This is a genomic window from Trinickia dinghuensis, assembly GCF_003367175.1.
Classification (GTDB): Bacteria; Pseudomonadota; Gammaproteobacteria; order Burkholderiales; family Burkholderiaceae; genus Trinickia; species Trinickia dinghuensis.
In genome coordinates this window covers 1-57,029 of sequence record NZ_QRGA01000026.1, presented here as the reverse complement: position 1 = coordinate 57,029, position 57,029 = coordinate 1, and the positions used below count along the sequence as shown (strand labels likewise).

52 protein-coding genes, 1 tRNA gene and 1 pseudogene (1 of these 54 running past the window's edge) are annotated in these 57,029 nt (G+C 65.2%); 36 read left to right on the top strand and 18 right to left on the bottom strand.

Annotated elements, in window-relative coordinates:
- The 12 genes from DWV00_RS31970 to lpxC all read left to right on the top strand — a co-directional run.
- Positions 1-485 carry the 3' portion of a UDP-N-acetylmuramoyl-L-alanyl-D-glutamate--2,6-diaminopimelate ligase gene (locus tag DWV00_RS31970; RefSeq protein WP_115537625.1) on the top strand. Its footprint begins 1,057 nt before the window's first position, so the window shows 485 of its 1,542 coding nt (coding positions 1,058-1,542); its start codon lies off the left edge, out of view; it ends in the stop codon at positions 483-485.
- Positions 482-1,948 (top strand): UDP-N-acetylmuramoyl-tripeptide--D-alanyl-D-alanine ligase, encoded by a 1,467-nt coding sequence (locus DWV00_RS31965; protein WP_115537624.1) that lies wholly within the window; start codon positions 482-484, stop codon positions 1,946-1,948. Before DWV00_RS31970 ends, DWV00_RS31965 begins: the two co-directional genes overlap by 4 nt.
- 15 nt (positions 1,949-1,963) lie before the next feature.
- Positions 1,964-3,133, top strand: coding sequence for a phospho-N-acetylmuramoyl-pentapeptide-transferase (gene mraY, locus DWV00_RS31960; RefSeq protein WP_115537623.1), 1,170 nt, complete (start codon positions 1,964-1,966; stop codon positions 3,131-3,133).
- Positions 3,134-3,170: 37 nt separating this feature from the next.
- On the top strand, positions 3,171-4,700 hold the full coding sequence (murD, locus tag DWV00_RS31955) for a UDP-N-acetylmuramoyl-L-alanine--D-glutamate ligase (RefSeq protein WP_115537622.1): 1,530 nt from the start codon (positions 3,171-3,173) through the stop codon (positions 4,698-4,700).
- On the top strand, positions 4,697-5,989 hold the full coding sequence (ftsW, locus tag DWV00_RS31950; protein ID WP_115537621.1) for a putative lipid II flippase FtsW: 1,293 nt from the start codon (positions 4,697-4,699) through the stop codon (positions 5,987-5,989). The genes murD and ftsW overlap by 4 nt, the downstream gene beginning before the upstream one ends.
- Positions 5,986-7,092: an undecaprenyldiphospho-muramoylpentapeptide beta-N-acetylglucosaminyltransferase gene (gene murG, locus DWV00_RS31945; protein ID WP_115537620.1), complete on the top strand. Its 1,107-nt coding sequence runs from the start codon at positions 5,986-5,988 to the stop codon at positions 7,090-7,092. Before ftsW ends, murG begins: the two co-directional genes overlap by 4 nt.
- Entirely contained in the window at positions 7,089-8,480 is a 1,392-nt protein-coding gene (gene murC / locus DWV00_RS31940; RefSeq protein WP_115537619.1) for a UDP-N-acetylmuramate--L-alanine ligase, read from the top strand. The genes murG and murC overlap by 4 nt, the downstream gene beginning before the upstream one ends.
- A gap of 10 nt (positions 8,481-8,490) precedes the next feature.
- Positions 8,491-9,432 (top strand): D-alanine--D-alanine ligase, encoded by a 942-nt coding sequence (locus DWV00_RS31935; RefSeq protein WP_115537618.1) that lies wholly within the window; start codon positions 8,491-8,493, stop codon positions 9,430-9,432.
- 9 nt (positions 9,433-9,441) lie between these two features.
- On the top strand, positions 9,442-10,203 hold the full coding sequence (locus DWV00_RS31930; RefSeq protein WP_115537617.1) for a cell division protein FtsQ/DivIB: 762 nt from the start codon (positions 9,442-9,444) through the stop codon (positions 10,201-10,203).
- Positions 10,204-10,227: 24 nt separating this feature from the next.
- Positions 10,228-11,460, top strand: a complete 1,233-nt coding sequence (gene ftsA, locus DWV00_RS31925) for a cell division protein FtsA (RefSeq protein WP_115537616.1) — start codon at positions 10,228-10,230, stop codon at positions 11,458-11,460.
- 150 nt (positions 11,461-11,610) lie between these two features.
- Positions 11,611-12,816, top strand: a complete 1,206-nt coding sequence (ftsZ, locus tag DWV00_RS31915) for a cell division protein FtsZ (RefSeq protein WP_115537615.1) — start codon at positions 11,611-11,613, stop codon at positions 12,814-12,816.
- Between the two features lie 699 nt (positions 12,817-13,515).
- Entirely contained in the window at positions 13,516-14,433 is a 918-nt protein-coding gene (gene lpxC / locus DWV00_RS31910) for a UDP-3-O-acyl-N-acetylglucosamine deacetylase (protein WP_115537614.1), read from the top strand.
- A 58-nt stretch (positions 14,434-14,491) separates the two neighbouring features.
- On the opposite strand, the gene DWV00_RS31905 is transcribed toward lpxC, so the two are convergent.
- Positions 14,492-14,977, bottom strand: a complete 486-nt coding sequence (locus DWV00_RS31905; RefSeq protein WP_115537613.1) for a DciA family protein — start codon at positions 14,975-14,977, stop codon at positions 14,492-14,494.
- Positions 14,978-15,232: 255 nt separating this feature from the next.
- Here DWV00_RS31905 and secA point away from each other — a divergent pair, with 255 nt between their 5' ends.
- From secA to DWV00_RS31885, 4 genes are all read left to right on the top strand, one after another.
- The gene (gene secA, locus DWV00_RS31900; protein WP_115537612.1) at positions 15,233-18,046 is read left to right on the top strand and encodes a preprotein translocase subunit SecA; all 2,814 of its coding nucleotides are present in this window, start codon (positions 15,233-15,235) and stop codon (positions 18,044-18,046) included.
- Positions 18,047-18,070: 24 nt separating this feature from the next.
- Positions 18,071-19,318 carry a bifunctional glutamate N-acetyltransferase/amino-acid acetyltransferase ArgJ gene (argJ, locus tag DWV00_RS31895; RefSeq protein ID WP_115537611.1) on the top strand — a complete coding sequence of 416 codons (1,248 nt, stop codon included), beginning with the start codon at positions 18,071-18,073 and terminating at the stop codon, positions 19,316-19,318.
- 96 nt (positions 19,319-19,414) lie between these two features.
- Positions 19,415-20,284, top strand: a complete 870-nt coding sequence (locus tag DWV00_RS31890; protein WP_115537610.1) for an ATP-binding protein — start codon at positions 19,415-19,417, stop codon at positions 20,282-20,284.
- The gene (locus DWV00_RS31885; protein ID WP_115537638.1) at positions 20,281-20,718 is read left to right on the top strand and encodes an NUDIX domain-containing protein; all 438 of its coding nucleotides are present in this window, start codon (positions 20,281-20,283) and stop codon (positions 20,716-20,718) included. The genes DWV00_RS31890 and DWV00_RS31885 overlap by 4 nt, the downstream gene beginning before the upstream one ends.
- 83 nt (positions 20,719-20,801) lie before the next feature.
- Here the strand turns inward: DWV00_RS31885 and DWV00_RS31880 are convergent, their stop codons facing one another.
- From DWV00_RS31880 to DWV00_RS31850, 7 genes are all read right to left on the bottom strand, one after another.
- On the bottom strand, positions 20,802-20,993 hold the full coding sequence (locus DWV00_RS31880; RefSeq protein WP_115537609.1) for a DNA gyrase inhibitor YacG: 192 nt from the start codon (positions 20,991-20,993) through the stop codon (positions 20,802-20,804).
- Positions 20,994-21,131: 138 nt separating this feature from the next.
- Positions 21,132-21,887, bottom strand: coding sequence for a cell division protein ZapD (gene zapD, locus DWV00_RS31875; protein WP_115537608.1), 756 nt, complete (start codon positions 21,885-21,887; stop codon positions 21,132-21,134).
- A gap of 183 nt (positions 21,888-22,070) precedes the next feature.
- Entirely contained in the window at positions 22,071-22,697 is a 627-nt protein-coding gene (gene coaE, locus DWV00_RS31870) for a dephospho-CoA kinase (protein ID WP_115537607.1), read from the bottom strand.
- Between the two features lie 4 nt (positions 22,698-22,701).
- Positions 22,702-23,628 carry a prepilin peptidase gene (locus tag DWV00_RS31865; RefSeq protein WP_115537637.1) on the bottom strand — a complete coding sequence of 309 codons (927 nt, stop codon included), beginning with the start codon at positions 23,626-23,628 and terminating at the stop codon, positions 22,702-22,704.
- A gap of 25 nt (positions 23,629-23,653) precedes the next feature.
- Complete coding sequence (locus DWV00_RS31860; RefSeq protein ID WP_115537606.1) at positions 23,654-24,718, bottom strand: type II secretion system F family protein; 1,065 nt, start codon at positions 24,716-24,718, stop codon at positions 23,654-23,656.
- The gene (locus tag DWV00_RS31855; RefSeq protein WP_115537605.1) at positions 24,715-25,932 is read right to left on the bottom strand and encodes a GspE/PulE family protein; all 1,218 of its coding nucleotides are present in this window, start codon (positions 25,930-25,932) and stop codon (positions 24,715-24,717) included. The genes DWV00_RS31860 and DWV00_RS31855 overlap by 4 nt, the downstream gene beginning before the upstream one ends.
- 105 nt (positions 25,933-26,037) lie before the next feature.
- Positions 26,038-27,333 carry an HlyC/CorC family transporter gene (locus DWV00_RS31850; RefSeq protein ID WP_181885651.1) on the bottom strand — a complete coding sequence of 432 codons (1,296 nt, stop codon included), beginning with the start codon at positions 27,331-27,333 and terminating at the stop codon, positions 26,038-26,040.
- Positions 27,334-27,602: 269 nt separating this feature from the next.
- Here DWV00_RS31850 and DWV00_RS31845 point away from each other — a divergent pair, with 269 nt between their 5' ends.
- From DWV00_RS31845 to DWV00_RS31815, 7 genes are read left to right on the top strand one after another with little or no spacing between them, the layout of a single operon-like run.
- The gene (locus DWV00_RS31845) at positions 27,603-29,852 is read left to right on the top strand and encodes a TonB-dependent receptor (protein WP_115537603.1); all 2,250 of its coding nucleotides are present in this window, start codon (positions 27,603-27,605) and stop codon (positions 29,850-29,852) included.
- A 34-nt stretch (positions 29,853-29,886) separates the two neighbouring features.
- The gene (locus tag DWV00_RS31840; RefSeq protein WP_115537602.1) at positions 29,887-30,603 is read left to right on the top strand and encodes a MotA/TolQ/ExbB proton channel family protein; all 717 of its coding nucleotides are present in this window, start codon (positions 29,887-29,889) and stop codon (positions 30,601-30,603) included.
- 2 nt (positions 30,604-30,605) lie between these two features.
- Positions 30,606-31,007, top strand: a complete 402-nt coding sequence (locus tag DWV00_RS31835; RefSeq protein WP_115537601.1) for an ExbD/TolR family protein — start codon at positions 30,606-30,608, stop codon at positions 31,005-31,007.
- A gap of 10 nt (positions 31,008-31,017) precedes the next feature.
- Positions 31,018-31,764 carry a TonB family protein gene (locus tag DWV00_RS31830; RefSeq protein ID WP_115537636.1) on the top strand — a complete coding sequence of 249 codons (747 nt, stop codon included), beginning with the start codon at positions 31,018-31,020 and terminating at the stop codon, positions 31,762-31,764.
- Positions 31,761-33,305 (top strand): alkaline phosphatase family protein, encoded by a 1,545-nt coding sequence (locus DWV00_RS31825; RefSeq protein WP_115537600.1) that lies wholly within the window; start codon positions 31,761-31,763, stop codon positions 33,303-33,305. Before DWV00_RS31830 ends, DWV00_RS31825 begins: the two co-directional genes overlap by 4 nt.
- Positions 33,306-33,330: 25 nt before the next feature.
- A complete protein-coding gene (locus DWV00_RS31820; protein WP_220274756.1) occupies positions 33,331-34,014 on the top strand; it encodes a response regulator transcription factor in 684 nt (227 codons plus the stop codon).
- A complete protein-coding gene (locus DWV00_RS31815; protein WP_115537598.1) occupies positions 34,007-35,371 on the top strand; it encodes a sensor histidine kinase in 1,365 nt (454 codons plus the stop codon). Before DWV00_RS31820 ends, DWV00_RS31815 begins: the two co-directional genes overlap by 8 nt.
- 115 nt (positions 35,372-35,486) lie before the next feature.
- Here the strand turns inward: DWV00_RS31815 and DWV00_RS31810 are convergent.
- A tRNA-Pro gene (locus DWV00_RS31810) sits at positions 35,487-35,563 on the bottom strand.
- Positions 35,564-35,602: 39 nt separating this feature from the next.
- A complete protein-coding gene (locus DWV00_RS31805; protein WP_115537597.1) occupies positions 35,603-36,595 on the bottom strand; it encodes a polyprenyl synthetase family protein in 993 nt (330 codons plus the stop codon).
- Between the two features lie 269 nt (positions 36,596-36,864).
- Here DWV00_RS31805 and rplU point away from each other — a divergent pair, with 269 nt between their 5' ends.
- The 4 genes from rplU to proB all read left to right on the top strand — a co-directional run bounded on the left by rplU (position 36,865) and on the right by proB (position 39,969).
- Complete coding sequence (gene rplU / locus DWV00_RS31800; protein ID WP_115537596.1) at positions 36,865-37,176, top strand: 50S ribosomal protein L21; 312 nt, start codon at positions 36,865-36,867, stop codon at positions 37,174-37,176.
- Between the two features lie 24 nt (positions 37,177-37,200).
- The gene (rpmA, locus tag DWV00_RS31795) at positions 37,201-37,464 is read left to right on the top strand and encodes a 50S ribosomal protein L27 (RefSeq protein WP_115537595.1); all 264 of its coding nucleotides are present in this window, start codon (positions 37,201-37,203) and stop codon (positions 37,462-37,464) included.
- 153 nt (positions 37,465-37,617) lie between these two features.
- Complete coding sequence (gene cgtA / locus DWV00_RS31790; protein WP_115537594.1) at positions 37,618-38,724, top strand: Obg family GTPase CgtA; 1,107 nt, start codon at positions 37,618-37,620, stop codon at positions 38,722-38,724.
- Positions 38,725-38,850: 126 nt separating this feature from the next.
- Positions 38,851-39,969, top strand: a complete 1,119-nt coding sequence (gene proB / locus DWV00_RS31785; RefSeq protein WP_115537593.1) for a glutamate 5-kinase — start codon at positions 38,851-38,853, stop codon at positions 39,967-39,969.
- A gap of 127 nt (positions 39,970-40,096) precedes the next feature.
- Here proB and DWV00_RS31780 read toward each other — a convergent pair whose 3' ends face one another.
- Positions 40,097-40,651 carry a CNP1-like family protein gene (locus tag DWV00_RS31780; RefSeq protein WP_425452880.1) on the bottom strand — a complete coding sequence of 185 codons (555 nt, stop codon included), beginning with the start codon at positions 40,649-40,651 and terminating at the stop codon, positions 40,097-40,099.
- A gap of 151 nt (positions 40,652-40,802) precedes the next feature.
- Positions 40,803-41,441 carry an RNA pyrophosphohydrolase gene (locus DWV00_RS31775; RefSeq protein WP_115537592.1) on the bottom strand — a complete coding sequence of 213 codons (639 nt, stop codon included), beginning with the start codon at positions 41,439-41,441 and terminating at the stop codon, positions 40,803-40,805.
- 253 nt (positions 41,442-41,694) lie between these two features.
- On the opposite strand from DWV00_RS31775, the gene DWV00_RS31770 reads away from it, so the two are divergent.
- Positions 41,695-43,431, top strand: coding sequence for a proline--tRNA ligase (locus DWV00_RS31770; RefSeq protein ID WP_115537591.1), 1,737 nt, complete (start codon positions 41,695-41,697; stop codon positions 43,429-43,431).
- Positions 43,432-43,489: 58 nt separating this feature from the next.
- Here the strand turns inward: DWV00_RS31770 and DWV00_RS31765 are convergent, their stop codons facing one another.
- On the bottom strand, positions 43,490-44,041 hold the full coding sequence (locus DWV00_RS31765) for a hypoxanthine-guanine phosphoribosyltransferase (protein WP_115537590.1): 552 nt from the start codon (positions 44,039-44,041) through the stop codon (positions 43,490-43,492).
- 86 nt (positions 44,042-44,127) lie between these two features.
- The gene (gene ffh / locus DWV00_RS31760) at positions 44,128-45,495 is read right to left on the bottom strand and encodes a signal recognition particle protein (RefSeq protein WP_115537589.1); all 1,368 of its coding nucleotides are present in this window, start codon (positions 45,493-45,495) and stop codon (positions 44,128-44,130) included.
- 85 nt (positions 45,496-45,580) lie between these two features.
- Here ffh and DWV00_RS31755 point away from each other — a divergent pair, with 85 nt between their 5' ends.
- From DWV00_RS31755 to DWV00_RS31725, 7 genes are all read left to right on the top strand, one after another.
- Positions 45,581-46,480, top strand: a complete 900-nt coding sequence (locus DWV00_RS31755; protein ID WP_115537588.1) for a cytochrome C assembly family protein — start codon at positions 45,581-45,583, stop codon at positions 46,478-46,480.
- Positions 46,481-46,490: 10 nt separating this feature from the next.
- Positions 46,491-46,796 carry a PP0621 family protein gene (locus tag DWV00_RS31750; RefSeq protein ID WP_115537587.1) on the top strand — a complete coding sequence of 102 codons (306 nt, stop codon included), beginning with the start codon at positions 46,491-46,493 and terminating at the stop codon, positions 46,794-46,796.
- On the top strand, positions 46,793-47,389 hold the full coding sequence (ampD, locus tag DWV00_RS31745; protein WP_115537586.1) for a 1,6-anhydro-N-acetylmuramyl-L-alanine amidase AmpD: 597 nt from the start codon (positions 46,793-46,795) through the stop codon (positions 47,387-47,389). Before DWV00_RS31750 ends, ampD begins: the two co-directional genes overlap by 4 nt.
- Positions 47,390-47,795: 406 nt before the next feature.
- On the top strand, positions 47,796-50,789 hold the full coding sequence (locus DWV00_RS31740) for a ribonucleoside-diphosphate reductase subunit alpha (protein WP_115537585.1): 2,994 nt from the start codon (positions 47,796-47,798) through the stop codon (positions 50,787-50,789).
- A gap of 422 nt (positions 50,790-51,211) precedes the next feature.
- Positions 51,212-52,444, top strand: a complete 1,233-nt coding sequence (locus DWV00_RS31735) for a ribonucleotide-diphosphate reductase subunit beta (protein WP_115537584.1) — start codon at positions 51,212-51,214, stop codon at positions 52,442-52,444.
- An 86-nt stretch (positions 52,445-52,530) separates the two neighbouring features.
- Positions 52,531-52,884 carry a hypothetical protein gene (locus DWV00_RS34815; protein ID WP_115537634.1) on the top strand — a complete coding sequence of 118 codons (354 nt, stop codon included), beginning with the start codon at positions 52,531-52,533 and terminating at the stop codon, positions 52,882-52,884.
- Between the two features lie 11 nt (positions 52,885-52,895).
- Complete coding sequence (locus DWV00_RS31725) at positions 52,896-53,501, top strand: histone H1-like DNA-binding protein (protein WP_115537583.1); 606 nt, start codon at positions 52,896-52,898, stop codon at positions 53,499-53,501.
- A gap of 182 nt (positions 53,502-53,683) precedes the next feature.
- Here DWV00_RS31725 and DWV00_RS31720 read toward each other — a convergent pair whose 3' ends face one another.
- From DWV00_RS31720 to DWV00_RS35020, 4 genes are all read right to left on the bottom strand, one after another.
- Entirely contained in the window at positions 53,684-54,160 is a 477-nt protein-coding gene (locus DWV00_RS31720; RefSeq protein WP_115537582.1) for an outer membrane lipoprotein, read from the bottom strand.
- Between the two features lie 21 nt (positions 54,161-54,181).
- Positions 54,182-55,120 (bottom strand): carbohydrate kinase family protein, encoded by a 939-nt coding sequence (locus DWV00_RS31715; protein WP_115537581.1) that lies wholly within the window; start codon positions 55,118-55,120, stop codon positions 54,182-54,184.
- 98 nt (positions 55,121-55,218) lie between these two features.
- Positions 55,219-55,719 (bottom strand): thiol peroxidase, encoded by a 501-nt coding sequence (gene tpx, locus DWV00_RS31710; RefSeq protein ID WP_115537580.1) that lies wholly within the window; start codon positions 55,717-55,719, stop codon positions 55,219-55,221.
- A gap of 82 nt (positions 55,720-55,801) precedes the next feature.
- Entirely contained in the window at positions 55,802-56,737 is a 936-nt protein-coding gene (locus DWV00_RS35020; protein WP_342767018.1) for a DUF3426 domain-containing protein, read from the bottom strand.
- Between DWV00_RS35020 and DWV00_RS34805 the strand changes: the two are divergent.
- Positions 56,723-57,029 (top strand): annotated as a pseudogene (locus tag DWV00_RS34805) (hypothetical protein); the annotation flags it as partial. The gene DWV00_RS35020 and the pseudogene DWV00_RS34805 sit on opposite strands and share 15 nt — an antisense overlap.

Below are 57,029 nucleotides of genomic sequence, written 5' to 3'. Positions count from 1 at the left end.
GCATCGCGAACGACGAGCCGCTCGTCGTCGTCGACTATGCTCACACGCCCGATGCGCTCGAGAAGACGCTCGACGCACTGCGGCCGATGGCTCAAGCGCGCGGCGGCAAGCTCGTTTGCATGTTCGGCTGCGGCGGCGATCGCGACGCGACCAAGCGCCCGCTCATGGGCGCGATCGCCGAGCGCCTGGCCGATGCGGTGGTCGTCACCAGCGACAACCCGCGCACCGAGGATCCCGCATCGATCATCGATCAGATCGGCGCCGGCATGACGCATCCGGACGCGGCGCGCCGCATCGAGGATCGCGCCAACGCGATTTTGCACGCCGTGCGCGACGCGGCCAGAGAGGATGTGGTCCTGCTGGCCGGCAAGGGGCACGAGGCGACACAGGAAATCATGGGTAAGAAGCGCGTTTTCTCCGATCAGGATCACGCCCGCCTCGCGCTCGCCGCGCGCGCAACGCATGTGCGCGGGGGCGAGCAATGACGATGCTTTCGCTGATCGAAGCCGCGCAGCTGATCCCCGGCGCCGTCGTGCATGGCGACGGCGCCGCCGTATTCGAGCGCATCGGCACGGATAGCCGCACGGCAGGCTACGGCGACTTGTTCGTCGCGCTCAAGGGCGATCGATTCGACGCGAACGATTTTCTGCCCGATGTCGCTTCGCGTGGCGTGAGTGCCGTGATCGCATCGCGTTTGCCCGATGACTGGCGCGTCCCGGCGCTCGTCGTGCCCGATACGCGCGTTGCGCTCGGCGCGCTCGCGCGCGGCTGGCGCCGCCGGTTCGCGATCCCGCTCGTCGCCGTGACGGGCAGCAACGGCAAGACGACGGTCAAGGAGATGATCGCTTCGATCTTCGCCCAAGCGGCCGGAGAATCGGCGCGGCTGGCCACGGCCGGCAACTTCAACAACGACGTGGGCTTGCCCCTCACGTTGCTGCGCTTGGGCGCGATGCATCGGTTCGCCGTCATCGAAGTCGGCATGAATCACCCGGGCGAGACCGACGTGCTCGCGAAAATCGCGTTGCCGACGATCGCCCTCGTGAACAACGCGCAGCGCGAACATCAAGAATTCATGGCGACGGTCGAGGCCGTCGCACTCGAGCACGCCAGCGTGATTCACGCGTTGCCGGCCGACGGCGTGGCCGTGTTTCCGGCGGATGACGCCTACGCCAGTATCTGGCGCACCGCGGCCACGGGGAACCGTATCGTCGATTTCGCGCTCGAAGACGCTTCGCAAGAAGTTGGCGCTCGCGTTGCGGCGGCGGTTACCGGCGCGCTCGAAGGCAACCGTTTGCGTGTGCGCACGCCGGCGGGCGAGTTCGAAGCGACGCTGCAGGTGCTCGGCGATCACAACGCGCGCAATGCGTTGGCCGCAACGGCCGCGGCCGTTGCCGCGAACGTGCCGCTGGCCGACATCGCGCGCGGCTTAGAGGCGTTTTCGCCGGTGAAAGGACGGCTCCAGACGAAGCGTGCGGTGGTGGGTGCGCTGGCCGGCGCGACTGTCATCGACGACACCTACAACGCGAACCCGGACTCGATGCGTGCGGCGATCGACGTCCTGGCCGCCCGCGGCGCGCCGCGCGTGCTCGTGATGGGCGATATGGGCGAGGTCGGGGACAACGGTCCCGAGTTTCATCGCGAAGTGGGTGCCTACGCGCGCGAGCGCGGGATCGACGTGCTGCTGGCGCTCGGCGACGCGGCGCGCGACGCGTGCACGGCGTTCGAGAAGGCGCAGAGCGCGGCGGCGGGCATCGGTTCCGGCGAAGGCATGGCCCGCCATTTCGATGACGTTCGCGCGCTCGTCGAGTATGTGCTGCAAGCGGGCTTCGGATCGAGCGCGACGCTGCTCGTGAAGGGCTCGCGTTTCATGCGGATGGAGCGCGTTGTCGAGGCGCTGACCGCTCAACCACAACCCCCCGTGTCGGGCGATTTGCCCGGCACGCATTGAAAGAGAAGGAAGAGCATGCTGCTGGTGCTGGCGCAATGGCTGCAGAACGACGCAAGCTTTTTGCGCGTATTCAGCTATCTGACGTTTCGCGCGGTGATGGCCACCATCACCGCGCTCGTGATCGGGCTCGCCTGCGGCCCGTGGGTGATTCGCAAACTGGCGGAAATGAAGGTCGGCCAGGCTGTGCGCACCGACGGACCGAAGACGCACCTCGTCAAATCGGGCACCCCGACGATGGGCGGCGTGCTGATTCTGATCGGGATCGCCGTCTCGACGCTGCTCTGGGCCGATTTGACGAACCGCTTCATTTGGATCGTGATGCTCGTGACGTTCGGCTTCGGCGTGATCGGCTGGGTCGACGATTATCGCAAGGTCGTCTACAAGGACCCGCGCGGGATGTCGTCGCGCGAAAAGTATTTCTGGCAATCGGTCATCGGTCTGTTCGCGGCCGTGTATCTCGCCTTCAGCGTCTCCGAAGCGAGCAACGTCCGCGTCTTCGACCTGTTCATGGCGTGGGTGCGCAGCGGCTTGTCGATGGGGCTGCCCGCGCGCGCGGATTTGATGCTGCCGTTCCTGAAGTCGATCAGCTATCCGCTCGGCGTGTGGGGCTTCATCGCGTTGACCTACTTCGTCATCGTCGGCGCGAGCAATGCCGTGAACCTGACCGACGGTCTCGACGGCCTCGTGATCATGCCCGTCGTGCTTGTCGGCGCTTCGCTGGGCGTGTTCGCCTACGTGATGGGCAGCTCGGTCTATTCGAAGTACCTGCTGTTTCCGCACATTCCGGGTGCCGGAGAGCTGTTGATCTTCTGTTCGGCAATGGGCGGGGCGGGGCTCGCGTTCCTCTGGTTCAACACGCACCCCGCGCAGGTCTTCATGGGCGACGTCGGCGCGCTGGCGCTCGGCGGCGCGCTCGGCACGGTCGCCGTCATCGTGCGGCAAGAAATCGTGCTGTTCATCATGGGCGGGATTTTCGTGGCCGAGACGGTGTCGGTCATGCTTCAGGTCGTCTGGTTCAAGTACACGAAGAAGCGCTACGGCGAAGGGCGGCGCATCTTCAAGATGGCTCCGCTGCATCACCACTTCGAGTTGTCCGGCTGGAAGGAGACGCAGGTGGTCGTGCGCTTTTGGATCATCACGTTGATGCTCTGTCTGTTCGGTCTGTCGACGTTGAAGCTGCGCTGACGCGCGGCAAACGCAAAGGAAAAAGGGAAAGCAAGCGATGTTCGGCGAGACGTTTCGAGATCGGCAAAGGCCGATGGTGCTCGTGCTGGGGCTCGGTGAATCGGGCCTCGCGATGGCGCGCTGGTGTTCGCGCCAGGGGTGCCGCTTGCGCATCGCCGATACGCGCGAGGCGCCGCCGAACGTGCGCGCGCTCGAAACGCACGGGATCGAGGCGCAGTTCGTCGGCGGCGCTTTTACGCCCGCGCTGCTCGATGACGGCATCGAACTCGTCGCGCTGAGCCCGGGACTTTCGCCGCTCGCGCAAGACCTCGTTCCCCTTATCGCGAGCGCGCGGGAGCGCGGCATTCCCGTTTGGGGCGAAGTCGAATTCTTCGCGCAGGCCCTCCGGCACCTCGGCGAGAGCGGCTACGCGCCGAAAGTCGTCGCGATCACGGGTACGAACGGCAAAACGACGACGACGAGCATGACGGGGCAACTGTGCGAGCGCGCCGGCAAAAAGGTGGCGGTTGCCGGCAACATCAGCCCGTCGATGCTCGACCGTTTGATGGATGCGATCGACGGCGCGGCGCTGCCCGATATTTGGGTGCTCGAGCTGTCGAGCTTTCAGCTCGAGACGGCGCACACGTTTGCCCCCGACGCGGCGGCCTTGCTCAACATCACGCAGGATCACCTCGATTGGCACGGCGGGCTCGATGCCTATGCCGCGGCGAAAGGGCGCATCTTCGGCCCGGGCACCGTGCGCGTGCTCAATCGCGACGATGCCCGCACGATGGCGCTCGCGCCGCGGGCACAAGCAGCAGGCGATGCGCCGGCGTCGTACGTCACGTTCGGCTTGAACGAGCCGGCGCGCTTGGGCGATTGCGGGCTCGTGCGCGAAAACGGCATCAACTGGCTCGTGCAGGCGCGCGAGCGAGAGCCGTCGGACGAAGCGGCGTCGCCGCGCCGCCGCCGCCAAGAGGCGGCCGCGCCCGCCGACCTCGCGATGACGCGCTTGATGCCCGCCGACGCGCTGCGCATTCGCGGGCTGCACAACGCGGCCAACGCGCTGGCCGCGTTCGCGCTGGCGCGTGCGATCGGTCTGCCGGCCGCGCCGCTGCTGCACGGGTTGCGCGAATACCGCGGGGAGCCGCATCGCGTCGAGCTGATCGCATCGATCGACGGCATCGACTATGTGGACGACAGCAAGGGGACGAACGTCGGCGCGACCGTCGCGGCACTCGACGGGCTCGCGCAGCGCATCGTGCTGATCGCCGGCGGCGACGGCAAGGGGCAAGATTTCGAGCCGCTCGTGCGTCCCGTGGCGAGCTGGTGCCGCGCCGTCATGCTGATCGGCCGCGACGCGCCGCGCATTCGCGAGGCGCTTGCCGGGACCGGCGTCGTGCTGGCCGATCATCCGACACTCGAGGCCGCGACGCGCGCGGCCGCGGCGCTCGCGCAGCCCGGCGATGCGGTGCTGCTGTCGCCGGCCTGCGCGAGCCTCGATATGTTCGACAACTACGCGCATCGCGCGGCCGTGTTCCGTGGCACGGTCGAGGAGATCGCGGCAGAGCGGGGGACGATGCTATGAGTTGGACTGACCGTTTCGGCTCACGTCTCATGCAACGCGATGCGGCGGCGGGCGGCAAGCCGGCCGTCAAGACGGGCGGCGGCGGCAAGGCGGCTTCGTCCGGCGTGGGCGGGCTCGCGAGCGCCGTCAGCGGAATGCGCCCGGTGCGCTCGCGCATGCTCGATTACGACCATGCGCTGCTGTGGGTCGTGATCGCGTTGCTCGGGCTCGGCGTGGTGATGGTCTACTCGGCGTCGATCGCGATGCCCGATTCGCCCAAGTACGCGTCCTATCACACGTACGCATTCCTGATGCGCCACGTGATCTCCATCGTGCTTGCCTCGGCCATCGCGATCGTCGTGTTCAAGATCCCGATCTCGGTCTGGGATAAATACGCGCCCAAGCTCTTCCTGCTCACGCTCTTCGTGCTCGTGCTCGTGCTGATTCCGCACATCGGCAAGGGTGTGAACGGCGCGCGCCGCTGGATTCCGCTCGGCCTCATGAACATGCAGCCGTCGGAAATCATGAAGCTCGCGGTCACGATCTATGCCGCGAACTACACGGTGCGCAAGCAGGAGCACATGCACAGCTTCGCCAAGGGCTTCTTGCCGATGGGCTTCGCCGTTGGCGTCGTCGGCGCGCTGCTGCTGCTCGAGCCCGACATGGGCGCGTTCATGGTCGTCGCGGCGATCGCGATGGGCGTGCTGTTCCTCGGCGGCGTGAACGGCAAGCTGTTCGGCGGCCTCGTCGCCACGGCAGTCGGCACGTTTTCGATTCTTGTCTGGGCGTCGCCGTGGCGGCGCGAGCGGATCTTCGCGTACCTCGACCCGTGGGACGATCGCTACGCGCAAGGCAAGGCCTATCAATTGACGCACTCGCTGATCGCCTTCGGCCGCGGCGAGTGGTTCGGGGTCGGGCTCGGCGGCAGCGTCGAAAAGCTCAACTACCTGCCCGAGGCGCATACGGACTTCATCCTCGCCGTGATCGGCGAGGAACTCGGGTTCGTCGGCGTGCTCATCGTGATTCTGCTGTTCTACTGGATCGTGCGCCGCTCGTTCGAGATCGGCCGGCAGGCGCTTGCGCTCGACCGCACGTTCGCGGGCCTGATGGCCAAGGGCATCGGCTTGTGGTTCGGCGCGCAGACGTTCATCAACATGGGTGTGAATCTCGGCCTGCTGCCGACGAAAGGGCTGACGCTGCCGCTCGTGAGCTACGGCGGATCGGGGATCGTGCTCAACTGCGTGGCTTTGGCCGTGCTGATGCGCGTTGATTACGAGAATCGGGTGCTGATGCGGGGAGGGAAGGTATGAGCACCACGCCCCAGCACACGCTGATGGTCATGGCCGGCGGCACCGGGGGACACGTATTCCCGGGGCTCGCGGTCGCCCATCGCATGCGCGCATGGGGCTGGCGCGTCGTCTGGCTTGGCAATCCGTCCGGCATGGAAGCGTCGCTCGTGCCCAAGCACGGTGTGCCGATCGAGTACGTGCGCTTCGGCGGGCTGCGCGGCAAAGGTCTCAAGACGAAGCTGATGCTGCCGATCAATCTGCTGCGCGCATGCTTGGAAAGCGCGCGCGTGCTCAAGCGCGTGCAGCCCGACGTCGTGCTCGGCATGGGCGGCTACATTACGTTTCCCGCCGGCATCATGACGGCGCTGACGGGGCGTCCTCTCGTGCTGCACGAACAGAATTCCGTCGCCGGGCTCGCGAACAAAGTGCTCGCGAAGCTCGCGCGGCGCGTGCTCGTCGCGTTCCCCGACACGCTGCCCGGCGCCGAATGGACCGGCAACCCGCTGCGCGACGAACTGTGTCACGCGCAAGCGCCGAAGGCGCGCTATGCGAGCCGTACCGGCCCGCTGCGCGTGCTCGTCGTCGGCGGCAGCCTGGGCGCCGCGGCGCTGAACGAGTGCGTGCCGCGCGCGCTCGCGCTGCTCGGTGGGGACGAACGGCCGCACGTGATCCATCAAGCGGGGGCGAAGCACATCGACGCGCTGCGCGCCAACTACGCGCAGGCCGGGTTCGAGCCCGGCGAGGCGCTGCGCCTCGTGCCGTTCATCGACGACATGGCCGCCGCCTATGGCGACGCCGATCTCGTCATCTGTCGCTCCGGCGCCATGACGGTGGCCGAAGTGGCGGCCGTGGGCGTTGCGGCGCTGTTCGTGCCGTTCCCGCACGCGGTGGACGATCACCAAACCACGAACGGCGAATTCTTGGCCTCGCAAAGCGCCGCCGTGCTCGTGCAGCAGCGCGATTTGTCGCCGGAGAACCTAGCGGATTGGCTGCGCAGCCAGACGCGCGAGACGCTTGCCGAGATGGCCGAGCGCGCGCGCCTGCTGGCCAAGCCCGAAGCCACCGATCGCGTCGCGCAGGTCTGCGCGGCCGTGGCGCTCGCGCGCCAGGAAGGAAAGTCATGAAACACATCGTCAAACATATTCACTTCGTCGGCATCGGCGGCGCCGGCATGTGCGGTATCGCGGAAGTGCTCGTCACGCTCGGCTATCGCGTGAGCGGCTCCGATCTCGCCCGCAGCGCCTCGACCGACCGGCTCGCCTCGCTCGGCGCGCGCATCGCGATCGGGCATGACGCGCAGAACATCGAAGGCGCGGATGCCGTTGTCGTCTCGACGGCCGTGCGCAGCGACAACCCCGAAGTGCTGGCCGCTCGCCGCAAGCACGTTCCGATCGTGCCGCGCGCCGTGATGCTCGCCGAACTCATGCGCCTGAAGCAGGGCATCGCGATCGCGGGCACGCACGGCAAAACCACGACGACGAGCCTCGTCGCGAGCGTGCTGGCGGCGGGCGGGCTCGATCCCACATTTGTCATCGGCGGCCGCTTGACGAGCGCCGGGGTCAACGCGCGCCTCGGCACGGGCGATTTCATCGTCGCCGAAGCGGACGAATCGGATGCGTCGTTCCTCAATCTGCTGCCCGTGATCGAAGTCGTCACGAACATCGACGAAGATCACATGGATACCTACGGGCACGATTTCGCTCGGCTCAAACAGGCGTTCATCGAATTCACGCACCGGCTGCCGTTCTACGGCATCGCCGTGCTCTGCGTCGATTGCGCGAACGTGCGCCAGATTTTGCCGTTCGTCTCGAAGCCGGTGATCGGCTATGGCTTCGCGCCCGATGCGCAGGTGCGCGCCGTCAACGTGTTCGCGCGCGAGGGAAAGATGCACTTCACGGCGATCCGCGAAGGCTCGGCGCCGCTCGACATCGTGCTGAACATGCCCGGCACGCACAACGTGCAAAACGCGCTCGCCGCGATCGCGATCGCCACCGAACTCGAGATCGCCGATGCCGATATCCAGCGCGCGCTGGCGGAATTCACGGGTGTCGGCCGGCGTTTTCAGCGCTACGGCGAGATGCGCGTGGCCGGCGGCGGCAGCTACACGTTGATCGACGATTACGGGCATCACCCGGTCGAGATGGCGGCAACGATCGCGGCGGCGCGCGGCGCGTTTCCGGGCAAGCGGCTCGTGCTCGCGTTCCAGCCGCATCGCTACACGCGCACGCGCGATTGTTTCGAGGATTTCGTCGGCGTGCTGTCGAGCGTCGATGCGCTGGTCCTGACGGAAATCTACGCGGCCGGCGAGGCGCCGATCGTGGCGGCCGACGGCAATGCGCTCGCGCGCGCGATTCGCGCGGCGGGCAAGGTGGATCCGGCGTTCGTCGAGACGGTGGACGAGGTGCCGCGGGCGCTGTCGACGCTCGTGCGCGACGGCGACGTGGTGATCACGATGGGGGCGGGCTCGATCGGCACGGTGCCGGGCCGCCTCGCTCAAGAACTGAAAGTATGAAGGCATAGCGATGAGTACCATCGATCCGAAACAATTCGGCAAAGTGGCCGTCCTCCTAGGCGGCGAATCGGCCGAGCGCGAGGTGTCGCTCAAGTCGGGCTCGCTCGTGCTCAAAGGGCTGCGCGATGCCGGCATCGACGCGCATGCGTTCGATCCGTCCGAGCGTCCGCTGTCGGCGCTGAAGGACGAAGGCTTCGTGCGCGCATTCAATGCGCTGCACGGCGGCTACGGCGAGAACGGCCAGATCCAGGGCGCGCTCGACTTCTACGGCATTCGCTACACGGGCACGGGCGTGCTCGGCTCGGCGCTCGGCCTCGACAAGTTCCGCACGAAACTCGTCTGGCAGCAGCTCGGCGTGCCGACGCCCCCGTTCGAAGCCGTGATACGCGGCGACGACTATGCGGCGCGAGCCGGCGACATCGTCGCGAAACTCGGCTTGCCGCTGTTCGTGAAGCCCGCGAGCGAGGGTTCGAGCGTGGCCGTCATCAAGGTGAAGAGCGCCGGCGCATTGCCGGCCGCGCTCGAGGAAGCGGCGAAGTTCGACAAGATCGTCGTCGTCGAGAAGAGCATCGAAGGCGGCGGCGAGTACACCGCCTGCATCGCCGGCGATCTCGACTTGCCGATCATCCGCATCGTGCCGGCCGGCGAGTTCTACGACTACCACGCGAAGTACGTCGCCGACGACACGCAGTATCTGATTCCGTGCGGCCTCGCGCCGGAAGAGGAAACGCGTTTGAAGGCGCTTTCGCGCCGGGCCTTCGAGGTGCTGGGCTGTTCCGACTGGGGGCGTGCCGATTTCATGCTCGATGGGGACGGCAATGCCTACTTCCTCGAAGTGAACACGGCGCCGGGCATGACCGACCACTCGCTGCCGCCCAAGGCGGCGCGCTCGGTCGGCATCAGCTATCAGGAACTGGTGGTCGGCGTGCTGGCGCTGACGCTGAAGGATTGATCGACGGCCATGTGGAACAACGTACGCCAACTGAACCTCGCAGCCAACGCGCTCTATGCGCTGTTGGCGGTGGCGCTGTTGGCGGCCGGCGGCTTTTGGCTCATGCAGCGGCCGGCGTTCGCGCTGCATACGATCGCGATCGGCGGCGATACCGAGCACATCAATGCGCCGACGGTGCGCGCAAGCGTCGTTGGCCATCTGAAGGGCAATTTCTTCACCGTCGATCTCGATAGCGCGCGGCAGGCGTTCGAGCAAATGCCGTGGGTCCGGCGCGCGAGCGTGCGCCGTGTCTGGCCGAACGCGCTCGCGGTCACGCTCGAGGAATACAAGCCGCTCGGTACCTGGGGCACCGATCAGCTCGTGAGCGTCGACGGCGAACTGTTCACGGCGAACCAGGGCGAGCTCGATCAAGACTTGCCCTCGTTCGACGGGCCGAACGGGACGGAGAAGGAAGTCGTCGCCCGCTACTTCGAGTTCAAGAAGTGGCTGGCGCCGCTCGGCGGGACGCCTGACGAAGTGACGCTGTCGCCGCGCTACGCGTGGACGGTGAAGCTCTCGAACGGCACGCAGATCGAGTACGGCCGGGAACGCAACCCGCAAACGCTCGCCGAGCGCAGCCAGCGGCTGACGGCGGCGTGGGCGGCGCTCACGGCTCGCTGGGGTAAGGACATCGAATACGCGGATCTGCGCTATCCGAACGGCTTTGCGATTCGCGCCGCGGGGATGCGCTTCATCGGCAATGCGACCGCGGGCAAACCCGCGGCGAAGTAACACATCACACGCAATGAGCACGCTATGAGTAAAGACTACAAGGATCTGCTGGTTGCCCTCGACATCGGCACGGCCAAGTGCGTGGCGGTCGTGGCTGAATTGCGCGGCGAGGGCCACTACGAAGTGATCGGGCTCGGGCAAAGCGAATCGAAGGGTCTGAAAAAAGGCGTCGTGGTGAACATCGAGGCCACGGTGCAGTCGATCCAGCGCGCGCTCGAGGAAGCCGAGTTGATGGCCGACTGCAAGATCACCAACGTGTTCACGGGGATCGCGGGCAGCCACATTCGCAGCTTCAATTCGAGCGGAATGGTGGCGATCAAGGATAAAGAGGTGACGCAGGCCGACGTCGCGCGCGTGATCGAGACCGCCAAGGCGATCAACATCCCGACCGATCAGCAGGTGCTGCACATCCTCACGCAGGAATTCATCATCGACGGGCAGGAGGACGTGCGCGAGCCGATCGGCATGAGCGGCATCCGCCTCGAGGTGAAGGTGCACATCGTGACGGGCGCGGTGTCCGCCGCGCAGAACATCGTCAAGTGCGTGCGGCGCTGCGGGCTCGAGGTCAACGATCTGATCCTGCAGCCGCTCGCGTCGTCGCTGGCGGTGTTGACGGAAGACGAGAAGGAACTCGGCGTCGTGCTCGTGGACATCGGCGGCGGCACGACCGACATCGCGATCTTCAGCGAAGGCGCGATTCGCCACACGGCCGTGATTCCGATCGCGGGCGATCAGATCACGAGCGACATCGCGATGGCGCTGCGCACGCCGACGCCCGATGCGGAAGACATCAAGGTCAGCTACGGCATCGCGAAGCAAGCGCTCGCCGATCCGGACGAAATGATCGAGGTGCCGGGCCTCGGTGAACGCGGTCCGCGCACACTGTCGCGCCAGGCGCTTGCGGCCGTGATCGAGCCGCGCGTCGAAGAGTTGTTCTCGCTCGTGCATCAAGTCGTGCGCGAGTCGGGTTACGAGGAACTCTTGAGCTCCGGCATCGTTCTGACGGGCGGTGCTTCGATGATGCCGGGCATGGTCGAACTCGGCGAAGACATTTTTCTGAAGCCGGTGCGCATCGGCGTGCCGGAATACGCGGGAGGCCTTGCGGACGTCGTGCGCAATCCGCGCTATTCGACGGCGATGGGTTTGCTCGTCGAAGGCTCGTCGCAACGGATGCGCGGCCGCAAGGTGGCGGTTCAGTCCGGCTCGATGGGGCAGGTCTTCTCGCGCATGAAGGACTGGTTCTTGGGCAATTTTTGATTTTTGGGAAAGCCGTGCGCGCATCGTTTCGGATGCGTTTCGGGCGGGCAGTGAAAGCGCGGGTGCCGGCGGCTCGCGCGCGGCGAAGGGTTGCCCGATCCTTCGCCGAGTAACGGCCGATGAGCAGGAATTTTTCTTGACGGAGGCAACATGGAATTCCAGATGTTGGAAACGGAAACCAACGGCACCATCATCAAGGTGGTGGGTGTTGGCGGTGCAGGCGGCAATGCCGTCACGCACATGATCAGCAAAGGGGTGCAGGGCGTCGATTTCGTCGTCATGAACACCGATGCGCAAGCGTTGTCGCGTTCGCGCGCGCCCAACGTGATTCAGCTCGGCAACACCGGGCTCGGCGCCGGTGCGAAGCCGGAGATGGGACGTGCGGCGGCCGAAGAGGCGCGCGAGCGGATCGCCGATGCATTGCGTGGCGCGCACATGGTGTTCATCACGGCCGGCATGGGCGGCGGCACGGGTACGGGCGCGGCGCCCGTGGTCGCGCAGATCGCCAAGGAGATGGGCATTCTGACCGTGGGCGTCGTGAGCAAGCCGTTCGAATTCGAAGGCGGCAAGCGCATGCGCGTGGCAGAGGCAGGTTCGCAGCAACTGGAGGATCACGTCGACTCGCTGATCGTCGTTCTGAACGACAAGCTGTTCGAGGTGATGGGCGATGACGCCGAGATGGACAAGTGCTTCCAGTGCGCGGACGACGTTCTCAACAACGCGGTGGCCGGCATTGCCGAAATCATCAATGTCGATGGTTTGGTCAACGTCGACTTCGAAGACGTGAAGACGGTGATGGGCGAGCAAGGCAAGGCGATGATGGGCACGGCCACGGTGGCCGGCGTCGATCGCGCCCGTCTGGCGGCCGAACAGGCCGTCGCGAGCCCGCTGCTCGAAGGCGTCGATCTGTCGGGTGCGCGCGGTGTGCTCGTGAACATCACGTCGAGCCGCTCGCTGCGCTTGTCGGAAACGCGCGAAGTGATGAACACGATCAAGAGCTACGCGGCGGAAGACGCGACGGTCATCTTCGGTGCGGTCTACGACGACGCGATGGGCGATGCGCTGCGCGTCACGGTGGTGGCGACGGGTCTCGGCCGCACGGCAGCCGGTGCGGCGAAAAAGCAGCAAGCCGCGCCGATGACGCTGCTGCGCACGGGCACGGACAACCAGCCTGTGATGCAGCACGGCTACACCCCGCAGTCGACGCAAGCGAACACGGCCGACTACGGCGCGTTCGATACGCCGGCAGTGTGGCGCAACTCGCGCGAGACGGCGGCTTCGCATGTGCAGGCGCTGCAGGAAAAGGGCGTCGACACGTACGACATCCCGGCGTTCCTGCGCAAGCAGGCCGACTAAGCGAGCGGTGCGTTCGTCGCGCGGGCGCCTCGTGCGCCGGCGCCGACGAAGGACGGGATCATGAACGGCAACGGCGTCAGGCGGCTTCGTCCTGCCCTGCGACCGGGTGCGGCCGGGACCCGCAGCGCGCCAGCGGCGCGGGTGGATCGGCTGTCGGCGCGCCCGAGAGCGGGCGGCGCGGCGCGTGCGGGTGCGATGGACCGCGCGCACGCAAAAGCCCCGGTTTGCGACAGGCGGATTTGGCAGCGGGCGAGCCGCTGACCGCGCGCGTGCGGTGCTCGGCCGGAACGACGTAGAATCGGTCCCGGCATGAGCGCGGGCGAGGTGCGGACGGGTGTTCGGCGCATCGCGGGCAAGATGCGCCGGAGCGAGCGCTGCTCGAAAAGATCGGCAAGCGAGACGGCTCATATCGCTTGCCCGGTCTCCTGCGCGCCGCATTTCGGTTCGACCCCGGGCGGTCGGACCGCGCTTGGTGTTGCGCTGCGGCAACGCAGGCGCCGCGTTTTTTGTGACGGTCCATTACGGGCCGGTGTCCGGGAACGCCTCCGTTCCGGCCACCGGCCTTGTCCCATCGATTCCGGTAATCGGGGGAAACAGATTGATACGTCCGGTGAAATGAAGGCTTGCGCCGGATAGAGTATACTTACTGCTATGAACTGAAAAATACCGATTGAAAATAGCAATCGAGTGAACGGAACCATGTTGAAGCAACGCACTATCAAATCGATCGTCAAAACCGTTGGAATCGGCCTGCACTCTGGACGCAAGGTCGAACTGACGCTGCGCCCCGCTGCCGCGAACACCGGCATCGTGTTTTCGCGCATCGATTTGGCGACGCCCGTGGACATTCCGGCTTCGGCGCTGGCGATCGGCGATACGCGTCTTGCCTCCGTGCTGCAGAAGGACGGCGCGCGCGTGTCGACGGTCGAGCATCTGATGTCGGCCTGCGCCGGCTTGGGTATCGACAATCTGTACGTCGACGTCACGGCCGAAGAAATTCCGATCATGGACGGCAGTGCGTCTTCGTTCGTGTTTCTGATGCAATCGGCCGGGATCGAAGAGCAAAACGCGGCGAAGAAATTCATCAAGGTGACCAAGCCCGTTGAAGTGCGCGACGGCGACAAAGTTGCGCGCCTCGAGCCGTATTTCGGCTTCAAGCTCAAATTCACGATCGATTTCCACCATCCAGCCGTCGATAAGACGGGGCAGGCGCTCGAAGTCGATTTCGCGACGACGTCGTATGTCCGCGAAATCGCGCGTGCTCGTACATTCGGTTTCGCGCACGAAGTCGAGATGCTGCGCGAGCTCGGGTTGGCTCGCGGCGGTACGATGGACAACGCGATCGTGCTCGACGAATACCGCATCTTGAACAACGACGGCCTTCGTTACGACGATGAGTTCGTCAAGCACAAGATGCTCGATGCGATCGGCGATCTTTACGTTGTCGGCCATCCGCTGCTGGCCTCGTACACGGCATACAAATCGGGCCACGGCCTGAACAATGCGCTGCTGCGCGAGTTGCTTGCGCACGAGGATGCGTACGAAGTGCTGACGTTCGACGACGCGCAGCACGCGCCGCGCGGCTTCGGTTACGAGGCGCAGACGGCGTTCGCCTGACGGGCGGGCGAAATATCGGAAAGATCGGACGTATCGAAATGAGCGGCTCGCGGGCCGCTCATTTTTTTTCGTCGACAGGTTTTCCGTGACGAGCGGCCATCTTGGCCAGGGCCACCTGCAGCGGGGAGGGGGCGAGCGAACGGCTCAGCGCCTGCAGCGCCGCGGCGCCGACCGGTGTCATGCGGGCTTGCTTGGGCGCCGGCGGCTCCGCGACGGCCCGAGGCCTCACCTTGATGGCGAGCGCGCGCACGGGCCAGCCGCGCAGCTGCAGCTCCGACAGCAGGCGCGGCTCCACGTGGCGCAAACGCGCTGCCAGCGCGCTGTGCGCCGCGAACAGCGTCAGCGTGCCGTCCTTGATGAAGCCCGGTTCGACGTTGGCCGACAAATAATCGGGCAAGAGCTGCACGAGGTCGCGCTCGAGCGCGGCGATCTGCTCCACGCCGGCGCGCAGGGCGGCGAACGCGTCGGTGCGCCCGAGCACTTCGGCGACGGCTTGCGGCCGGCGCGGCGCGGCGAACTTCGAAAAGGACGAAAAGCGGCTCATGGTGCGATTGTACCTGCCCGTGCTTGGACGGTATGCGGCCTTTATCCCGCGCATGCCGCTTGCCGCGTCTCATCCGGGCGAGCCGCGGCCCCTGGCGGGCGACACGGTAGATTAAGGCTCGCGTGCTAAAATGCGCGATTCGAATTCACTCATGGAATAAGCCGCCGAGGCTATCCGAATCCGGTCATCCGCCGTGGCGTCCCAACGAGCCGCCGCGCGGGTGTCCGGCCGAAGCCGCGACGCATACTCGACCCGATGACCACCGGTTTTCTCCAAAAGATCTTTGGCAGCCGCAACCAGCGTCTCGTCAAGCAGTATCAAAAGACCGTCGCGGTGATCAATGCGCTCGAGCCGCAAATCGAGCAATTGACGGACGACCAACTGCGCGCGAAAACGGATGAATTCCGCCAGCGCGTCGCGAGCGGGGAGTCGCTCGACAAGCTGCTGCCCGAAGCTTTCGCCGTCTGCCGCGAGGCGAGCCGCCGCGTGCTGAAGATGCGCCACTTCGACGTGCAGATGATCGGGGGCATGGTCCTGCACTACGGCAAGATCGCCGAAATGCGCACGGGCGAGGGCAAGACGCTCGTCGCCACGCTGGCCGCCTACTTGAACGCGCTGTCGGGGCGCGGCGTGCACGTCGTGACGGTGAACGACTACCTCGCTCAGCGCGACGCGGAGTGGATGGCCAAGCTGTACAACTTCCTCGGTCTATCGGTCGGCATCAACTTGTCGCAGATGGACCACGAGTCGAAGCAACAGGCGTATGCGGCCGACATCACGTACGGCACCAACAACGAATTCGGTTTCGATTACCTGCGCGACAACATGGTCTACGAGACCGGCTCGCGCGTGCAGCGTTCGCTGAACTTCGCGGTCGTCGACGAAGTCGACTCGATCCTGATCGACGAAGCGCGCACGCCGCTCATCATCTCCGGCCAAGCCGAAGACCACACCGAGCTGTACGTGCGCATGAACGCGCTGCCGCCGCTGCTCGAGCAGCAGATCGGCGAGGAAAAGGCGGACGGCACGGGCGTCGAAAAGCCGGGCGACTACACGCTCGACGAAAAGGGCCGCCAGGTGTTCCTCACGGAGTCGGGCCACGAGAAGGCCGAGCGCTTGCTCTCCGAATGGGGCTTGATCGGCGAAGGCGAAAGCCTCTACGCCGCGCAGAACATCACGCTGATGCACCACGTGTACGCCGCGCTGCGCGCCCATACGCTGTTCTTCCGCGATCAGCACTACGTCGTGCAGAACGGCGAAGTCGTCATCGTCGATGAATTCACGGGCCGGTTGATGGCGGGCCGCCGCTGGTCGGACGGGCTGCATCAGGCCGTCGAGGCGAAGGAGCACGCGAAGATCCAGAGCGAGAACCAAACGCTCGCATCGATCACGTTCCAAAACTACTTCCGCATGTACGCGAAGCTGTCGGGCATGACCGGCACGGCCGATACGGAAGCGTACGAGTTCAACGAAATCTACGGGTTGGAAACGGTCGTCATCCCGACGAACCGTCCGCCGAAGCGGATCGACCGTCAGGATCAGATCTACAAGACCGCCAAGGAGCGCTACGACGCCGTCATCCGCGAAATCCGCGAATGCTACGACCACGACCGGCCCGTGCTGGTCGGCACGACGTCGATCGAGAATTCCGAGCTGCTGTCGGATCTGCTGACGAAAGCGGGCCTGCCGCACGAAGTGCTCAACGCCAAGCAGCACGCCCGCGAAGCGGGCATCGTGGCGGAAGCCGGGCGGCCGCAGCGCATCACCATCGCGACGAACATGGCCGGCCGCGGGACCGACATCGTGCTCGGCGGCAACGCGGAGAAGCAAGCCTCGCTGATCGAAATCGACGAATCGATTCCCGCCGATGAAAAAGCGCGGCGCATCGAAGCGCTGCACAGCGAGTGGCAGGCGCTGCACGATCGAGTCAAGGCCGCTGGGGGCTTGCACATCATCGGCACGGAGCGGCACGAGTCGCGCCGGATCGACAACCAGCTGCGCGGCCGTGCGGGCCGTCAAGGCGATCCGGGCTCCTCGCGCTTCTTCCTGTCGCTCGAAGATCCGCTGCTGCGCATTTTCGCGGGCGACCGCGTGCGCTCGATCATGGACCGTCTGCGCATGCCCGAGGGCGAAGCGATCGAAGCGGGCATCGTCACGCGTTCGATCGAATCGGCGCAGCGCAAGGTCGAAGCCCGCAACTTCGACATCCGTAAGCAACTGCTCGAATACGACGACGTCTCCAACGATCAGCGCAAGGTGATCTACCAGCAGCGCAACGAACTGCTCGAAGCGCACGACATCACCGAGACCATTACGGCCATGCGTCATGCGGTCGTCACGGATGTCGTGCATGAATACGTTCCGGCGGCCAGTATCGAGGAGCAATGGAACGCGCCCGAACTCGAAGAGGCGTTGCGCAAGGACTGGCAGTTGGATCTCGCGGTGCAGGAGATGATCAACGAGTCGCAGTCGCTCGATTCCGGCGACATCGTCGACGCCGTGATCGGCTCGGCCGATGAGTCTTACGAGGCGAAGGTCGCGCTGGTCGGCCGCGAGTCCTTCAGCGCGTTCGAGCGGTCGGTGATGCTGCAAACGCTCGACCGCTGCTGGCGCGAACATCTGGCCGCACTCGATCATTTGCGCCAGGGTATCCATCTGCGCGGCTATGCCCAGCAGAACCCGAAGCAAGAGTACAAGCGCGAGGCGTTCGAACTGTTCGAGGCGTTGCTCAACATCGTGAAGACGGAAGTGACGCGCATCGTCATGAACGTTCAGATCCAATCGCCGGAGCAGCTCGAAGAGGCCACGGAGCAATACGAGGAGCAGGGCGACCCGCTCGAGAACGTCGAATTCCGCCACGTCGAGTATGCCGAAGCCGCTGCAGCACCGGCAGCGGCGATGGATGCCGCGACCGAGATGGTCGGCCAGGCCATGAGCCACGGCGCGCATGCGGCGGCTGCTTCGGCCACGGCGGCGGCGCCCGGCGGCGTGCCCAAGGTGGGCCGCAACGATCCTTGCCCGTGCGGTAGCGGCAAGAAATACAAGCAGTGTCACGGTAAGCTGGCTTAACCCGATCCGAACTCACCCACGACCATGGCCGTCAATTTTCCTTCGATCGATCCCGCGCAACTTCATCCCGTCGCCGGCGTGACGCTCGGCTTTGCCGAGGCGAACATTCGCAAGCCGAACCGCAAGGACGTCCTCGTCGTTTCCGTCGACGAAGGGGCGACGGTGGCGGGCGTGTTCACGTCGAACCGTTTCTGCGCCGCACCCGTGACGGTCTGCCGCGAGCATCTCGCTCAGGCAAGCGCCTCGAACGGCGCAAAGAGCATTCGCGCGCTCGTCGTCAACACGGGTAATGCCAATGCGGGCACGGGCGAGCCGGGTCTTGCCCATGCGCGCGAGACTTGCGCCGAATTGGCCCGCCTGGCCGGTATCGCGCCGGAACAGGTGCTGCCGTTTTCGACGGGCGTGATTCTCGAGCCGCTGCCGATCGATCGGCTCAAGGCCGGCTTGCCCGCCGCGCTCGAATCTCGCGCGGCCGCGCATTGGCACGAAGCGGCGCAGGCGATCATGACGACGGATACGCTGCCCAAGGCCACGTCGGCCCAAGTGACGATCGACGGGCATACGGTCACGCTCACGGGCGTCAGCAAGGGCGCCGGCATGATCAAGCCGAACATGGCGACGATGCTCGGCTTTCTCGCGTTCGATGCGGCCGTCGCCCAGGACGTGCTCGACACGCTCGTCAAAGACGTCGCAAACCGCTCGTTCAATTGCATCACGATCGACGGCGATACTTCGACGAACGACTCGTTCATCCTCATCGCCACGGGCAAGTCGAGCCTGCCGGCGATCACCTCCACCGGCACGGCCGCCTACGCGGCGCTGCGCGATGCCGTGGTGCGCCAGGCTCAAACGCTGGCTCAGCTGATCGTGCGCGACGGCGAGGGTGCGACCAAGTTCATGACCGTGCAAGTCGAAGGCGGCGCGGACGAAGGCGAATGCCGCCAAGTCGCCTACGCGATCGGCCACTCGCCGCTCGTGAAGACCGCGTTCTACGCTTCCGATCCGAACCTCGGCCGTATCTTGGCCGCGATCGGCTATGCCGGCATCGCCGATCTCGACGTCTCGAAGATCGACCTCTATCTCGGGGACGTTCACGTCGCGACGGCCGGTGGGCGTCACCCCGCCTATCGCGAAGAAGACGGCCAGCGCGTGATGAAGGAGAGCGAAATCACGATTCGCGTGCTGCTCGGCCGCGGCCCGGCGCAGGCAACGATCTGGACTTGCGATCTATCGCACGACTACGTGTCGATCAACGCCGACTACCGCTCTTGACTTGACGCACGCGGCCGCTTCATTGCGGCCGCGGCGCACTTCGATCGCACCGCGCTGTCCGCCGCGGCGCCCGATGCTTTCCAACGCTCATCGCCCATGGACAAACTCGAACAGTTTCTGACCCGCGCCGAGGCACTGCTCGGCCGTCTCGAAGGCATGCTGCCGCCGGCGGCGCCCGACATCGATTGGTCCGCGGCCGTCGCGTTTCGCTGGCGCAAGCGCCAGGGCCGCGGCTATCTGCAGCCGGTGCCGGCCGTCTCGGCGATCACGCTTGCCGACCTGCAGAACATCGATCGCCAAAAGGACTTGATCGAGCAGAACACGCGCCAATTCGTGAACAAGCGCCCGGCGAACAACGTGTTGCTGACGGGCGCGCGGGGAACCGGCAAATCGTCGCTGATCAAGGCCTGCCTGAACGCCCATGCGAAGGATGGCCTGCGGCTGATCGAAGTCGACAAGGACGATCTGCACGATCTGGGCGACATTACCGAACTCATCGCGTCGAGGCCCGAGCGCTTCATCGTGTTTTGCGACGATCTTTCGTTCGAGGAGGGCGAATCGGGCTACAAGGCGCTGAAGGTCGCGCTCGACGGCTCGGTCTCGGCACAGTCCGACAACGTCCTGATCTACGCGACGTCGAACCGCCGCCATCTGCTGCCCGAGTACATGAGCGACAACGAGTCGTACAAGCACACGTCCGACGGCGAGATCCATCCCGGCGAGGTCGTCGAAGAGAAAATCTCGCTTTCCGAGCGCTTCGGGCTGTGGGTGAGCTTCTATCCGTTCAAGCAGGACGACTATCTCGCTATCGTCGGCCACTGGCTGCGCCATTTCGGATGCGGCGACGACGACGTCGCGAACGCGCGCGGCGATGCGCTCGTTTGGGCGCTGGAGCGTGGGTCGCGCTCGGGCCGTGTGGCTTGGCAATTCGCTCGCGATTGGTCGGGCCGCAGGGCTGCGGCATGACGGCGAAATCCAGCGGCCTCGATGCCGCTGACCGCTCGCCGACCGGGCGCCCCGTTACCGAAGTGGCGGTGGGTGTGCTCGTGAGTCCCGATGGGCGGTACTTGCTCGCGCAGCGGCCGGCCGGGAAGCCGTACGAAGGGTACTGGGAGTTTCCGGGCGGCAAGCTCGAGGCGGGCGAGACCGTCGAAGCGGCGCTGGCGCGTGAGCTGCACGAGGAACTCGGCATCGTGCTCACGGATTGCCATCGTTGGCACACGCTCGAGCACGACTATCCGCACGCCTACGTGCGCCTGCACTTTTGCAAGGTGACAGGATGGACGGGCGAGCTGCACGGCCGTGAAGGCCAGGCGTTCAGTTGGGAGCATCTGCCGGTGCAAGTGGCGCCGCTGCTGCCCGCGGCCATTCCCGTGCTGGAGCTACTGGCCGCCGACTGACGGGGCCGGCGATCGAGCGGCCCGGCCGGTCGATTCAACGGGGGAGGGACCCATCCCGATCCTGGTCCCGCTTACGCTTGCGGTCAATTCAGATCGCCGTGCTTGTCGTCGTCCGACGGCGGTTCTTCGTCGGTGCTGCCGATCCGGTACTTCTCATTGGCCCATGCGCCCAGATCCATCTGTTTGCATCGCTCCGAGCAGAAGGGGCGGAATCGGTTCTCGGGCGTCCAGCGGACATCTTTTCCGCAAGTCGGGCATTTGACAACGGTAACCATACTGTCAGGCAATCGTATTAGGCCGCCGCGAGCCGCTTGGAACACCCCTGGCCGGCGGCGAATTTCTAGCATTGTGGTGGGTGGATCGGTGCGCGCTGTGCCCCCCTTTGGCGAGGCACGCGCACGCCATGCGCTCAATCAAAGGCTGCAAAGCGTCAACTGGAACGGGACGTCGACATCCACGGCCCGCGGACGCAGATCCCCGTCTTGCACCGTGAAACGCACCCAGAGCATGTACTTGTTGGCACTCGCTTCCGGAATCACGCGCAGCTCGGGCGAAACGCGCACCTGCATCAACTGGTACGTGCGGCCCGACAGCATCTGCTGATAGCTGCCTTGCATCGCCATGACCTTCGACGCTTGACCTGACTCGCGAGCGAGCCTCAGCACGATCATCGCGGCATCGCGCAGCGGCAAGAGCGGCGTGATCCACTTGACGATGTCCTGCCGGCGCTGATCGGGGTGCAATTGCTGCCACGCATAGTACGAAGGCAGATCGAACTCGCAGGTGCCGCCCGGGATGATCGCGCGGCTGCGAATACTTGCCAGCCATTCGTTGTCGGTGAGGTGCTGCCCCGTCTTGCCTTGCATCTGAGCGAGGCCGGCCAGTGTTTGCTCGATTTCACCGAGCACGGCCTCGAGCGCGTTTTGCTCGATGCCCGGATTGCCGCGGAACGGAGCCAGCGTTTGGCGCTGCCGCTCGAGCTCCTTCATCAAATCCGATTTCAGGTCCGCCCGGCCCGTAACTTCTGCGATTTCGAACAGCGTCGTCAGCGCGACGTGGTGCTCGCGCGCGTCGTCTTGATTCAAAAAGAACGTAAAGCGCTCGAACAAATCTTCGAGGCGCAGCAGCGTGCGAATTCGCTCATTGAACGGATACTCGTAAAGAATCAAGCGCGCTCGCCCCTGACGTCGTGGGTGGTGGGATTGCAGGACATTCTAATGCCCTCGATTGCCCCCCGCAATCAAGGAATCGGGCACTTTTTACAGCTTTTTCTTCGAATCGAACGTTCTGCGAATGTATACGGTCATTTGCGCAGCTTGTGCGACATCTTGCGATTCGACTCGCCGGGCGCCTTACGGTTCGCGTTTTCCGGGCGCCGCGCCGCCCGAAAGTGCTAGATAGTGCCGATGCAGGCGCCGCACTTCCCGTGCCAGCGCCTCGAGGGGCGTGCCGTCGTTGACGACGACGTCGTCCGCCGCGGCGAGGCGCGCCTCGCGCGTGGCTTGGCGGGCGATGATCGCCAGCACTTGTTCGCGCGCAAACGCGTTGCGGCGGATCACGCGTGCGATTTGCGTCTCGACGTCGCAGTCGACGACGAGCACGCGATCGACGCGCGACGTCCAAGTGCCCGACTCGACCAGGAGCGGCACGACGATGACGACATAGGGGCCCTGCGCCGCTTCGCGTTCGCGCTCGGTTTCGGATCGAATGAGCGGGTGGGTGATCGCTTCGAGTCGAGCCTTGGCCGCATCGTCCGAGAACACGAGGGCCCGCATCTTCGCGCGATCGAGCGAACCGTCGGGGGCGACGAACCGCGGGCCGAATGCCTGCTCGATGAGCGGCATTGCCGCGCCGCCCGGTGCCGTGACGCGGTGCGCGATGACGTCGGTATCGACGACGGCTGCGCCTTGCGCGGCGAACAGATCGGCGACGGTGGTCTTGCCGCTGCCGATTCCGCCTGTGAGTCCGACGGCGAACATATCGCTAGCCCCCGAGCAGATGAAAGAACGGCGTGCCGCCGAACAGCGTGACGACGCCGCCGAGCGCGAGGAACGGGCCGAACGGCAACGGCTCTTCGAGGCGCAAGCGCCCCGACCACATGGCGAGCAGGCCGGCACCGGCGCCCGTGACGGCCGCAATCATCACGATTTGCGGCAAGGCAGCCCATCCGAGCCACGCGCCTAGCGCCGCGAGCAGCTTGAAGTCGCCATATCCCATGCCCTCGACGCCGCGCGCGAACCGAAACAGCCAGTAGATGCACCACAAGAAAAGATAGCCCGCGATCGCGCCCGCGACAGCCGAGTGCAGTGTCGTGAAAGTATCGTCGAAATTGACGATGAGGCCCGCCCACAGCAGCGGCAGCGTCAGGGAATCGGGCAGCAAGCGCGTTTCGGCGTCGATGGCGCTCATCGCAAGCAGGGCCGCGGTGAATCCGAATGCGGCGAGCCCCTCGCCCGTTGGGCCGTAGACGGCCAGTGCGGCTGCCGCCAATACCGCGCCCGCGAGCTCGACGAGCGGATAGCGCAGCCCGATCGGCGCTCGGCACGACGAGCAGCGGCCGCGCAGTAAGGCGTAGCTGAGGACGGGAATGTTCTCGTGCGCGCGCAGTACGTGGCCGCAGTGCGGGCAGGCGCTGCGCGGCACGCACAGGTTGTAGCGCGCCGGGAGTTCTTCCGGCCCCGCGGCGTGGCCGGTTGCCTCGCTGATCTCGAGACGCCACGCGCGCTCGAGCATGACCGGCAACCGGTGCGCCACCACGTTGACGAAGCTGCCGATAGCCAGGCCGAATGCGATCGCGAAGCCGAACTGCCATGCCGGCGGCAACGCGCCGAAGGCGGTGCCGATGCCGAAGGTGAGACGCGCGAGCGGGTCGCTGAGAAAGGAAGCGTACACGGAGGAAGTCGTGATCATGGCCGAGTGGCGAATGGGGGGCATGCTACACCACGTTGCCCAATTCGATGACGGGCAGATAGAGCGCGATGACGAGCGCACCGACGGCTAGCCCCAGCACGATCACGACGAGCGGCTCGGCACACGCGCAGGCCAGTGCGAGTTTTTCGTCGGCGTCCCGTTCGGCGAGCGCCGCGCAGTCGAGCAGCATCGTGTCGAGTGCGCTCGACTCCTCCGCGACGGCGATGGGTTCGACGAACTCCGCCGGAAAGCAGCCGACGGCCCGCATCGCGTGGGCGAGCCGCTCGCCGCGCCGCAACCGGACTTCGATCCGCGCGCTCGCCGCGTCGAATACGGTGTTGCCCGTCACCTGCGATAGCGCGCGCAGGGCGTCGGCGAGCGGCGTGCCCGCCGCGAGCAGCGTGCCGAGCGCTCGCGCCCAGCGAGCCGCCGCGACGGTTCGCACGAGCGCGCCGGCCGCGGGGATCGCAAGCAGTGCGCGGTCGAGCGCCGCACGCGCGCGCGGCGCGTGTCGAACGAGGCGGGGCAGGGCGAGCCATAGCCCGCCGAATGCAGCCAACGAAGCCGGGCCCCAATGCAGCAGCAGCTTCGACATCGCGATCACGGCGCGCGTCGGAGCCGGCAGTGCGGCCCCGAAGCTGTCGAAGACCTGCTGGAAGGTGGGCACGACGAACGCGAGCAGGGCAGCCGTCACCGCGACGGCCAGCAGCAAAACGGCACAGGGATAAGCAAGCGCCGTACGAAGCTTGCCGCGCTGAACGGCGGCGCGCTCCCGATGCTCGACGATGCGCGCGAGCACGAGTGCGAGCGTCCCCGTTGCTTCGCCGATCGTCGACAGCTCGCGGTAGAGCCGGTCGAACTGTGCCGGATAGGCCGCGAGCGCCGACGCGAACGGCTCTCCGCCCGCGATACGCCGAGCCAGTCCGCCGGCGACGTGCGGCATCGCATCGCGCCGTGCCGTGTGCGCGATCAGCTCGAGTGCCTGCACGAGCGCGAGGCCCGCGTTCAGCAGGCCCGTCAGCTGCCGCGTAAACGCGGTCACGTCGCGCGCGCGCGTTCTCGGCGGCTTGCCGGTGCCGCCGACGCTCATGCGGCATCCGTGGCCGCGATAGCCTCGGCCAAGCTCGTCGTCCCCGCACGTACGAGCGCGAGTGCTGCCTCGCGTAGGGATGCGGCACCGTCGGCCTTCGCTTGCTCCGCGATGGCCTGCCCGCTTGCCCTGGCGTTCACGAGTTCGCGTAGGGCCGGCGACATGCTCATGACTTGGTGCACGCCGATGCGCCCGCGATAGCCTGCGCCGTGGCACGCGGGACATCCGCATGCCGCGTAGGGTGTCCAAGCGGATGGCCGTTCGACGGCGAATCCGGCGGCCGAGAGGGCTGTGGGCGACATCGGTGCCGGCGTTCGGCAGCAGGTGCACAAGCGCCTCACGAGCCGCTGCGCCGTGACGAGCCTCAGCGCGGCGGCGAGGTTGTACGGCGCCGCGCCGATATCGAGCAGGCGCCCAACAGCACTCGGTGCGTCGTTCGTATGCAGCGTCGCCAGCACGAGATGTCCCGTCTGTGCGGCCTTCAATGCGACGTCCGCCGTTTCGGCATCGCGAATTTCGCCGATCATGATGACGTCGGGGTCCTGCCGCAGCAGCGCGCGCAATGCGGCCGCGAACGTGAGACCCGTCTTCTCGCGGACGTTGACCTGATTGACGCCCGCGAGTTGTATTTCGGCCGGATCCTCGACCGTGCAAATGTTGCGCGAGCGATCGTTCAGCATCTGCAGGAACGCATAGAGCGAAAGCGTTTTGCCGCTGCCGGTCGGCCCGGTGACGAGCACGAGGCCATGCGGCGCGCGAATCTCGGCTTGGACGAGCAGTCTTTGCCGCTCGTCCAAGCCGAGCGATGCAAGCGACAAATCGGACGGCAGGGCCTCGAGGCGCCGTAGCGCGAGTTTTTCCCCGTGTACGGTCGGCAGCGCGTTCACGCGGTAGTCCTCCACTTTCCCCGGCGCGACCGCGAGCCGCAAGCGGCCGTCTTGCGGGACGCGCCGCTCGGCAATGTCCAGACGGGCGAGCACCTTCACGCGCGTGACGAACGCGTCGCGCAAATGCGAAGGCGGGCTCGGCATTTCGTGCAGCACACCGTCCACGCGTAAGCGAATGCGCCAACCGTGCTCGGTCGGTTCGACGTGGATGTCGGAGGCGCCGCGTCGCGCCGCTTGATCGAGCGTGGCGGCAAAGAGCCGGGCGGCGGGCCCGTCGTCGGGCGGCCCGGGCTCGCCGCGCGGAGAAAACGATGAAAGAGCAGGCATTGGAGAGCGGCGTTGCGCCGTCGTGAAACGCGATGAAGCGATCATCGCCCGCGCCTGCTCCGCGCACTATTCGGCCGGTCGGCCTACCCTTTCGAGGCCTTGCGGCTAACCCTGCGAGGACTTCGACGTGGCACGGGCGCGCGGCTTGAACAGCTTCACGGTCCGCACGGCTTGATCGTCGCTTTGCAGCACTTCGAGCTGCACGTCGCGGATTTGCAGACACACGTCGCCTTCGGGGATTTCCTCGAGCGTCTCGAGGATGAGACCGTTCAGCGTTTTCGGACCGTCGGTCGGCAAGGCCAGTTGCAGCCAGCGGTTCAACTCGCGCAGCGGCATGCTGCCGGCGACGATGCAGTCGCCGCTCTCGCTCCAGCCCTTGCGCGTGCCGGCGCCGCGGGGAATCGACGTCGTGAACTCGCCGATCAATTCCTCGATGATGTCTTCGGGCGTGACGAGCCCCTCGAGTTCGCCGTATTCGTTGACGACGAGCGCCGTGCGATGCCGGGTTTCCTGAAAGTATTGCAATTGCTGGGAGACGGGCGTGCCAGACGGCACGAAGTAGGGATCGGTCAGCAGTTCGCGCAGCGTGTCGAGCGTGAGTTCCTGGTTATGCAGGGCGGCGAGCGTCTTACGGACGTGCAGGACGCCGATTACGCGATCGATGTCGCCCTGATAGACGATCAGCTTGTTGTGGTAGCACGTTTCGAGCTGACGGAGGATGTCCTCGAACGGCGCGTCGAGATCGAGCGCTTCGATGCGGCGGCGCGGGATCATGACGTCTTCGACCGAGATGTTTTCGAGATCGAATAGGTTGAGCAAGATGCTGCGGTGCTTGGTCGGCATGAAGCTGCCCGATTCGAGCACGATCGCACGCAGCTCTTCGGTGGTCAGCCGCTGCTCGCGGCCACCCTTCGTGTTGATGTGCAGCACGAGCAGGATCGCATTCGAGAACAGGTTCACGAACCAGACGATCGGCTTGAGCACGCGCATCAGCGGCGCGATGACGAAGCTGGCGGGGAGCGCGATTTTCTCGGGATACGTTGCGCCGACGATCTTCGGCGTGATTTCCGCGAAGACGATGATGAGGAATGCGACGATGCCCGTGGCGATCGACAGCACGAGGTTGTCGCGGCCGAACGTACGCAGCGCGATCGACGTCGTCAGCACCGGGATGATCGTGTTCAGCAGGTTATTGCCGATGAGTACGACGCTGAGCAGCTGATCGGTGCGGGCGAGCAGGCCCTGGGTGGTCTTCGCGCCGAATGCGCCTTTGCCGACGAGATATTTCAACCGGTGCCGGTTGAGCGACATCATCGCCGTTTCCGAAATCGAGAAAAAGCCTGAGAAAAGCAGCAGGACGAAAACGGCGCCGATTTGCGCCCACAAGGGAATTTGGTCCACGCGTCGCGCTGAAGTGGTGATGAAAGGGATGGGAAGAATATAGCAGAGGAGATCGGCGGCCCTCTCGCCCGGCGCCCGCGCCGATCCGATCCAGGCTGCACGGTTCGCCCGCATTCCTCACACGGCTTGCCCCGCCGGCCTCGCAGGCAAACCGTAAGCAAATCTTAACTACGTAAGTTTTCCATCACGTGTCATTAACGGCGTGTCTTTACGATGGCGTCCAATTTCAAGGCCCTTCCGCTATCCCACAGAAACAAGGACGCCGAATCATGCAACCCGTGCATGCGCAACTTCGTCTCAAACCGCTGACGCGCTACGTTTTCGCCGCCCTTTGCATGGCCGGCGCCCATGCCGCTCATGCGCAAGCCGCTCAGGGGCAAACTACTCAGGCGCAGGCCACGGGCGACCTCGGTTCCGTGAAAAGCACCGCGACGAGCGATGTCGACGTCGCCGCCAAGAAGGCGGCCAAGCGCGAGAGCGCTCCGGCGAACGCGCCCACGCAGTCCTCGCTGCAGGCAACGGAGCCGCAATCGACGATCAGCCGCAAGTACATCGAGAACAACGCCGCGCCGACCGCGAATTACAGCGACATCGTCGCGATCGCACCGAGCGTGATGAACGTCGATCCGAACGGTTCCGGTTTGATGGAATCGCAGGCACTGTCGATCCGCGGCTTCCAGGACGGCCAGTACAACGTGACGTTCGACGGCGTGCCGTTCGGCGATTCGAACGACTTCACGCATCACTCGACTTCGTTCTTCACGAATCAGGAAATCGGCTCGATCAACGTCGACCGCGGCCCGGGCGACGCGCGTCAGATCGGCTTCGCGACCTTCGGCGGAACGATCGCCATGGACTCCAAGGAGCCCTCGGCCAAGCCGGGGCTCACCGTGTTCGGCTCGTACGGCAGCTGGGGCACGGGGCTCGGCGGTCTCGAGTTCAACTCCGGCACGATGGAGAACTGGGGCGATGCGCGCGTGATGGTCGGCGGCACCTACGGCGGCAGCGACGGCTATCTCACCAATGCCTCGCAGCGCCGCCAGAACTTGTACTTCAAGCTCGAGAAGCCGATCGGCGACAACACGCTGATCACGATCTTCGCCGATTACAACCGGCTGCACCAGAACGTCTCCTACGGCGCGACGGCGGCGCAGATCGCCCAGTTCGGCCCGAACTACGGCCTGTCCGGCGATCCGACGAGCCAGGCCTACTACGGCTACAACTTCGACAAGATCAACACCGATTTCGAATACCTGAATATCCGCACGAAGCAGTTCAACTGGACTTTCAACAACAAGCTCTATACGTACGCGTACTACCACAACGGCTTCAACGGCGCCGATCCGAACGGCGAATCGCCCAACGGCGTGACCACCGACACCGGCGCCACGCTGCCCGGCGCGAACGATGTCCCGGGCGTCGAGATGAACAACAACTACCGCGCCTGGGGCGACATCTTCAGCGCCGAGCGCGATCTCGGACCCGGCACGCTGAGCCTGGGCGGCTGGCTCGCGTACCAGACCAACTTCCGCAACAACTTCGATGTCGACGACACGCTCAATTTCGCGCTGCCGCCGTCGAATCCGGTGCTGAACGACTCGATGCAGGACACCTTCCTGGTGTTCCAGCCGTTCGCGCAATACGCGTGGAAGCTGCCGCAGTACGGCCTGACGATCACGCCTGGCCTGCGCTATGTCGACTTCTCGCGCAACATCTACACGCAGCAGAATCAGAAGACGGGCACGCCGCTCGACTACGGCCACAGCTGGACCAAGATCCTGCCGTCGATCACCGTCAACGAGCGCTTGAATTCGAACTGGAGCACGTACGCCCAGTTTGCGCAGGGGTATCTGGCGCCCAACCTGAACGTGTTCTACGTGAATTCGCCGTCGGTGTCGGGTCAGCCCAATCCTGAGCAGACCAACAACTACCAGCTCGGCACCGTCTACAAGAGCGACCGGGTGACGTTCGATGCCGATCTGTACTACATCGACTTCCTGAATCTGGTCACGCACCACACCTCGGGCGGCGTCACGTATTTCGCGAACGGCGGCGGCGCGAACTACAAGGGCTTCGAGACCGAAGGCACGGTCTCGCTCGGACACGGCTTCAATGTCTACGCCAACCTGACGCTGAACTCGGCCCAGTTCAAGGACGGTTCGGGCTGGGTGCAGAGCGCGCCGAAGATGACGGCCGCGGCCGGCCTGCTGTACTCGCGCGGTCCGCTCGACGCGTCGGCGATCTACAAGTTCGTCGGCCGCCAGCCGAACGGCTATACGGATGCCAACGGCAACAATCAGCCGATCGGCGGCTATGGCCTAGTCGATCTGGCCGCGACCTACACGATCAACAGTCTCGCGCCCTGGACGCACGACACGAAGATCGGCTTGCAGATCGACAACCTGTTCAACCGCACGAGCATCGTCGGCACGGCCGGCAACACGGTCGCGGCCAGCACGCCGCTGTTCTGGACGGCGCCGGGCCGCGCCGTCATCGGCACGATCTCGACGACTTTCTAACACTACCGCAGCAAGCACCAAGGAGTTCCGTCTCATGTCTACCGACACGTTGTTGCGTCTCGCCAATCATTCGGGTGGCGTGCTCTATGTCATCGCCGCGCTGCTGTTCGTGGCCTTGACGGTCATCATCGAACGATCGTGGTACCTGCAACGTGTCGCGCGCGCCACGTGCGTGGCGCTCGAAGCACTCGATGCGGACGGCTCGCCGAGCGCGGCCACGCTCGCGAGCTGGGCGGCGCGCGATCAGGGCATGCCGAGCGGCGACCTGTTCGACACGGCCGGCCGTTTGGCCGGCCAGGCCGACCGCGAAGCGCTGTCGATGCGTCTCGAGGAAGTGGTGATGCGCAAGGCGCCTCAGATCGATCGCTTCTTTTGGGTGCTCGATACGATCGTCACGCTCGCGCCGCTGCTGGGCCTGTTCGGCACGATCGTGGGCATGTTCAACGCGTTCCAGGTGCTGTCCAACCCGGGCAATGCGCCGACGCAGGTGACGGGCGGCGTTGCCGAGGCGTTGATCGCGACCGCATCGGGCCTGTTCGTCGCGATGCTCGGCTTGGTTTTCTTCAATGGGATGAACAACCGCCTGCGCGTCGTCATGCATCAGCTCGACACGCTCAAGACGGCGCTCGTCAACCGGCTGGCGGACAACTCGGCTCGCGGCGAAGCACGCGACGAAGCGCGCGAAAGCGCCAAGCAGGAACGCACCGCACCGCACGTGGTCGTCAAGTCGTTCTCGCAACACGGAGCCTGAGCGTGAAGTATTTCGAGGTGAAGAAGGCGCGCATCGAGATCATCCCGATGATCGACATCATGTTTTTTCTGCTGGTGTTCTTCATCATGATCACGCTGCACATGATTCCGAATGCGGGCCTGCGCACGCAGCTGCCTTCCAGCACGAGCGCGCAGAGCCTGCCGCCGCCGAAGGTCACGGTGACGCTGTCGGCCGACGGCGGCATCTCGGTGGACGGCCGCACGCTCAGCGCCGCGGATCTGACCGCGATGCTCGCCGCGCGTCCCGATCCCACGCATACGGTCGTGACGATTGCGGGCTCGAAGCAAGCCCAGTTGCAGAAGCTCGTCGCGGTGATGGACGCGTGCCGCTCCGCGGGCGTGACGCAGGTGTCGCTTGCGGCTCAACCGAGCCAGGCCAATTGAGATGCGGGTCATGACCGTCGAAACCGACCCGTCGTCCCTGAGCCTGCGCGAGCCCCGGACGCGCAGCGGCGTGAAAGCACGCAGGCCGCTGTACCGATCCGCCGCGCTTGCGCTCTTGGTCGAGGCGATGATGCTGGCCGGTTTGTTCGTGTGGCTCGAACAGCCGCGCGAGCTCCCGCCGCCCCAGCCCATGACGATCGCGCTCGCGCCGCCGGTGCAGGCGCCGAAACCGGCACCGCCCGAGCCTAAGCCCGTGCCGCCGAAGCCGCAGCCGAAACCCGTCGTCCAGCCGCGTCGCGTGCCGGTCGTGCACGAGGTGCGGCACGTCGTGCACGAACAGCCGCCGAAGGCGGTGCAGCAGCCGGTGATGCCGCCCGCGCCGGCACCGGCGCCGGTTCCGGCCGCTGCGCCTACCGATGCAGCACCCGTCGTGCATGAAGCCGCGCCGGCGCCCGCGCCGTCGCGGCCCGATGCGAGTTTCGAAGCCGAGATGCGCGCCGCGATCCAGTCCGCGCTGAAGTATCCGGAAGCCGCTCGCATGGCCGGGATGGAAGGCCGCGCGCGCGTGGCCTTCGTCTATCGCGATGGCGCGGTGTCCGAGGTCAAGCTCGTGATCTCGAGCGGTGTCGGCATGCTCGATCGCGCCGCGGTCGCGGCCGTGCGCGACGCCGCCTATCCGCAGCCGCCCGCGGCGTTCGCCGGCAAGCGCCTCGCCGAACAACTTTGGGTCAACTTCAATCTAGACAATCAAGAATGAAAGCGTTCGTTTCCCCGCTCGTTTCTCTGTGCATCGCCGCATCCGCTTGCGTGGCCGGCCCGGCCAAGGCCGCATTGCCGGCCGATGCGCCGGTGCGCCACGTGCTGCTCGTCAGCGTCGACGGCCTGCACGGTTCGGATCTCGCGCACTTCGTGGCGGCCCATCCGGACAGCACGCTGGCGACGCTCGCGAAGCAGGGCATCGACTACACGAACGCGCATACGGTGGCGCCCGCCGATTCCTTTCCGGGCCTCATGGCGCTCGTCACGGGCGGCACGCCCGCGGTGACCGGCGTCTACTACGACGACAGCTACGACCGCAGCCTCGCCGCGCCCGGCAGCGATTGCAGCACGCTCGGTTCGCGCGTGCGCTACGACGAGAGCGTCGACACCGGCAAGCCGAGCGCGATCGATCTCGCCAAGATGCCGCGCGATCCGAAGAACGGCTGTGCGCCGCTGCTGCCGCACGCTTATCTGCGCGTCAATACGATCTTCGACGTCGTGCACGATGCGGGCGGCTATACGGCATGGATCGACAAGCATCCGACCTATGAAATCGTGCAGGGCCCGTCGGGCAACGGCGTCAACGACATCTTCCTACCGGAGATCGGCGGGAATTACGAAGGCATGAACAACGTGGCCACGACCGAGATCACCGGTTCGCTCGCCAAGACCGAGCGCTACGACGCGATGAAGGCGCGCGCGATCTTGTACGAGATCGACGGCCGCACGCACGACGGCAGCAAGGATGCGCCGGTGCCGAACGTCTTCGGCATGAACTTCCAGTCGGTCAACGTCGGCGAGAAACTGCACGGCTGGCGCGATGCGGACGGCGACCTCACGCCGGGCCTCGACGCCTCGATCGGCTTCGTCGACGGCCTGCTGGGCCGATTCGTGCGGGAACTCGACAAGAAGGGCCTGCGCGAGAGCACGCTGATCGTGATCACAGCCAAGCACGGCAACGGCCCCATCGATCCCGCGCTGCTGCACAAGATCGACAGCGACAAGCTCGAGCAAGCGGTACGGGTCGCCGCACCGGGCGCGTTGGCTCAGATTACCTACGACCATGGCGCGCTGATCTGGCTCAAGGATCAATCGGAAACGTCGAAGATTGCGGCGGCATTGCGCGCGCATGCGGATGAGCTAGGCATCCAGGACGTGCTGCACGGCACGCGCCTCGCCGACCTCTTCCCGTCGCCGAAGAAGGACAGCCGTACCCCGGATCTCATCGTCGTGACGCGCGACGGCGTGATCTATACGAGCCCGCACGACGGCAAGCTGGCCGAGCACGGCGGTTTTCACGACGACGACACGAGCGTCGCGCTGATCCTGTCGAATCCCGGGCTCGCGGGCGGCCGGCTCGTGCGCTATCCGGTGTCGACGACGGAAGTCGCGCCGACCGTCATTGGCGCACTGGGTCTTTCGCCCGATAAGCTGCAGGCCGTCGTGCGAGAAGGTGCCGGTATACTGCCCGGTGTCAATTGGACCTCTTCCCATGCACTCGCTCAGAACGAAGCCGGCGTTACGCGCGCCGGTCCGTAATCCGATGTCGGGCTTTCCCACAGCGATGCGTCGTCCCCGCATCCTCGTGATCGAGGACGACGCGCTCGTGAGCACGGAACTCGAGGCGGCCCTCGACGACTTCGGTTTCGACGCGATGTGCGTCGCGACCGGCCACCAAGGGCTGCAGCAGGCGCTCGACGGCGCGTTCGACGCGATCGTGCTCGACCGCATGCTGCCCGACGTCGACGGGTTGTCGATTCTTTCGACGCTGCGCAATGTCGGCCGCAATACGCCGGTGCTGATCTTGTCCGCGCTGGCCGCGGTCGACGATCGTGTGCGCGGGCTGCGCGCGGGCGGCGACGACTACGTCACGAAGCCGTTCGACGCGCTCGAAATGACCGCGCGCCTGAACGCGCTGCTGCGCCGCCGCAGCATGTCGATGAACGAGACCGGGCTCGTCGTGGGCGATCTCGAGCTCGATCCGCTCCTGCGCACGGTGCGGCGCGCGGGCCGTCCGATCGAACTGAAGCCGCGCGAATACGTGCTGCTCGAATATCTGATGCTCAACGCGGGGCAGGTCGTCACGCGCGCGATGCTGTTCGAAGCGGCGTGGAATTACCACTTCAATGCGCAGACGAACGTGATCGACATGCACATCGGCCAGCTGCGCCGCCACATCAGTCTGAACGGCACGCTGCCGCAGATGATCCACACCGTACGCAACGTCGGCTACACGCTGCATGCGTAGCGCCGATCGTTCCAGATCCAGACTCCGGCCGACGGGCATTGTCTTGCTGTCGGTGGCGTTCGTCGTCTCGGCCGTGGTGTTGTTCGCGCTGCTGTACTGGCTGACCGACCGCTATCTGATCCACCAGGTCGACGAGCGCTTGTACGGCGAGGTCAACGAGTTTCATTCGATCTCGCGCAACGATGCAATCGCGGAGATTTCGGAGCTGGCGCGGCGCGAGGTGGCACGCAGCCGGCCCTACGGCGTGTTCGACCTGAACGGAACCTGGCTTGCCGGCAATATCCGGCAGCTTGCGCACGAGCATCCGGGCAAGCCGTTCGACTACGCGACGCCTGCTGGCGAGGGCGAGGAACACGGGCATTACTATCGCGGCATCATCGTGCCGACCACGAGCGGGCTTTACGTCGTGGTGGGCCATTCGACGGACGGGATCCGCCAATTCGATACGACGCTGATCAGGACGCTATGCGGCGGCCTGGCGCTGGCGATTCTGCTCGCCACGGGTTTTGCGGCCGCGATGAACGCGCTGTCGAATCGCCGCATCCGTGAGATCGCCGAGCGCGCGCAGACGATCATGTCGGGGGATTTGAGCCGGCGGCTGCCGACGCACGGCACGCGGCACGACATCGACCGGCTGGCCGCCATCGTCAATTCGATGCTCGACGAGATCGAACAACTCGTGGCCGAGGTACGCGGCGTGTGTGCCGGCATCGCGCACGATCTGCGCACGCCCATGACGCGGCTGCGCGCGGGGCTCGAACGCGCGCGCCGGCGCAGTGAGTTGCCGGCCGACTACGAACTGGCGATCGATGCCGCGATCAATCAGGCCGACGTGGTGCTCGGCCGCTTCACGGCTTTGCTGAGGATCGCCGAAGTCGAAGCGGTGGAACGCCGCGGCAGTTTCCGCGATGTGCGGCTCGATGCGCTGCTGCGGGATATTTTCGAATTGTACGAACCGCTCGCGGAAGGGCGCGGCATCGATCTGCGGCTGGAGACGGACGAGGCCGTGTGCGTTCACGGCGACGTCGATCTGCTGTTCGGGGCCGTCGAGAACCTGCTGGACAACGCGCTGAAGTTCACGCCGGCCGGCGGGGCGGTGGGGCTCGAAGCGCGCCTGGGCGAGCGGGGCACGCATCGGTTGGCCGTGATGGACACGGGGCCCGGTATTGCCGTGGGTGAGCGCGATGCGGTGCTGCGGCCGTTTTATCGCAGTGTCGGACAAGCGATTTCCACCGAAGGGCACGGCCTCGGCTTGAGCCTTGTTGCAGCGGTCGCGCGCGTGCACGGCGCGACGCTCGAGATCGGCGATAACCGGCCTGGGTGTCGGATCGAACTGCGGTTCGCGGGAGAGGTTTGACGGGTTGCCGATAGGCTCGTAGCGCTGACTGCAGGCGGCGGCGAGGCGGAAAACAAAAAAGCCGTTCAGCATGAACTGAACGGCTTTTGCCTTGATCTACTCATCAAGTAAATTCTGGTCGGGGTGAGAGGATTCGAACCTCCGGCCTCTACGTCCCGAACGTAGCGCTCTACCAGGCTAAGCTACACCCCGAATTCTTACTGCTGGACTCTTTCGGCTAATCAGTCTCGTTTAAGACTGGCGGGCCGTCGAGTAAAAACATAATTCTAGCAGGCTTTCTTTGTAAATGGAATCGGGAAACGAAGAAATTGCTTGGGCCGCGGCCTGCGCCTCGCGCTTCGCGCAGTCGAGCGTGTGATCGAGTGCACCCGAGTGCGAGATCGCTTCGAAGATCGTGTCGAAGCGGTCCGTGCCGCCGTGCTCGATCGCCTCGCGCGCAAGGGCGGATTGCTCGGGCGTCCCGCGCTCGATCAAATAGATGAGCGGCAGCGTGGGCTTGCCTTCTCGCAGATCGTCGCCGGCATTCTTGCCCATCGATTCGGCCGTTCCCGTGTAATCGAGCCAGTCGTCCATGATCTGGAACGCCGTGCCGATGCGCCGGCCGAACTCGGCGGCCGCGGCTTCCGTGGGTGCGTCGGCTCCCGAGATCACGGCGCCGAGCTGGGCGGCCGCTTCGAACAGCTTGGCGGTCTTGTAGCGGATCACCTGCATGTAGCGCGCTTCGTCGACGTCCGCGTCGTGCATGTTCAGAAGCTGCAGCACCTCGCCTTCGGAGATGATGTTCGTCGCCTCGGCGAGAATTTCCATGATGCGCATCTTGCCGATGCCCACCATCATCTGGAACGAGCGCGAGTAGAGAAAATCGCCCACCAGCACGCTCGCGGCGTTGCCGAACAGCGCGTTCGCCGTCTGGCGGCCGCGCCGCAAATCGGATTCGTCGACGACGTCGTCATGCAGCAGCGTGGCCGTATGAATGAATTCGACGATCGCCGCGAGCTCGTGCCGGTGGCCGGTCGTATCGCCGAGCGCGCCCGCGACGAGCAGCAGCAGCGCCGGGCGCAGCCGCTTGCCGCCGGCGCTGATGATGTATTCCGAGATCTGGTTGATGAGCATCACCTCGGAAGCCAAACGTTGCCGAATGACACGATTGACCTGCTCCATGTCCTCGGAAATCGGGGCGAGCAGGTTGGCGGCGCTGGGGGATGAGGTGGCGGTCGACGACATGATCAAAAAATGGTGTGGTGCCGCGGATTATAAAGGGTATGCGGCTCTCAGAGGGTGCGCGCGGGCCCGTAGCGCCACGCCCGCGCGCGAGTGTGGCGCGCGGCAGACGGCGGGCGACTTTGACCGAGCCGCTAACTCCATGTATAATCACGCGTTTTCACGCACGGCAGCTCGGTGCGCTGAAAAGAAGTGGCAGGCAGGTAGGTTTGAATTAAGTTTGGATTTAGCGTCCACGCAAGCGGCGTGGCGCACACAGAGTGAGGTTCTCAATGTACGCGGTCATAAAAACCGGCGGCAAGCAGTACAAAGTTGCTGTCGGCGAAAAATTGAAAGTAGAACAGATACCGGCAGACATTGACGCTGAAATCACGCTCGACCAGGTTCTCGCGGTAGGCGAAGGCGAATCGATTAAGTTCGGTACGCCGCTGGTGGGTGGGGCTTCCGTCAAGGCTACCGTCGTATCTCATGGGCGGCACGCCAAAGTGACGATCTTCAAGATGCGTCGCCGGAAGCACTACCAGAAGCACCAAGGTCACCGCCAGAACTACACCGAACTGCGCATCGACGCGATCAACGCGTAAGCGCACCGGTTAAGGAGCAATCAAATGGCACACAAAAAAGCAGGCGGGTCTTCCCGCAACGGCCGCGACTCCGAGTCGAAACGCCTCGGCGTGAAGGTGTACGGCGGCCAAGCGATCAATGCAGGCGGCATCATCGTGCGCCAGCGCGGCACCCGCATGCATCCGGGCGACAACGTCGGCATCGGCAAGGATCACACGCTGTTCGCGTTGACCGACGGCCACGTCAAGTTCACGACGAAGGGTGCGGCCAAGAAGCATACGGTTATTGTTGTCCCGGCCGCGGTCTGAGCTAGATCAGACACGGGAGCGACACAGCAAAAAGGCCCCGCGTAGTTGGCGGGGCCTTTTTTCTTCTGTGCGCAGGGCGCGTCCGGCGCATCTACATGGTGCGGGCGCGCCGCAAGCGGCAAAATATCGGGAAAGCACGGGACGGAGCGAGAGATGAAGTTCATTGACGAAGCGCGGATCGAGGTGATCGCCGGCGACGGCGGCGACGGCAGCGCGTCGATGCGCCGCGAAAAGTTCGTTCCGTTCGGCGGTCCAGACGGCGGCGACGGCGGCCGAGGCGGCAGCGTCTTCGCGGTAGCCGACCGCAATATCAACACCCTCATCGATTACCGGTACGCGAAGAAGCATCAGGCGCGCAACGGCGAGAACGGCCGCGGCTCCGACTGCTACGGCAAGGGCGGCGACGACATCTTCCTGCGCATGCCCGTCGGCACCGTGATCAACGATATGGACACGGGCGAGATCATCGCCGATCTGACGGAACACGAGCAGACGGTACAGATCGCCCAGGGCGGGTCCGGCGGTCTCGGCAATCTGCATTTCAAGTCGAGCACGAACCGCGCGCCGCGCCAGAAGACCGAAGGCAAGCCCGGCGAACGCCGCATGCTGCGCCTCGAGCTGAAGGTGCTGGCCGATATCGGCTTGCTCGGCATGCCGAACGCGGGCAAATCGACGTTCATCTCGTCGGTGTCGAACGCCAAGCCGAAGATCGCCGACTACCCGTTCACGACGCTCGCGCCGAACCTCGGCGTGGTGCGCGTCGGGCCGAGCAAGAGCTTCGTCATCGCCGACATCCCGGGCCTCATCGAAGGCGCGGCCGAAGGCGCGGGGCTCGGTCACCAATTTTTGCGGCACTTGCAGCGTACCGGCCTGTTGCTGCATATCGTCGATCTCGCGCCGTTCGACGAGAGCGTCGATCCCGTTGCCGAAGCGAAGGCGATCGTCGCCGAGCTGCGCAAGTACGACGAGACGCTCTACCAAAAACCGCGCTGGCTCGTGCTCAACAAGCTCGACATGGTGGCCGAGGACGAGCGCGACGCCCGCGTGGCCGATTTCCTCGAACGGTTCGAGTGGACGGGGCCGGTGTTCCAGATTTCGGCGCTGACGGGTCTCGGTTGCGAGAATCTGTGCTACGCGGTCTACGATTACCTGTCCGAGCATTCGGATGCGCATCGCGCCGAGCAAGCGGAGGATCTCGCGGCCGACGTTCGTTTCCGCGGCGGACCGGCGGGCGACGATGCCCCCGCGTCGCAGAGCTGACCGTTCGCGCATCGGGTGCCGGCAATCGCCGGCGCTCAAGTTCGCCGGTTGAGAGCCGACCCGCACTAACGTGACGGCGCACGGCACACGGCGGACTCAACGATCATTCATGGAGACTGTCGCACGATGCGTTCTGTCATCGCGGATTCGAAGCGCTTGGTTGTGAAGGTGGGATCCAGCCTCGTCACGAACGAGGGGCGTGGGCTCGATCAAGCGGCGATCGGCCTCTGGGCGGCGCAGATCGCCCAATTGCGAGAGCGCGGCAAGGAGGTCGTGCTCGTGAGTTCGGGTGCGATCGCCGAGGGCATGCAGCGCCTGGGCTGGACCAAGCGTCCACGCGAAATCGACGAACTGCAGGCGGCCGCGGCCGTGGGGCAAATGGGCCTCGCGCAGGTCTATGAAAGCCGGTTCGCCGAGTATGGAATCCGCACGGCCCAAATTCTTCTGACGCATGCCGACTTGGCCGACCGCGAGCGCTACCTGAACGCGCGCTCGACGCTGCTGACCTTGCTGCGCCTGGGTGTCGTGCCGATCATCAACGAGAACGACACAGTCGTGACCGACGAAATCAAGTTCGGCGACAACGACACGCTGGGCGCGCTCGTCGCGAACCTCATCGAGGGCGATGCGCTCATCATCCTCACCGATCAACTGGGCTTGTTCACGGCCGATCCGCGCAAGGATCCGTCGGCCGAACTCGTGCGCGAGGCCGATGCTGGCGCACCCGAACTCGAGGCGATGGCGGGCGGCGCGGGTTCGGCGATCGGGCGCGGCGGCATGCTGACGAAGATTCTTGCCGCGAAGCGGGCCGCGGGCAGCGGGGCGAACACGGTGGTCGCGAGCGGCCGCGAGCCGGACGTGCTGACGCGGCTGGCCGCGGGCGAGGCGATCGGCACGCAGCTCATCGCGCGTACGGCGCGCCTAGCCGCACGCAAGCAGTGGATGGCCGATCATCTGCAGGTGCGCGGCCATGTCGTGATCGACGACGGCGCGGTGGAGAAGCTGACGGTGGGCGGCAAGAGCTTGCTGCCGATCGGTGTCGTCGACGTGCAAGGCGCATTCGCGCGTGGTGAGGTGATCGCCTGCGTGAATATGGCCGGGCGCGAGGTGGCGCGCGGGCTCACGAATTACAGCAGCGCCGAGACTAAGCTGATTCACCGCCATGCGAGCACCGACATCGAATCGATCCTCGGCTACATGCTCGAACCGGAACTGATTCACCGCGACAATCTGGTCGTCGTCTGAGAGGGAGGCTCACGCCGCTCGGCGGCAGCGCGTCCATCACTTCCAGATGAACAAGGCCCGCGCCGTTGGACGCGGGCCTTTGTTTCGAGCGAGTCCAACCGTTTGCCGGCGGGAACTACCGCTCGTGCTACTGCATCTGCGACGTGGCCGTCCGATGCATCCGCATGTTGTCCACGATCGCCTTCGCCTTCCCCGTCGGGGTCTTGCTCGAGCAGAAGTAGTCCTGATAGAGCGCCGCCTGGTAGGCATTGAGGTTGCCGTTTTCGATGCGCGTCCAGTCGTTGGCCACCGTGCGGTCCCAGCCGTCGTGGTCGGCATTCAGGCCTGCATAGAGCTTCCACTCGTAGTTGTCGCAGCGGATGCCTTCGTAATTGACGTTGCGCGCGCCGCTCGGGGTCGTGACGACGATCGTGTAGCGCACGACGCCGTCAGAGCCGACGCTCAGCGACTTGCCGTCGACCGCGAAGTGCAACGGCGTGTTGTTCGACACGTCGAACGGGATCAAGTCTTGCTCGTTCGGCAGCGGCGGCAGCGTATCGACCTTGTTTTCGGTCCATGCGGCATGGCGATCGAGCAGGTATTGGAACTTGGTGTTGTCCGCGGGTTTGGTCGGCGTGTGCGAGCAACCGGCCAGCATGACGCCGCTGGCCACGCAGGCCAGCGTCAAAACGATCGCTTTCAATATGGGTACCTCGATGAGCGGGCGCGAAGATTCGAAAGACCGAATGATAGCGCCCTCGGATACGATCGAGCGAGCGGCGTGCGGACGCGGCGGTTTCCCGCCGGCGCCCTCGCACGTCAAGCACGCGCGCCCCGAGGGGCGCCGCGGCCGATCAACCCGGCAGGATCAGGCTGGGCGTGGGGAAGGGCGACGATTCCTCGCAATCGCCGGGCCCATGCAGCGGCCCGCCGTCCGATCCCGGCATCTGCGCCGAGGGCGACACGCGCGGGTACCGTTGGCCTTGATGGGGGCCGCGCGCCTTCTCCATGCGCGGCGCCACGCGGCGCAGGAAGCGCGACAGCTCGGTCAACGCCAACTGATAGACATCCCGCTTGAACTCGATCACTGCGTCGAGCGGCACCCAATACTCGTTCCAGCGCCACGCGTCGAATTCCGGGTGATCGGTGGCGCGCAAGCAGATATCGCAGTCGCGGCCGACCATCCGAAGCAAGAACCAGATCTGTTTCTGGCCGCGGTAATGGCCGCGTACTTCGCGCTTGATGAACTTGTCGGGCACCTCGTAACGCAGCCAGTCGCGCGTGCGACCGATGATCTTGACGTGCTCCGGGTGCAAGCCGGTTTCTTCGTGTAACTCCCGATACATCGCTTGCAAAGGGGTCTCACCATACTTGATGCCCCCTTGCGGAAACTGCCAGGAATGTTCACGCAGCCGCTTGCCCCAAAACACCTCGTTGTGCGCGTTCAAGAGGATGATGCCGACGTTCGGGCGAAAGCCTTCGCGATCAAGCATACAACCACCTTCGAATCCTTTAAAATTGCTTTGATTATAAACAGATAACGAGCCTTTGGCATCGGCATGCACCATAAGGGTTCCTGGCGCTGCAACAATCGCGCCCCGGTGCGTCCGGTGACTTGTCTGACGAATCCCGCCGCTTCGCGTAGGCTATCGCCGTGCGCGCAGCGGTTCTCGCTGATGTCCCAAAATCACTCGTTCCTTTCTTTGGCGGCTCGCTGCGGGCTGCCGCTTTTGGAAAAATCGTTGAATGAAAGCCTCCCGTTTCTTTATCGGCACCCTGAAGGAAGCTCCGGCGGACGCAGAAGTCGTCAGCCATAAGTTGATGTTGCGCGCGGGCATGATTCGCCGCGTTGCAGGTGGCATCTACAGCTACTTGCCCGTCGGGCTGCGTTCGATTCGCAAGGTCGAGGCGATCGTGCGCGAGGAAATGAATCGCGCGGGCGCGCTCGAGTTGCTGATGCCGGCCGTGCAGCCGGCCGAGCTCTGGCAGGAGTCGGGGCGCTGGGAGCAATACGGGCCGGAACTGCTGCGCTTCAAGGATCGCAAGCAGACCGATTTCGTGATCGGGCCGACGCACGAGGAAGTCGTGACCGACATCGCGCGCAACCAGATCAAGAGCTATCGGCAAATGCCGGTGAACTTCTATCAGATCCAGACGAAGTTCCGCGACGAAATCCGTCCGCGTTTCGGCGTGATGCGCGGCCGCGAGTTCACGATGAAGGACGCCTACTCGTTCGATAAGGACCAGGCCGGGCTGAACGAGTCGTATCGCAAGATGTTCGACGCCTACGTGCGCGTCTTCACGCGCATCGGTCTCGAATTCCGCGCCGTCAACGCCGACAGCGGTTCGATCGGCGGCAATCGTTCGCAGGAATTTCACGTGATCGCGGCCACGGGCGAGGACGACATCGCCTACTGCCCGAACTCCGATTTCGCGGCCAACGTCGAGGCCGCCGAAGCGCTGCCGCTCTATGCCGAACGCGCCGCGCCGGCCGAGACGATGCAAAAGACGGCAACGCCGGGCAAGGCCAAGTGCGAGTCCGTCGCCGAGTTCCTGAACATCCCGCTCGAGCGTACGATCAAGTCGATCATTCTCGCGACCGAGAACGAAGGCGCCGAGCCGACGATCTGGCTGTTGATGCTGCGCGGCGATCACGGGTTGAACGAAGTGAAGGTCGGCAAGCTGCCCGGCCTTGCCGGCTTCCGCTTCGCCACCGAAGCCGAGATCGTCGAATGGTTCGGCACGCCGCCGGGCTACCTGGGCCCGATCGGCACGAAGAAGCCGATCAAGGTCGTCGCCGATCGCACGGTCGCGAACATGAGCGATTTCGTCGTCGGTTCGAACGAGGTCGACTACCACACGACGGGCGTGAACTGGGGCCGCGATCTGCCCGAGCCGGTCGTGGCCGACATCCGCAACGTGCGTCCGGGCGATCCTTCGCCCGACGGGAAGGGATCGATCGAGATCTGCCGCGGCATCGAAGTCGGCCACGTGTTCCAGCTCGGCACGAAGTACTCCGAGGCGATGGGCGCGACCTTCCTCGATGAAACCGGCAAGCCGCAGCCGATGGTCATGGGCTGCTACGGCATCGGCATCACGCGGATTCTCGGCGCGGCCATCGAGCAGAACTTCGACGAGCGCGGCATCATTTGGCCGGAGGCGATCGCGCCGTTCGAGGTCGTCCTGTGCCCGATGGGCTATGACCGAAGCGAAAGCGTCCGCGCCGAAACGGACAAGCTCTATGCGCAGCTGTCGGAGGCCGGTATCGACGTGGTCCTCGACGATCGCGGCGAGCGTCCGGGGGTGATGTTCGCCGATTGGGAACTGATCGGCGTGCCGCATCGCCTCGTGATCGGCGAGCGTGGGCTCAAGGAAGGGAAGCTCGAGTATCAGGGCCGCCGCGACGCGGAGCCGACTCTGGTGCCGGTGGAGGAAGCCGCGGGCTTCGCGGCGGACAAGATCCGCGCGGCGCTCGCCGTCTAACCGGCCAAGTGCCGGATCTCGACGTCGAGATCCGGCACCGTGAAGGGGGTAATCGGGTTCAGGCGCCTTCGGTCAGCGCGCGGATCGTCGGCAGATTGCGCCAGTAGCCCTTCGCGTCCATGCCGCAGCCGAACACGTAGCGGTCCGGTACTTCGAACCCGCAGAAATCGGGACGCAGCGGCTTGGCTTTCGTGAGCTGCTTTTCGCAGAGCACGGCGCTCAGAAACCGCTTCGCGCCCATCGCGAGAATGCGGTCGCGGATCGCGGCCATCGTCTCGCCCTCATCGAGGATATCGTCGAGCACCAGGACGACGCGGTCCTTGACCGACTCGGCCGGCGCCACGCGCCATTGCATATCGGTGCTGCCGTGCGTCGTATTGCGGTAGCGCGTCAGGTGGATGTAGTCGAACTCGAGCGGAAAGTCGAGATGCGGCAGCAGCATGCCGGTGAACACGGCGGCCCCGCCCATGACGGACAGCAGCAGCGGGAAATCTTCGCCGATCTGCGCGCGGATGGCCTTGGCCATCTTCTCGATCGAGGCATTGACTTCGGAGGCCGAGACGATTTCCTCGGAGTGGCGAAAGATGTGGAGAGCTTCTTCGCGATTCATGGCGTCTCAGCGGGCGGTGACTGTATATATAGTGTGAAGCGGCGCGCCGATGCGCGCCACGGCATAAACCCCTGCGCTTGCCGAGCTTATCTCATGCCCGGCAGCATACCCTTCATGCCGCGCATCATCTTCTGCAGGTTGCCGCCCTTGAGCTTCTTCATCATCGTGCGCATCTGCTCGTACTGATTGAGCATCCGGTTCACTTCCTGAACTTGCACGCCCGCGCCGGCGGCGATGCGGCGCTTGCGCGTCGCCTTGATGAGTTCGGGTTTCGCGCGTTCCGCCGGCGTCATCGAGTTGATGATGCCCTCCATCCGGCGCATCTGCTTTTCGGCTTGCCCCATGTCGGCGCCGGACGCGGCTTGCTGGAACTGAGCCGGTAATTTGTCCATCAGCGTGGACAAGCCGCCCATGTTCTTCATCTGCGAAAGCTGCGCGCGGAAGTCGTTCAGGTCGAAGTCGCCGCCCTTCTTGACCTTATCGGCGAGCTTTTGTGCGGCTTTGACGTCGACGTTGCGCTGCGCTTCCTCGACCAGGGCGAGGATGTCGCCCATGCCGAGGATACGGTTCGCCATCCGCTCGGGGTAGAACACCTCGAGCCCATCGAGCTTCTCGGCCACGCCGACGAACTTGATGGGCTTGCCCGTCACGTGACGCACCGAAAGCGCCGCGCCGCCGCGCGAGTCGCCGTCCAGCTTGGTGAGGACGACGCCCGTGAGCGGCAGCGCGTCGTTGAACGCCTTGGCCGTGTTCACCGCGTCCTGGCCGAGCATCGCATCGACGACGAACAGCGTTTCGACCGGTTTGACGGCGGCGTGCAGCGCGGCGATCTCCTGCATCATCGCTTCGTCGATGCCGAGGCGGCCGGCCGTATCGACGATGAGCACGTCGTGATAGTGACGCTTGGCCCAGTCGAGCGCGGCGTGCGCGATCTCGACCGGTTTCTGATTCGGCTCGGACGGGAAGAAATCGGCGCCGACTTGTTCCGTCACCGTCTTCAGCTGCGCGATGGCGGCCGGGCGGTAGACGTCGCACGAGACGGTCAGCACCTTCTTTTTGTACTTCTCGCGCAACAGCTTCGCGAGCTTGCCCGAGGTGGTCGTCTTGCCGGCGCCCTGCAAACCGGCCATGAGGATCACGGCGGGCGGCGTGACGGCGAGATTGAGTTCGGCCGCCTTGCCTTCGTAGTCGCCGCCGATGACGGCCGTGAGCTCGCGCTGCACGACCGAGACGAGCGCTTGGCCCGGCGACAAGCTCGACAGCACTTCCTCGCCGAGGGCCTTTTCCTTGACCTTGGCGATGAAATCGCGCACGACGGGCAGCGCCACGTCGGCCTCGAGCAGCGCGAGCCGCACTTCGCGCAGCATTTCCTGCGTATTCGATTCGGTGAGGCGGGCTTCGCCGCGCAGCGTCTTGACGACGTGCGCCATCCGTTGGGTGAGTGTGTCGAGCATGGGGGAGCCGTAGGAAGCACAGCGGCGGCTGCGCGCCGTCGCTCGAGGGCGGGGCGGGTGCGGCGGCCTAGTGTAAACTTGGAACATGGATATTGTACTGTATGCCCTCACCGCGCTCCTTTACGGCGGCCTTGCCGTCGCCGGCTGGCGCGCGCATCGCACCGAGGGGGCGCCGTCGATGCTGTCGAGCGTGCCGCCCGTGCCCGCCGCGCCGCGCGCGCAACCGGCCGGCGCGCCGCGCACCGCGCGGGCGCTGCTGCTCGTCGCCCTCATCGTGCACGGGGTGCTGCTGCATATCACGATCTTCCCGCACGATGCGATGGTGTTCGGGTTCGCGTTCGCGCTGTCGGCCATGTTTTGGCTCGGGGCCTGCATCTACTGGATCGAAAGTTTTTTCTTCCCGCTCGAAGGGCTCGGCCTGCTCGTGCTGCCGCTCGCCGGCATCGCCGCGCTGATGCCGCTCGCGTTCGGCGGCGTGCATGTCCTCTCGTACGCAGCCGCGCCGCTGTTCAAGATGCATTTCATCATCGCGAACGTGGCCTATGGGCTGTTTGCGATCGCGGCGCTGCATGCGGTGCTGATGCTGTTCGCCGAGCGCCGTCTGCACACGCCGCGCAGCGTGCTCGAGGGCCGCGGCGGTGGGTGGCTGGCGAGTTGGCTCGACACGCTGCCGCCGCTCTTGACGCTCGAGAAGCTCCTGTTCCGTTTGATCGGCGCGGGCTTCGTCTTGCTGACGCTCACGCTCGTCTCGGGCGCGCTGTTCAGCGAGCAGTTGCTCGGCCGGCCTTTGATGTTCGATCACAAGACCGTGTTCGCGATCCTGTCCTGGCTGATGTTCGGGGGGCTGCTCACGGCGCGCCGGGTGTCGGGCTGGCGCGGGCGCGCCGCGCTGCGCTGGGTGCTCGCATCGTTCTTGGCCCTGCTGCTCGCCTACGTGGGCAGCCGCTTCGTTTTCGAGGTGCTGCTGCACCGTCCCGTCGTTTGATCGCTTCGCTATGCGCCAGATTTTTCTTCTCGTCGTGTTCGTGCTCGCCGCCCGCTGGCTGGTGAAGACGATGCGTGCCGGTCAACCTCAAGCCCCCGCCGCCGGCCGCCGCGGGGCACGTTCCGGTCCGGCGCACGGCACGGCCGGCAGCGCGCAGCGCGAGCCGCCGCGGCTCGCCGAGCCGATGGTGCGCTGCGCCGTGTGCGGGGTGCACGCGCCCCAGAGCGATTCGGTTCGTTCCGGAGCGCAGTACTTCTGCAGCGCCGAGCACGCTCAGCGCTATGCGGCACGCGCGGGCGGCCGCGAGGGACGATGAGCACGATGCCGCCGTTCGCCGTCGCCGTCGATGGCGACGGCTGGGCACGCGGCGCGCGCGTGCTGCCTTCGCCGAACTTCGAGGCGCGCCCCGCCGGCGCCGTGCCCACGCTCATCGTCGTCCACAACATCAGCCTGCCGCCCGGCGAGTTCGGCGGCAATGCGATCGCGGATCTCTTCCTGAATCGCCTCGATTGCGACGCGCATCCTTATTACGACGCCCATCTGCGCGGCCTGCGCGTCTCGTCGCATTTCGTGATTCGGCGCGACGGCGCGCTCGAGCAGTTCGTCTCGTGCGACGAGCGCGCGTGGCACGCGGGGGTCTCCAGCTTTTTCGGGCGCGAACGTTGCAACGATTTCTCCATCGGCATCGAGCTCGAGGGGGATGACGCGAGCGCGTTCGAAGCGGCCCAATACGGGGCGCTCGCGGCGCTCGTTGCGGCGCTCCTCGAGCGCTATCCGATCGAGGCGCTGGCCGGCCATTCCGACATCGCGCCGGGACGCAAGACCGACCCCGGTCCTCACTTCGACTGGGCGCGCCTGCGGCGCGATACCGCGCTCGCGGATCGGTATTTCCCCTATCTGCGAGCGTAGCCGCGGCCTCCCGCAGTCGCTCTTTCGCGCTCGCGCGATCGGCGCAAACGCGCATGCGGCTTGCGTTTGCGGTAAGTCCTTGTCCCGGCTCGGTTAATCAAAAGTCAAGCGCTCGGCCCCAAATAAACCTTTTTGAATTGGCCGATGCGTCCACTATACTTGGTAGCAAGAAGACGCAATTGCACTAGATATTGTGTCGACACGCCGGGGCGCCCGAGTGCAGAAAGAGGGCGCCGGGACCGCAGAAAACGGCGTGCGAATCATGCGGGTAGAACGCCGGGCGATGCTCGGCGTTCTACCTTCGGGGGTTTTCTCTCTCCCGCCCCTCATCGTTCGCGCTCGGGGTGGCGCGGCGGTTGTTCCAATCCGCGGTTTGACCGCACATCCAAGATCAGGAGCTTTGCACATGCAAACGACCGACAACATGACGAGCCAGCACGAAGGCGCGCAGGCCGGGCGCGCCGTGGGCGGCCAGGCCGCCTACGCGCAGCCGCTCGCGCCGCAGGCGACCTTCGCGGACTACAAAGTGATCCGCCGCAATGGCAGCGTCGTGTCGTTCGAGCCGTCCAAAATCGCGATTGCCGTGACGAAGGCGTTCCTGGCCGTCAACGGCGGGCAAGGCGCGGCGTCCGCGCGTGTGCGCGAGCTCGTCGAGCAGCTGACGCAAAGCGTCGTGCGCGCGCTCGTGCGCAGCCGCCCCAACGGCGGCACGTTCCACATCGAAGACATCCAAGACCAGGTCGAACTCGCGCTGATGCGCGGCGGCGAGCACAACGTCGCGCGTGCCTACGTTCTGTATCGCGAGAAGCGCAATCAAGAGCGCGGCCAAGAGCAGGAAGCCGCCGGGGCGCCGTCCTCGGGCTTGAACGTCGTCGATAACGGCGTCACGCGCCCGCTCGATATGCAGGCGCTGCGCGCGCTGATCGAATCGGCCTGCGATCAGCTCGGCGATGCCGTGAACGCCGAGCCGATCGTCACCGAGACGGTCAAGAATCTGTACGACGGCGTGCCGATGAGCCAGGTCTACGACTCGGCGATCCTCGCGGCGCGCACGATGATCGAAAAGGACCCGGCCTATAGCCAAGTGACGTCCCGCCTCCTGCTGCACACGATCCGCCGCGAGATCCTCGGCGAGGAAGTGACGCAAAGCGAAATGGGCGAGCGCTATGTCGAGTACTTCCCGCAGTTCATCAAGCGCGGCATCGAAGCGGAACTGCTCGACGAGAAGCTGCTTCAGTTCGATCTGAAGCGTCTCGGCGCGGCGCTCGAATCGAATCGCGACCTGCAGTTCGGCTACCTCGGCCTGCAAACGCTGTACGACCGCTACTTCCTGCACGTCGAAGGCACGCGCATCGAAATGCCCCAGGCATTCTTTATGCGTGTCGCCATGGGGCTATCCTTGAACGAGATCGACCGCGAGGCGCGGGCGATCGAGTTCTACAACGTGCTTTCGACGTTCGACTTCATGAGCTCCACCCCGACGCTGTTCAATTCGGGTACGCGCCGCTCGCAGCTGTCCTCGTGCTACCTCACGACGGTCGCTGACGATCTGGACGGCATCTACGAAGCGCTGAAGGAAAACGCGCTGCTGTCGAAGTTCGCCGGCGGTCTCGGCAACGACTGGACGCGCGTGCGTGCCCTCGGTTCGCACATCAAGGGTACGAACGGCAAGTCGCAAGGCGTCGTGCCGTTCCTGAAGGTCGTCAACGACACTGCCGTGGCCGTGAACCAAGGCGGCAAGCGCAAGGGGGCAGTCTGCGCGTACCTGGAATCGTGGCACCTCGACATCGAGGAGTTCCTCGAGCTGCGCAAGAACACGGGTGACGACCGCCGCCGTACGCACGACATGAACACGGCGAACTGGATCCCCGACCTGTTCATGAAGCGCGTGATGGAGGGCGGCGATTGGACGCTGTTCTCGCCGTCGACCTGCCCGGATCTGCACGACAAGTTCGGCGCGGACTTCGAAAAAGCTTACACGGCGTATGAAGAGAAGGTGGCGCGCGGCGAGCTCAAGCTGTTCAAGAAGATCCCGGCCGCTCAGCTCTGGCGCAAGATGCTCGGCATGCTGTTCGAGACGGGCCACCCCTGGATCACGTTCAAGGATCCGTGCAACATTCGCTCGCCGCAGCAGCATGTGGGCGTCGTCCACTCGTCGAACCTGTGCACCGAGATCACGCTGAACACGAGCGACAGCGAAATCGCCGTCTGCAACCTGGGCTCCGTGAACCTCGTCGCGCACCTCGTGAAGCAGGCCGACGGCCGCTACGCGCTCGACCAGGACAAGCTCAAGCGCACGATCAGCGTGGCGATGCGCATGCTCGACAACGTCATCGACATCAACTACTACGCGGTGTCGAAGGCGCGTAACTCGAATCTGAAGCACCGTCCGGTGGGCATGGGCATCATGGGCTTCCAGGACTGCCTGCACATGCTGCGGGTGCCGTATGCGTCCGACGAAGCGGTCGAGTTCGCCGACCGTTCGATGGAAGCGGTCTGCTACTACGCCTACTACGCGTCGACGGAGCTGGCCGAGGAACGCGGCCGGTACTCGAGCTATCGCGGCTCGCTGTGGGATCGCGGGATCCTGCCGCAAGACACGCTGAAGCTCTTGGCCGACGCCCGGGGCGGCTACGTCGAGGTCGACTCGTCCGAGACGATGGACTGGCCGGCGCTGCGCTCGCGCATCGGTACCTACGGCATGCGCAACTCCAACTGCGTCGCGATCGCGCCGACGGCGACGATCTCGAACATCATCGGCGTCTCGGCCTGTATCGAGCCGACGTTCCAGAACCTGTACGTGAAGTCGAACCTGTCGGGCGAGTTCACGGTGGTGAACGACTATCTGGTGCGCGACTTGAAGGCCCGCGGCCTCTGGGATGAAGTGATGGTTGCCGACCTGAAGTACTTCGACGGCACGCTCTCGCGCATCGACCGCGTTCCGGCGGATCTGCGGGCGATCTACGCCACCGCGTTCGAAGTCGATCCGAAGTGGCTCGTCGAGGCGGCGTCGCGTCGTCAGAAGTGGATCGACCAAGCGCAGTCGCTGAATATCTACATGGGCGGCGCATCGGGCAAGAAGCTCGACGAGGTCTACAAGCTCGCCTGGGTGCGCGGTCTGAAGACGACGTACTACCTGCGCACGATGGCGGCCACGCACGTCGAGAAATCGACGGTCGCGCACGGCGCGCTCAACGCGGTGCCTTCGGCTGACGGCGGCGCGAGCGGCGGCGCGGCAGGCGGCTTCGGCGCGACGGGCGGCGCGGGTTCGTCGATGGGCGGCGTGGGCGGCATGAGCGCGGCACCGGTTGCCGCGGCCGAAGCGCAGCAGCCGGACGGCCCCGTTTGCATGATGCGTCCCGGCGATCCGGGCTTCGACGAATGCGAGGCTTGCCAGTAACGGCTTCGCTCGAAGGCGCGGCGCGCGAGCGTCGCGCCGGTACCGGTAGTCGGCAGGGCAAGGGCGCGCGAACGAGAACAAGAAACAAGAGAACGACGAACGCGCGCCCGCGATCGATCCGCGATGCGCTTCGTCAAGCATTGGAGGCATCCGGGAAGAGACGGATGCGGGGCATCGAGGACACACGAAAAGGACGCGAAGCGTCGACGATCGATGCCTCGACGAGGTCCTCTTCGACGTGAGGACAAACGCATCGAGACGACGCTTCATGAGTCATCGACGATCTCGCGTTTGCGACGTAACGAACAAAGTGTTGTATCGAGGTCGCAGCGTGAATCGAAAAACAAGGATTTTCACGAGCGAACCCTTTTATCGCTCGTGAAAAGATGGTACAAACCGATCTAAATTGATGGTGAGAATTTATGCTCAACTGGGATGACGAGACGACTGCGGTAACGCCCTCGAGCGGTTCGCAACAGAACGCGTTGCGCAACCCCGCGGGCCACGCTGTCGAAACGCAAGCAGCGTCGCGCGCAGCGACGCATGCTCCGTTGGCGCAGAACATCTTCGAGAACGACGTCGCCGTCGCTCCGTACGCGGCCGCTGCCGCAACCGCACAACCCGCCGCCGCATCCGAAGCGCGCGTGAACGTGGCCGACAAGCGGATCATCAACGGCAGCACCGACGTCAACCAACTGGTGCCGTTCAAGTACAAGTGGGCGTGGGAGAAGTACCTCGCCGGCTGCGCGAACCATTGGATGCCGCAGGAAATCAACATGTCGCGCGACATCGCGCTTTGGAAGGACCCGAACGGTCTGACCGAAGACGAGCGCCGCATCGTCAAACGCAATCTCGGCTTCTTCGTGACGGCCGACTCGCTCGCCGCGAACAACATCGTGCTCGGCACCTACCGGCACATCACGGCGCCCGAGTGCCGCCAGTTCCTGCTGCGTCAGGCGTTCGAAGAGGCGATCCACACGCACGCCTATCAGTACATCGTCGAATCGCTGGGTCTGGACGAAGGCGAGATCTTCAATGCCTACCACGAGGTCACCTCGATCCGCGACAAGGACGAGTTCCTGATCCCGTTCATCCATACGCTGACCGATCCGGCCTTCAAGACGGGCACGCTCGAGGCCGATCAGAAGCTGCTCAAGTCGCTGATCGTGTTCGCCTGCGTTATGGAAGGCCTGTTCTTCTATGTCGGGTTTACGCAAATTCTCGCGCTCGGCCGGCAGAACAAGATGACGGGCGCGGCGGAGCAGTACCAATACATCCTGCGCGACGAGTCGATGCACTGCAATTTCGGCATCGACCTCATCAACCAGATCAAGCTCGAGAACCCGCACCTGTGGACGCGCGAATTCCGCGAAGAGATCCGCGAGCTGTTCAAGCATGCGGTCGAGCTCGAATACCGCTACGCCGAGGACACGATGCCGCGCGGCGTGCTGGGACTCAACGCGTCGATGTTCAAGAGCTATCTGCGCTTCATCTGCAACCGCCGTTGCCAGCAGATCGGCCTCGATCCGCTGTTCCCGAACGAGGAGAACCCGTTCCCGTGGATGAGCGAGATGATCGACCTGAAGAAGGAACGAAACTTCTTCGAGACGCGAGTCATTGAATATCAAACGGGTGGCGCGCTGTCCTGGGAATGACGCGTGCTGGCCTTGTGTAACGAATGATGATGGGGCGCCGCCGCGACAAACGCCGCGGCGGACAAGGTAAGGAGCAAGAACGCCTAATGCAAAGCGTGCCCGGCGGTGCGACCGCCCACAAACATGACAGGCACTTTGCGAACCCTTCGGTGGGATGGGCGAACTACCCCCTAAAAAAGCCGGCGGCCTGGCCGCCGGCTTGTCACGAGCGAATATCGGGCTGCGCGAGCGCATGGCGCTCGGCTGCCGACTCGATCCGGCGTGCTGTGCCTTTGGGTACGGCACGCCTTACCGCATTCATTAGCGTAAGCGCTAGGTTTTTGCGTACGCCGATGAATAGCCCGCTTCGCAGCGCGCGCCGTTGCCTGTATCCCCGGCGCGCAGCGGGAAGCGGGTTTGAAGAAGGGTGTAGTTCGAACTTTACTCATTCTCAAACCTGAAGGAGAACACAATGGCAACAGCAGCTAAGAAGAAACCCGCCGCTAAGAAAGCAGCTCCGGCCAAGAAGGCAGCCCCGGCGAAGAAGGCCGCGGTGAAGAAGGTCGCAGCGAAGAAGGCAGCGCCGGCTAAGAAGGTTGCAGCCAAGAAAGTCGCCGTGAAGAAGGTTGCGGCGAAGAAGGCAGCACCGGCCAAGAAGGCAGCGGTGAAGAAGGTTGCGGCGAAGAAGGCGGCACCGGCCAAGAAGGCTGCCGTGAAGAAGGTCGCGGCGAAGAAGGCAGCACCGGCCAAGAAGGCAGCGGTGAAGAAGGTTGCGGCGAAGAAGGCGGCACCGGCGAAGAAGGCCGCGCCTGCTAAGAAGGCTGCCGCCAAGAAGGCTGCGCCTGCGAAGAAGGCTGCCGCTAAAAAGGCCGCGCCTGCGAAGAAGGCTGCCGCGAAAAAGGCTGCCCCTGCGAAGAAGGCTGCCCCTGCAAAGAAGGCTTCGGCGAAAAAGGCTCCCGCCGCCCCCGCTGCGCCTGCTGCGCCTGCTGCCGCTGCATCGACGGCGCCTGCTTCGACGGTGAAGACCGCGTTGAACCCGGCTGCTGCTTGGCCGTTCCCGACGGGCAGCCGTCCGTAATAGGAGAGCGCGACGAGCGCGGCGCATCGCGGCCGCACTCGTTCAGCGCCGGCGCCTATGAAAAAACCCCGTCACCGGTTCGCCGGCGGCGGGGTTTTTTATGCGCGCATCAAACTCGCGCTACTCGCACCGCGCATCGGCCGATCGAAGGAAAGGCGAACGCGCGCGGGTACGGCCAAGACTCAATGCGTGACGCGTGTGACGCCGGCGCTAGAGAGAAGACGCACGCGGTCTCCCGCTTGGAACAGCTCTCCGCTCGCCGATTGCGTGATGGCGCGCAGGTCGCCGTTGTCGAGGCGAACCGTGATTTCGACGCCGGCACGCTTGGCCACGCCGTTCTCGACCGCGTTACCGGCGACGGCGCCGGCGATGCCGCCGATGATGGCCGTTGCGATCGAGCCTTTGCCGCCCCCGATCGCGCTGCCCGCGACGGCGCCCAGGGCGCCGCCGCCGAGTGCGCCGAGCCCGCTCGGCTGCCCGTCGTTCGACGAGATCGTCACCGCGCGGACGCTTTCGACGGTGCCGAAGCGCACCGATTCCTCGCGCTGCGCTTGGCCCGCCGTGTAGACGTCGGGCGAGCTGCTGTTATACGCGCACCCCGTCATCGTCACGGTACCGACCAGCACCGTGACGAGCATGGCTCGTGCTGATATTTTCATTGTCAGTTACTCCACAAGGTATTACCGCAAGCTATAGCCGAAGGCTTGCTTGAACTGTTGGTCGATCTCCTGGGCGGTGGGCGCGTAGTTTTGCGGGCCGGCCTGCTCGATCTTGAGTGAGCCCATCAGGCTCGCCAAACGGCCCGTCGTGGCCCAGTCGAGGCCGCGTTCGATGCCGTAGAGCAATCCGCCGCGAAACGCGTCGCCGCAACCGGTGGGATCGACGACCTTCGAGGCCGGCACGGCGGGAATGTCCTCGCACTTCCCGTCGTAATGGATCCGCGCGCCGTGCTCGCCGCGCGTCACGACCAGAGCCTGGACGCGCCTTGCGATCTCGTCGAGCGACCAGCCTGTCTTGTTGCTGACGAGATTTGCCTCGTAGTCGTTGACTGCCACATAGGTTGCGAGTTCAATCGCGCGCTTGAGCGCGTCGCCCGAGAACAGCGGCAGGCCTTGGCCCGGATCGAAGACGAACGGCACGCCCGCGGCGGCGAGCTTTTCCGTGTGCTGCACCATGCCTTCGTAGCCGTCCGGCGCGACGATCGCGAGCGTGATGTCCTCGGCTTGATCGGCATGGTTCAGATGCGACTGCATCATTGCGCCTGGATGGAACGCGGCGATCTGATTGTTATCGAGATCGGTCGTGATCATCGCTTGCGCGGTATAGGTGTCGGGTACGACGCGCACGTGATCGGTGCGTAGCCCGAGGTTCTTGAAGCGATCCAGATAAAGCTGCCCGTCGATTGCGCCGATCGTGCCCATGATGCGTGCGTCGCCGCCGAGCAGATTCAGCGAGTAGGCGATGTTGCCGGCGCAGCCGCCGAATTCGCGGCGCATCGTCGGGACGAGGAAGCTCACGTTCAGGATGTGGACCTGCTCGGGCAGGATATGCTCGCGAAAGCGCCCCTGGAAGGTCATGATGTTGTCGTAGGCGAGCGAGCCGCAGATCAGCGTAGCCAAGGCAAGAATTCCTGTGCGTTATGTAATGGGAGCGCCATACGAAAACGCCGCGCTTGGGTATTCCAAGCGCGGCGTGCTTCGTCGGGCGGGCCGGGCGCTTACTTCAGCGCGCTCAGCGCGGCTTCGTAGTTCGGTTCGTTCTTGATTTCACCGACGAGCTCGGCGTGCACGACCTTGTCGTTCTCGTCGACGACGACCACGGCACGCGCCGTCAAGCCCGTGAGCGGGCCCGACGTGACGTCGACACCGTACGCCTGCGCGAACTCGTGGCCGCGGAACGTCGAGGCCGTCACGACGTTTTCGATGCCTTCGGTCGTGCAAAAGCGCGACGCGGCGAACGGCAGATCGCCCGAGACGACGATCACGGCCGTGTTCTGCAGCTTGGCCGCGGCTTCGTTGAACTTGCGCGTCGACGTGGCGCAGGTGGGCGTGTCCAGACTCGGGACGATGTTCAGCACTTTGCGCTTGCCGGCGAAATCGGCGAGCGTCACCGGCTTCAGATCCTTGCCGACGAGCGAGAACTCGGGTGCCTTTTGGCCGACGGACGGAAACGCGCCGCCGACTTCGATCGGGTTGCCGCCCAGCGTGACTTGACTCATGTTAGCTCCGGATGTTCGTTTCAGGTTGTCGCAAGTGCGAAATAGTGGGCGCGCGCGTCCTGCGCGCCGCGCCCGGATGGCGCTACGGATAAAAGATCTGGACGCGGAAGTTCGTCGCGATCGCGTTGCCGCTGTCCAGGCGCACGATCATCGTCTGCGTCGCATGCGCGGGTAGGCCGGCCGCGATCGCCGTGCCGGGAGGCACATAATCTTGCGGCCATAGTATGCGCCGGATCGCGACGTTGTTCTTATCGTCGAACAGCGTCAGCTCGATGGCCGGATAGGCCAGCGCGACGCCGTAGCGGTTGCGCAGCGGCACGCGCAGCTCGAGGCGGTGCGGGCCGTCGACCTGGCGCAGATCGGATGCTTCGACCTGCAGCCCGTCGATGTCGCGCGGCGGCGAAAGCTGACAGCCGAGCTTAGCGCACACGCGCGCGAACAGCGGCTGCGAATCGGGCCAGTAGACCATGACCGCTTCCCGGCGCCACCACGCGAGTTGCGCGATCAGCACGACGACGAGGGCGATGGCGACGATGCCGCCGAGGATGTACCCGATCGCGCGGCCCGGTGACTTGGCGCGCGCCTCGCGCGTCACCGCGAAGTGCCGTTCGTGCTCGTCGGACTCGCGCGGCTCGGCGAACAGCGGCGGCACGCTCGCGGCATGCACGTTGGGCTCCGCCGCGCCGAAACTCGGTTCGGCCGAAGCTTCGGCCTGCGCTTGGAGGCTCGCTCGCAGATGCGGTTCGAGGTGCGGCTCGTCTTCGGCTTCCGCGGGCAAGCGGCCGTTGAAGTGCGGTTCGTCGTCGTCCTGCCAAGCCGACTCTTGCGATCGCGCCCACGCCGGTGCGGCGGCCGGCTCGATGAAATCCGATTCGTGCGGTTGTGGGGCCGACTCGTGCTTTGGCTCGGTGCGAGTCTCGACGTTTTCGGCTTCGGCGCGAGCCTGAGCTTCAGCTGCCTCTCGGGCTTCCTGTTCGGCACGAGCCGCGGCTTCGGCACGGGCTTGAGCTTCAGCCACCTCTCGGGCCTCCTGCTCGGCGCGAGCCGCGGCTTCGGCACGGGCTTGAGCTTCAGCCGCCTCTCGGGCTTCTTGCTCGGCACGGGCGTCGACTTCGGCGCGGGCTTGAGCTTCAGCCGCCTCTCGGGCTTCTTGCTCGGCACGAGCGTCGGCTTCGGCACGGGCTTGAGCTTCAGCCGCCTCTCGGGCTTCCTGCTCGGCGCGAGCGTCGGCTTCTGCACGGGCTTGAGCTTCAGCCGCCTCTCGGGCTTCCTGTTCGGCGCGAGCGTCGGCTTCCGCGCGGGCTTGAGCT

Bases quoted from the DNA above. Each gene is read 5' to 3' on its own strand.
- DWV00_RS31965 (WP_115537624.1), top strand. From the start codon at position 482: ATGACGATGCTTTCGCTGATCGAAGCCGCGCAGCTGATCCCCGGCGCC.
- mraY (WP_115537623.1), top strand. From the start codon at position 1,964: ATGCTGCTGGTGCTGGCGCAATGGCTGCAGAACGACGCAAGCTTTTTG.
- murD (WP_115537622.1), top strand. From the start codon at position 3,171: ATGTTCGGCGAGACGTTTCGAGATCGGCAAAGGCCGATGGTGCTCGTG.
- ftsW (WP_115537621.1), top strand. From the start codon at position 4,697: ATGAGTTGGACTGACCGTTTCGGCTCACGTCTCATGCAACGCGATGCG.
- murG (WP_115537620.1), top strand. From the start codon at position 5,986: ATGAGCACCACGCCCCAGCACACGCTGATGGTCATGGCCGGCGGCACC.
- murC (WP_115537619.1), top strand. From the start codon at position 7,089: ATGAAACACATCGTCAAACATATTCACTTCGTCGGCATCGGCGGCGCC.
- DWV00_RS31935 (WP_115537618.1), top strand. From the start codon at position 8,491: ATGAGTACCATCGATCCGAAACAATTCGGCAAAGTGGCCGTCCTCCTA.
- DWV00_RS31930 (WP_115537617.1), top strand. From the start codon at position 9,442: ATGTGGAACAACGTACGCCAACTGAACCTCGCAGCCAACGCGCTCTAT.
- ftsA (WP_115537616.1), top strand. From the start codon at position 10,228: ATGAGTAAAGACTACAAGGATCTGCTGGTTGCCCTCGACATCGGCACG.
- ftsZ (WP_115537615.1), top strand. From the start codon at position 11,611: ATGGAATTCCAGATGTTGGAAACGGAAACCAACGGCACCATCATCAAG.
- lpxC (WP_115537614.1), top strand. From the start codon at position 13,516: ATGTTGAAGCAACGCACTATCAAATCGATCGTCAAAACCGTTGGAATC.
- DWV00_RS31905 (WP_115537613.1), bottom strand. From the start codon at position 14,977: ATGAGCCGCTTTTCGTCCTTTTCGAAGTTCGCCGCGCCGCGCCGGCCG.
- secA (WP_115537612.1), top strand. From the start codon at position 15,233: ATGACCACCGGTTTTCTCCAAAAGATCTTTGGCAGCCGCAACCAGCGT.
- argJ (WP_115537611.1), top strand. From the start codon at position 18,071: ATGGCCGTCAATTTTCCTTCGATCGATCCCGCGCAACTTCATCCCGTC.
- DWV00_RS31890 (WP_115537610.1), top strand. From the start codon at position 19,415: ATGGACAAACTCGAACAGTTTCTGACCCGCGCCGAGGCACTGCTCGGC.
- DWV00_RS31885 (WP_115537638.1), top strand. From the start codon at position 20,281: ATGACGGCGAAATCCAGCGGCCTCGATGCCGCTGACCGCTCGCCGACC.
- DWV00_RS31880 (WP_115537609.1), bottom strand. From the start codon at position 20,993: ATGGTTACCGTTGTCAAATGCCCGACTTGCGGAAAAGATGTCCGCTGG.
- coaE (WP_115537607.1), bottom strand. From the start codon at position 22,697: ATGTTCGCCGTCGGACTCACAGGCGGAATCGGCAGCGGCAAGACCACC.
- DWV00_RS31865 (WP_115537637.1), bottom strand. From the start codon at position 23,628: ATGATCACGACTTCCTCCGTGTACGCTTCCTTTCTCAGCGACCCGCTC.
- DWV00_RS31860 (WP_115537606.1), bottom strand. From the start codon at position 24,718: ATGAGCGTCGGCGGCACCGGCAAGCCGCCGAGAACGCGCGCGCGCGAC.
- DWV00_RS31855 (WP_115537605.1), bottom strand. From the start codon at position 25,932: ATGCCTGCTCTTTCATCGTTTTCTCCGCGCGGCGAGCCCGGGCCGCCC.
- DWV00_RS31845 (WP_115537603.1), top strand. From the start codon at position 27,603: ATGCAACCCGTGCATGCGCAACTTCGTCTCAAACCGCTGACGCGCTAC.
- DWV00_RS31840 (WP_115537602.1), top strand. From the start codon at position 29,887: ATGTCTACCGACACGTTGTTGCGTCTCGCCAATCATTCGGGTGGCGTG.
- DWV00_RS31830 (WP_115537636.1), top strand. From the start codon at position 31,018: ATGACCGTCGAAACCGACCCGTCGTCCCTGAGCCTGCGCGAGCCCCGG.
- DWV00_RS31825 (WP_115537600.1), top strand. From the start codon at position 31,761: ATGAAAGCGTTCGTTTCCCCGCTCGTTTCTCTGTGCATCGCCGCATCC.
- DWV00_RS31820 (WP_220274756.1), top strand. From the start codon at position 33,331: ATGCGTCGTCCCCGCATCCTCGTGATCGAGGACGACGCGCTCGTGAGC.
- DWV00_RS31815 (WP_115537598.1), top strand. From the start codon at position 34,007: ATGCGTAGCGCCGATCGTTCCAGATCCAGACTCCGGCCGACGGGCATT.
- DWV00_RS31805 (WP_115537597.1), bottom strand. From the start codon at position 36,595: ATGTCGTCGACCGCCACCTCATCCCCCAGCGCCGCCAACCTGCTCGCC.
- rplU (WP_115537596.1), top strand. From the start codon at position 36,865: ATGTACGCGGTCATAAAAACCGGCGGCAAGCAGTACAAAGTTGCTGTC.
- rpmA (WP_115537595.1), top strand. From the start codon at position 37,201: ATGGCACACAAAAAAGCAGGCGGGTCTTCCCGCAACGGCCGCGACTCC.
- cgtA (WP_115537594.1), top strand. From the start codon at position 37,618: ATGAAGTTCATTGACGAAGCGCGGATCGAGGTGATCGCCGGCGACGGC.
- proB (WP_115537593.1), top strand. From the start codon at position 38,851: ATGCGTTCTGTCATCGCGGATTCGAAGCGCTTGGTTGTGAAGGTGGGA.
- DWV00_RS31775 (WP_115537592.1), bottom strand. From the start codon at position 41,441: ATGCTTGATCGCGAAGGCTTTCGCCCGAACGTCGGCATCATCCTCTTG.
- DWV00_RS31770 (WP_115537591.1), top strand. From the start codon at position 41,695: ATGAAAGCCTCCCGTTTCTTTATCGGCACCCTGAAGGAAGCTCCGGCG.
- DWV00_RS31765 (WP_115537590.1), bottom strand. From the start codon at position 44,041: ATGAATCGCGAAGAAGCTCTCCACATCTTTCGCCACTCCGAGGAAATC.
- ffh (WP_115537589.1), bottom strand. From the start codon at position 45,495: ATGCTCGACACACTCACCCAACGGATGGCGCACGTCGTCAAGACGCTG.
- DWV00_RS31755 (WP_115537588.1), top strand. From the start codon at position 45,581: ATGGATATTGTACTGTATGCCCTCACCGCGCTCCTTTACGGCGGCCTT.
- DWV00_RS31750 (WP_115537587.1), top strand. From the start codon at position 46,491: ATGCGCCAGATTTTTCTTCTCGTCGTGTTCGTGCTCGCCGCCCGCTGG.
- ampD (WP_115537586.1), top strand. From the start codon at position 46,793: ATGAGCACGATGCCGCCGTTCGCCGTCGCCGTCGATGGCGACGGCTGG.
- DWV00_RS31740 (WP_115537585.1), top strand. From the start codon at position 47,796: ATGCAAACGACCGACAACATGACGAGCCAGCACGAAGGCGCGCAGGCC.
- DWV00_RS31735 (WP_115537584.1), top strand. From the start codon at position 51,212: ATGCTCAACTGGGATGACGAGACGACTGCGGTAACGCCCTCGAGCGGT.
- DWV00_RS34815 (WP_115537634.1), top strand. From the start codon at position 52,531: ATGCAAAGCGTGCCCGGCGGTGCGACCGCCCACAAACATGACAGGCAC.
- DWV00_RS31725 (WP_115537583.1), top strand. From the start codon at position 52,896: ATGGCAACAGCAGCTAAGAAGAAACCCGCCGCTAAGAAAGCAGCTCCG.
- DWV00_RS31720 (WP_115537582.1), bottom strand. From the start codon at position 54,160: ATGAAAATATCAGCACGAGCCATGCTCGTCACGGTGCTGGTCGGTACC.
- tpx (WP_115537580.1), bottom strand. From the start codon at position 55,719: ATGAGTCAAGTCACGCTGGGCGGCAACCCGATCGAAGTCGGCGGCGCG.